This window comes from Autumnicola aciditolerans, assembly GCF_041679265.1.
Classification (GTDB): Bacteria; Bacteroidota; Bacteroidia; order Flavobacteriales; family Flavobacteriaceae; genus Autumnicola.
In genome coordinates this window covers 1-57671 of record NZ_JBGFSM010000008.1, presented here as the reverse complement: position 1 = coordinate 57671, position 57671 = coordinate 1, and the positions used below count along the sequence as shown (strand labels likewise).

The 57671-nt window shown below is 40.4% G+C and carries 46 protein-coding genes and 1 other RNA gene (1 of these 47 running past the window's edge); 18 read left to right on the top strand and 29 right to left on the bottom strand.

Going from position 1 to position 57671, the window contains the following annotated elements:
* The 11 genes from AB8M93_RS10205 to dapA form a co-directional block, all read right to left on the bottom strand.
* A protein-coding gene (locus tag AB8M93_RS10205) for a sensor histidine kinase (protein WP_373057479.1) crosses the window boundary here: on the bottom strand, positions 1–848 show its 5' portion. The gene continues 718 nt to the left of window position 1, outside the view; only the first 848 of its 1566 coding nucleotides appear in the window; its start codon is at positions 846–848; its stop codon lies beyond the left edge, outside the window.
* Positions 849–915: 67 nt separating this feature from the next.
* Positions 916–1506, bottom strand: a complete 591-nt coding sequence (gene coaE / locus AB8M93_RS10200; RefSeq protein WP_373057478.1) for a dephospho-CoA kinase — start codon at positions 1504–1506, stop codon at positions 916–918.
* Positions 1503–2411 carry a CdaR family protein gene (locus AB8M93_RS10195; protein WP_373057477.1) on the bottom strand — a complete coding sequence of 303 codons (909 nt, stop codon included), beginning with the start codon at positions 2409–2411 and terminating at the stop codon, positions 1503–1505. The genes coaE and AB8M93_RS10195 overlap by 4 nt, the downstream gene beginning before the upstream one ends.
* Before the next feature lie 51 nt (positions 2412–2462).
* Positions 2463–3461 carry a glycosyltransferase family 2 protein gene (locus AB8M93_RS10190; RefSeq protein ID WP_373057476.1) on the bottom strand — a complete coding sequence of 333 codons (999 nt, stop codon included), beginning with the start codon at positions 3459–3461 and terminating at the stop codon, positions 2463–2465.
* 108 nt (positions 3462–3569) lie between these two features.
* Positions 3570–4394 (bottom strand): enoyl-ACP reductase FabI, encoded by an 825-nt coding sequence (locus tag AB8M93_RS10185; RefSeq protein ID WP_373057475.1) that lies wholly within the window; start codon positions 4392–4394, stop codon positions 3570–3572.
* Between the two features lie 357 nt (positions 4395–4751).
* A complete protein-coding gene (recN, locus tag AB8M93_RS10180) occupies positions 4752–6416 on the bottom strand; it encodes a DNA repair protein RecN (RefSeq protein WP_373057474.1) in 1665 nt (554 codons plus the stop codon).
* A gap of 62 nt (positions 6417–6478) precedes the next feature.
* Complete coding sequence (porD, locus tag AB8M93_RS10175) at positions 6479–7366, bottom strand: type IX secretion system protein PorD (RefSeq protein WP_373057473.1); 888 nt, start codon at positions 7364–7366, stop codon at positions 6479–6481.
* Complete coding sequence (gene coaBC, locus AB8M93_RS10170; RefSeq protein ID WP_373057472.1) at positions 7359–8567, bottom strand: bifunctional phosphopantothenoylcysteine decarboxylase/phosphopantothenate--cysteine ligase CoaBC; 1209 nt, start codon at positions 8565–8567, stop codon at positions 7359–7361. The genes porD and coaBC overlap by 8 nt, the downstream gene beginning before the upstream one ends.
* A gap of 10 nt (positions 8568–8577) precedes the next feature.
* On the bottom strand, positions 8578–8904 hold the full coding sequence (locus AB8M93_RS10165) for a DNA-directed RNA polymerase subunit omega (RefSeq protein ID WP_373057471.1): 327 nt from the start codon (positions 8902–8904) through the stop codon (positions 8578–8580).
* 10 nt (positions 8905–8914) lie between these two features.
* A complete protein-coding gene (locus tag AB8M93_RS10160) occupies positions 8915–9721 on the bottom strand; it encodes an outer membrane protein assembly factor BamD (RefSeq protein WP_373057470.1) in 807 nt (268 codons plus the stop codon).
* Positions 9722–9854: 133 nt separating this feature from the next.
* Entirely contained in the window at positions 9855–10730 is an 876-nt protein-coding gene (gene dapA / locus AB8M93_RS10155) for a 4-hydroxy-tetrahydrodipicolinate synthase (RefSeq protein ID WP_373057469.1), read from the bottom strand.
* Between the two features lie 314 nt (positions 10731–11044).
* Here dapA and AB8M93_RS10150 point away from each other — a divergent pair, with 314 nt between their 5' ends.
* Together AB8M93_RS10150 and AB8M93_RS10145 are read left to right on the top strand one after the other, a co-directional pair.
* Positions 11045–11809 (top strand): 5'-nucleotidase C-terminal domain-containing protein, encoded by a 765-nt coding sequence (locus AB8M93_RS10150; RefSeq protein WP_373057468.1) that lies wholly within the window; start codon positions 11045–11047, stop codon positions 11807–11809.
* Positions 11810–11849: 40 nt separating this feature from the next.
* A complete protein-coding gene (locus AB8M93_RS10145; RefSeq protein ID WP_373057467.1) occupies positions 11850–12758 on the top strand; it encodes a bifunctional metallophosphatase/5'-nucleotidase in 909 nt (302 codons plus the stop codon).
* 56 nt (positions 12759–12814) lie between these two features.
* Here AB8M93_RS10145 and AB8M93_RS10140 read toward each other — a convergent pair whose 3' ends face one another.
* From AB8M93_RS10140 to AB8M93_RS10115, 6 genes are all read right to left on the bottom strand, one after another.
* Positions 12815–13399, bottom strand: coding sequence for a DUF4256 domain-containing protein (locus tag AB8M93_RS10140; protein ID WP_373057466.1), 585 nt, complete (start codon positions 13397–13399; stop codon positions 12815–12817).
* Between the two features lie 50 nt (positions 13400–13449).
* On the bottom strand, positions 13450–15441 hold the full coding sequence (gene ligA, locus AB8M93_RS10135) for an NAD-dependent DNA ligase LigA (RefSeq protein WP_373057465.1): 1992 nt from the start codon (positions 15439–15441) through the stop codon (positions 13450–13452).
* A 15-nt stretch (positions 15442–15456) separates the two neighbouring features.
* Positions 15457–16125, bottom strand: a complete 669-nt coding sequence (locus AB8M93_RS10130; RefSeq protein WP_373057464.1) for a VOC family protein — start codon at positions 16123–16125, stop codon at positions 15457–15459.
* A 12-nt stretch (positions 16126–16137) separates the two neighbouring features.
* Positions 16138–16719, bottom strand: coding sequence for an LOG family protein (locus AB8M93_RS10125; protein WP_373057463.1), 582 nt, complete (start codon positions 16717–16719; stop codon positions 16138–16140).
* Positions 16720–16728: 9 nt separating this feature from the next.
* Complete coding sequence (gene prmC, locus AB8M93_RS10120; RefSeq protein ID WP_373057462.1) at positions 16729–17571, bottom strand: peptide chain release factor N(5)-glutamine methyltransferase; 843 nt, start codon at positions 17569–17571, stop codon at positions 16729–16731.
* Between the two features lie 124 nt (positions 17572–17695).
* On the bottom strand, positions 17696–19135 hold the full coding sequence (locus AB8M93_RS10115; protein WP_373057649.1) for an ATP-dependent DNA helicase: 1440 nt from the start codon (positions 19133–19135) through the stop codon (positions 17696–17698).
* Between the two features lie 120 nt (positions 19136–19255).
* Between AB8M93_RS10115 and AB8M93_RS10110 the strand changes: the two genes are divergently transcribed.
* Genes AB8M93_RS10110 through AB8M93_RS10090 form a run of 5 tightly spaced genes read left to right on the top strand, consistent with a single transcriptional unit; the run spans position 19256 to position 22496 of the window.
* The gene (locus tag AB8M93_RS10110; protein ID WP_373057461.1) at positions 19256–19906 is read left to right on the top strand and encodes a hypothetical protein; all 651 of its coding nucleotides are present in this window, start codon (positions 19256–19258) and stop codon (positions 19904–19906) included.
* Entirely contained in the window at positions 19893–20708 is an 816-nt protein-coding gene (locus tag AB8M93_RS10105) for a DUF3822 family protein (RefSeq protein ID WP_373057460.1), read from the top strand. Before AB8M93_RS10110 ends, AB8M93_RS10105 begins: the two co-directional genes overlap by 14 nt.
* On the top strand, positions 20708–21241 hold the full coding sequence (locus AB8M93_RS10100) for an RsmD family RNA methyltransferase (protein WP_373057459.1): 534 nt from the start codon (positions 20708–20710) through the stop codon (positions 21239–21241). The genes AB8M93_RS10105 and AB8M93_RS10100 overlap by 1 nt, the downstream gene beginning before the upstream one ends.
* 9 nt (positions 21242–21250) lie before the next feature.
* The gene (locus tag AB8M93_RS10095; protein WP_373057458.1) at positions 21251–21631 is read left to right on the top strand and encodes a hypothetical protein; all 381 of its coding nucleotides are present in this window, start codon (positions 21251–21253) and stop codon (positions 21629–21631) included.
* Between the two features lie 34 nt (positions 21632–21665).
* Positions 21666–22496, top strand: coding sequence for a glycoside hydrolase family 16 protein (locus AB8M93_RS10090; protein ID WP_373057457.1), 831 nt, complete (start codon positions 21666–21668; stop codon positions 22494–22496).
* Here the strand turns inward: AB8M93_RS10090 and rnpB are convergent.
* Positions 22495–22831, bottom strand: an RNA gene (gene rnpB / locus AB8M93_RS10085) — RNase P RNA component class A. The two genes, AB8M93_RS10090 and rnpB, sit on opposite strands and share 2 nt — an antisense overlap.
* Positions 22832–22958: 127 nt before the next feature.
* Here rnpB and AB8M93_RS10080 point away from each other — a divergent pair.
* Together AB8M93_RS10080 and AB8M93_RS10075 are read left to right on the top strand one after the other, a co-directional pair.
* A complete protein-coding gene (locus AB8M93_RS10080) occupies positions 22959–24791 on the top strand; it encodes a DNA polymerase III subunit gamma/tau (RefSeq protein ID WP_373057456.1) in 1833 nt (610 codons plus the stop codon).
* Positions 24792–24793: 2 nt separating this feature from the next.
* The gene (locus tag AB8M93_RS10075) at positions 24794–25378 is read left to right on the top strand and encodes a MiaE family protein (RefSeq protein ID WP_373057455.1); all 585 of its coding nucleotides are present in this window, start codon (positions 24794–24796) and stop codon (positions 25376–25378) included.
* 192 nt (positions 25379–25570) lie between these two features.
* Here AB8M93_RS10075 and AB8M93_RS10070 read toward each other — a convergent pair whose 3' ends face one another.
* From AB8M93_RS10070 to pdxH, 4 genes are read right to left on the bottom strand one after another with little or no spacing between them, the layout of a single operon-like run.
* Positions 25571–26476 (bottom strand): Ppx/GppA phosphatase family protein, encoded by a 906-nt coding sequence (locus AB8M93_RS10070; protein ID WP_373057454.1) that lies wholly within the window; start codon positions 26474–26476, stop codon positions 25571–25573.
* Positions 26473–28572 (bottom strand): polyphosphate kinase 1, encoded by a 2100-nt coding sequence (ppk1, locus tag AB8M93_RS10065; protein ID WP_373057453.1) that lies wholly within the window; start codon positions 28570–28572, stop codon positions 26473–26475. The genes AB8M93_RS10070 and ppk1 overlap by 4 nt, the downstream gene beginning before the upstream one ends.
* Positions 28573–28577: 5 nt before the next feature.
* On the bottom strand, positions 28578–29063 hold the full coding sequence (locus AB8M93_RS10060; protein ID WP_373057452.1) for a SixA phosphatase family protein: 486 nt from the start codon (positions 29061–29063) through the stop codon (positions 28578–28580).
* 3 nt (positions 29064–29066) lie between these two features.
* Complete coding sequence (gene pdxH, locus AB8M93_RS10055) at positions 29067–29711, bottom strand: pyridoxamine 5'-phosphate oxidase (RefSeq protein ID WP_373057451.1); 645 nt, start codon at positions 29709–29711, stop codon at positions 29067–29069.
* Between the two features lie 629 nt (positions 29712–30340).
* Between pdxH and AB8M93_RS10050 the strand changes: the two genes are divergently transcribed.
* Genes AB8M93_RS10050 through AB8M93_RS10040 form a run of 3 tightly spaced genes read left to right on the top strand, consistent with a single transcriptional unit; the run spans position 30341 to position 42459 of the window.
* A complete protein-coding gene (locus AB8M93_RS10050; protein WP_373057450.1) occupies positions 30341–39658 on the top strand; it encodes an HYR domain-containing protein in 9318 nt (3105 codons plus the stop codon).
* Positions 39659–39670: 12 nt separating this feature from the next.
* A complete protein-coding gene (locus AB8M93_RS10045) occupies positions 39671–40567 on the top strand; it encodes a PorP/SprF family type IX secretion system membrane protein (RefSeq protein ID WP_373057449.1) in 897 nt (298 codons plus the stop codon).
* 14 nt (positions 40568–40581) lie between these two features.
* Positions 40582–42459, top strand: a complete 1878-nt coding sequence (locus AB8M93_RS10040) for an OmpA family protein (protein WP_373057448.1) — start codon at positions 40582–40584, stop codon at positions 42457–42459.
* Positions 42460–42874: 415 nt separating this feature from the next.
* Here AB8M93_RS10040 and AB8M93_RS10035 read toward each other — a convergent pair whose 3' ends face one another.
* From AB8M93_RS10035 to pyrR, 5 genes are all read right to left on the bottom strand, one after another.
* The gene (locus AB8M93_RS10035) at positions 42875–43381 is read right to left on the bottom strand and encodes a CAP domain-containing protein (RefSeq protein ID WP_373057447.1); all 507 of its coding nucleotides are present in this window, start codon (positions 43379–43381) and stop codon (positions 42875–42877) included.
* 180 nt (positions 43382–43561) lie between these two features.
* Positions 43562–44470, bottom strand: coding sequence for a ribonuclease Z (locus AB8M93_RS10030; RefSeq protein ID WP_373057446.1), 909 nt, complete (start codon positions 44468–44470; stop codon positions 43562–43564).
* A gap of 33 nt (positions 44471–44503) precedes the next feature.
* On the bottom strand, positions 44504–44836 hold the full coding sequence (locus AB8M93_RS10025; RefSeq protein ID WP_373057445.1) for a ribonuclease Z: 333 nt from the start codon (positions 44834–44836) through the stop codon (positions 44504–44506).
* Between the two features lie 54 nt (positions 44837–44890).
* Complete coding sequence (locus AB8M93_RS10020) at positions 44891–45823, bottom strand: aspartate carbamoyltransferase catalytic subunit (protein ID WP_373057444.1); 933 nt, start codon at positions 45821–45823, stop codon at positions 44891–44893.
* Positions 45824–45829: 6 nt separating this feature from the next.
* The gene (gene pyrR, locus AB8M93_RS10015; protein ID WP_373057443.1) at positions 45830–46369 is read right to left on the bottom strand and encodes a bifunctional pyr operon transcriptional regulator/uracil phosphoribosyltransferase PyrR; all 540 of its coding nucleotides are present in this window, start codon (positions 46367–46369) and stop codon (positions 45830–45832) included.
* Between the two features lie 142 nt (positions 46370–46511).
* On the opposite strand from pyrR, the gene AB8M93_RS10010 reads away from it, so the two are divergent.
* Both AB8M93_RS10010 and AB8M93_RS10005 read left to right on the top strand, forming a co-directional pair.
* The gene (locus AB8M93_RS10010) at positions 46512–49607 is read left to right on the top strand and encodes a PAS domain S-box protein (RefSeq protein WP_373057442.1); all 3096 of its coding nucleotides are present in this window, start codon (positions 46512–46514) and stop codon (positions 49605–49607) included.
* Positions 49594–49983, top strand: coding sequence for a response regulator (locus AB8M93_RS10005; RefSeq protein ID WP_373057441.1), 390 nt, complete (start codon positions 49594–49596; stop codon positions 49981–49983). Before AB8M93_RS10010 ends, AB8M93_RS10005 begins: the two co-directional genes overlap by 14 nt.
* Before the next feature lie 161 nt (positions 49984–50144).
* On the opposite strand, the gene lon is transcribed toward AB8M93_RS10005, so the two are convergent.
* Complete coding sequence (lon, locus tag AB8M93_RS10000; protein ID WP_373057440.1) at positions 50145–52595, bottom strand: endopeptidase La; 2451 nt, start codon at positions 52593–52595, stop codon at positions 50145–50147.
* Positions 52596–52807: 212 nt separating this feature from the next.
* Between lon and AB8M93_RS09995 the strand changes: the two genes are divergently transcribed.
* Genes AB8M93_RS09995 through AB8M93_RS09980 form a run of 4 tightly spaced genes read left to right on the top strand, consistent with a single transcriptional unit; the run spans position 52808 to position 55751 of the window.
* Positions 52808–53368 (top strand): RNA polymerase sigma factor, encoded by a 561-nt coding sequence (locus AB8M93_RS09995; protein ID WP_373057439.1) that lies wholly within the window; start codon positions 52808–52810, stop codon positions 53366–53368.
* Positions 53355–53918: a DUF4179 domain-containing protein gene (locus AB8M93_RS09990; RefSeq protein WP_373057438.1), complete on the top strand. Its 564-nt coding sequence runs from the start codon at positions 53355–53357 to the stop codon at positions 53916–53918. The genes AB8M93_RS09995 and AB8M93_RS09990 overlap by 14 nt, the downstream gene beginning before the upstream one ends.
* Positions 53899–54987: a DUF4097 family beta strand repeat-containing protein gene (locus tag AB8M93_RS09985; protein ID WP_373057437.1), complete on the top strand. Its 1089-nt coding sequence runs from the start codon at positions 53899–53901 to the stop codon at positions 54985–54987. The genes AB8M93_RS09990 and AB8M93_RS09985 overlap by 20 nt, the downstream gene beginning before the upstream one ends.
* Positions 54988–55019: 32 nt before the next feature.
* Positions 55020–55751 carry a head GIN domain-containing protein gene (locus AB8M93_RS09980; protein ID WP_373057436.1) on the top strand — a complete coding sequence of 244 codons (732 nt, stop codon included), beginning with the start codon at positions 55020–55022 and terminating at the stop codon, positions 55749–55751.
* 145 nt (positions 55752–55896) lie between these two features.
* Here AB8M93_RS09980 and AB8M93_RS09975 read toward each other — a convergent pair whose 3' ends face one another.
* Positions 55897–57225 (bottom strand): MFS transporter, encoded by a 1329-nt coding sequence (locus tag AB8M93_RS09975; protein ID WP_373057435.1) that lies wholly within the window; start codon positions 57223–57225, stop codon positions 55897–55899.
* Between the last annotated feature and the right edge of the window lie 446 nt (positions 57226–57671).

The following is a 57671-nucleotide window of genomic DNA, read 5'->3' as shown; positions in this document are numbered from 1 at the left end:
AAGGCACTGGAATAAGCAATTACAATAATAAGCGTAAAAATTATAGATAGGGAAGCCATAACTATTACAGAAGATAAAACAACTTCTTTTTTTCCCATAAAATTTACCAGAAGCCTGTAGTTACTCTTCCCATTATCATCTACAAACAGCGGCACCCCGTAAGTACCCGGATGATCTAACGAAAAATTATCTGAGTGCAGGTTGGTAGCAATAGAGTTGCTAAAAACTGCATATTCAAAATCAGATTTTATATCCCGCTTCTCCAGTTCTTCAGTAATTAATTTCTCTATAGTTTCCTCACTTACCCTGGTATGAATGGGCAGCTTATTGGTTACATCTGCAATTAAACGGCGCAGTGACTGTTTTTCCACATCTTTCATCCTTACCATCCGCTCTATCTGCTGTTCTGCGGTTAGTGCTTCATTATCCAGGGTTTTCTTTACAATATTGGTTACCCGCTTATTAATAAGTTTTGTGAACAGGATGCTGTCTTCACCGGAACCTAAAAACCCTGAAGAGATTTTGTAATCCTCTTCCAAAATTGCCTCGGCCTGGAATTGTGACTCATTTTTGAGATTTTCCCTTCCAGAACTAAAATATTCGGTTAAGGTTATTCCATTAAGGGAACTATTGCTTTTGTCTATAGAATCAAATCGAAACCAGTAACTCTCCAGTTCACGGTTCTGTATCTCATCGGCAACATTAAGAAGTACCTGCTTTGCATTGTAAGAAAATTGTTCTTCCCTGTCGTCTATCGTACTTTTTATCCAATAGCCCTGAACGAAAATAATGCCGATAAGGGAGAGGCTCATTAGCACAACGAGAAGAAAAAATAACTTCTTATTCATGACCCCAAAAGTAAGATTTTAACATTTAGAGCTCTGAGGGTTTAACCAAATGTTAACAGACTTTTCCTTAATTTTTGCCTGACTTTAAGATAATTTCATGAAGATTCCTGACATCCCGTTGTGTTTGCTCCCGCTGAAGATTTTCAATTTCAAAATCTGCTAATTCTCTCTTTTTTTCATCATCCCACTGATGCTTCATCCGGGCTTCAATTTCTTCCAGAGAACTTTGGTCACGCTCCTTCAGTCTTTTTATTTTTTCTTTATAAGGAGCCGTTACCAGAATGGTAACATCGCATTTTTTATATCCCCCTTTTTCAAATAGGATAGCTGCTTCATAAATAACATAGGGAGCATGTTGCCGATTTTTCCAATCCTCAAAATCTTTTGCAACAGCAGGATGGATAATGTTATTGAGTAGATTTAGTTGTTCAGGATCCTTAAAAACACGGGAAGCAATATACTTCCTGTTAGGAAGCTGCCCTTGATAAGCTTCCTGTCCAAAAACACCAATTATCGCACTCCTTATTTTCTCTGAAGAATTCATCAACAACTTCGCGGCATCGTCTGCAATATAAACGGGAATGCCAAGATTTCTGAAAAAATTAGCCACAGTGGTTTTTCCGCTCCCAATCCCGCCGGTGAGTCCTACTACTATCATTTTTTAATTACAAACTGGATTTTGCGTTCACTTAACCTAATATTGTTCACAAAATCGGGTTTTTCCACTAATTGCGCTAAAAAATAATCCTCTCCTTCATTCACATTCTTAAAATCACAAACCACTTTAAAGCTGGAAGGCTTTACCCGGTCATAATCTTCAAGATTTACCTGATAATACACGAGTATCTTTTTCGGAAAATAAGCAAGGTTTAAAGATTCGGGGACATTTCTTACCTCTACAGGAATCTGCACACTGCCTTCTGTAAATTTTTCTACTTCCAGGGAATAGCCTACCTCATCCCTGTAAAAGCTTAACATTCCCAGGTGAGTGGTATCCAGTTTTACCTGGCCGGTGATATCGCGGTTAATGTTGTTGCGGTTAATTGGCAGGGTAGGCACACTTTGGAGGGTATCAATAATGCTTTTTGGGCCACTCACGGTAACGGAATCTGGTTCCAGTTGCACACCTTCCCCTGCAGAATAACCTACCGCATAATTCACATTTATATTTGGCACCACCGCAATCCTTCGCTCCTGTTTAGGCTGAAAAGGAATCTGGATTTCACTATCCAGAAATGTGGCATTATCAAAATCTATTCCCAGCTCTTCAGAAATGGCGTTGCGGTTGTTTTCAATTTCATAAACCAGATGGTTGCCGTCAACCTCTGTTTTGGCAAGGTCTATAGTAAGTTTAGGACGGAATATGCGATAGTATAAGATGTAAAACCCCTGCTCGTGCAAACGCATATCCACTTCCTGTGGCTTTTCTGCAGAAAGGCTTTTATCCAGAGGAGCATTGATGTATGTTAAGGGCACCTGCACAATTTGAGTATATTCTTTAGAAAGCTGCACCAGCAACCAGGTTAAAGCCGAGAAGAAAAGAAACACACTAAAGGTCTTCACATTAGCTTTTTTAAAATTCCTCCTCCTTATTTTTAAATTGTTCAGCATCTTTTAAAAGAATAATTGCGGATAAACCTTTTCCGGGTTCCTGTTTAATATTTTTATCTGAAAAAATGATCTTATAAAACCTGTCCCATAACCTGCAAATTGAATTAAAACAGCAAACACAGACAGGAAACCTACTATAATATTCTTACTTCTGGCAGCAGCATCTATACCAATAATTATGAAATATAAGATATAAATAGAAATAAAAATGTACAGCTTTAAAACAGCTAAAATTAATGCCAGTAACAATCCTGTAATAAAAATCGTGGGAAACCAGTACGTTATTTTTGCTGAAGCGGGATGCCACATATTTAAAATTGGCCGCACCAAACCAAATTTACTTACCTGCTCAAGAAATTTACGCCAGCTTATGCGGCGCTTATGGAAAACCCGTGCATGAGGAATGAGGCAGGTTTTAAATCCCTGCTTTATGAGCCTAAGGGACAAATCTGGGTCTTCTCCCGGGTGGATCCTGCCAAAACCACCGGTTGCTTTAAAAGCTTTTTTTGAGATCCCCATATTAAAACTTCTTGGCTGGAATTTATTTACTGAAGATTTTTTACCCCTAATTCCTCCGGTAGTCAAAAACGAGGTCATGCTGTAATCTATTGCTTTCTGCACATTGGTAAAAGAAGAATGCGCGGCATCAGGCCCTCCAAAACAGTCACAAAAATTATTTCTAAGGAAAGCATCTACTTCAATTAAATAATTGGGTGGCAGCAAAACATCAGAATCCAGGATGAGAAAATAATTCCCTTTTGCTTTTCGCATTCCAAAGTTGCGGGAGTTCCCGGGCCCTGAATTCTTCTTATAGTAGTAATTAATCTCAAGCTTTCCTGAAAATTCAGCAATCACATCTTCTGAAGAAAGACTAGAACCGTCTTCTACAATCACAATTTCAAAAGGAGCTTCAAATTCCAGCTGAAGCATACTTTTTAATAGTTCCCTTACTTCCTGCGGACGGTTGTAAACTGGGATAATAAAGGAATAACTAAGGTTCATCTGGTAAATCTAAGAAAAAAGAAGAGGTTGTTTAAAGATTTGGAAATTCCTGTTTTGAAATTTCAATTTTAAACAACCTCTTATAAATGTAAATGCCGAAGCAAAAAATTATTCTTTTTGATCCTTCTCAAAAGCCTCCATTACCTGCTGGCTCACTCCCATATTCGAGAATCCGCCATCGTTGTAAAGGTTTTGGAGCGTTACTTTTTTTGTGAGATCTGAGAAAAGGCTTACCGTATAGTCTGCGCAATCCTGTGCTGTCGCATTGCCAAGCGGCGACATTTTATCGGCATAGGCAATAAATCCGCCAAAACCTTTTACGCCCTGGCCTGCAGTGGTGGGAGTTGGCGATTGTGAAATGGTATTTACGCGCACTTTTTTATCTTTCCCGAAGAAATATCCAAAACTACGCGCGATAGATTCCAGGTATGCCTTATTATCTGCCATATCATTATAATCTGGAAATACTTTCTGTGCGGCGATATAAGAGAGCGCAACAATGCTTCCCCACTCGTTCATTGCGTCCTTTTTATAAAGCGTTTGCATGGTTTTATGAAAAGAAACCGCAGAAACATCCCAGCCTTTGGTAGTAAAATCATAATTCATATCGGTATAATGATTGCCCTTGCGCACATTTACAGACATCCCAATAGAGTGCAGCACAAAATCCAGTTTTCCACCAAGAATTTCCTGCGCTTTTTTCACGAGGTTTTCAAGGTCTTCCACTTTAGTGGCATCGGCAGGAATAATTTCAGAATTTGTCTTTTCGGCAAGTTCTTTTATACTTCCCATTCTCATGGCAATAGGCGCATTGGTAAGCACAAATTCGCCGCCTTCTTCATGAACTCGCTCGGCTGTTTTCCACGCGATGGAATTTTCATCCAAAGCTCCAAATATGATCCCTTTTTTCCCTTTTAGCAGGTTATATGACATGGTTGTTCTATTTTAAGGTTGTTAGCGTGTAAAGATAGTAGTTACTGTTTCAAAGTTCAAAGTTTTTACAAAAGGAATTGGATTCAGTTGAGGTTAGAGGTTAGAGGTTAGAGGTTAGAGGTTAGAGGTTAGAGGTTAGAGGAAATTCGCTTTTCCTGATAATGAGCAAAAAGTAATCTCCCATTCTTTTCCAGTAGTTTTAACTTCAACTATTCACGAAAAAATTTCCCGCACATTACACAGACTATCGCAGAAACCAAATTTACTATTCAATAAAAAACTCTAAACGCTGCAATGAAGCACTGAACTCTCCTCCTTCCACTCTCCACTCCATAGCTGTATCTCAATACTAAATTCTCAATACTCAATACCATTCAGCAGTTCCTTTGCATGTGCACGGGCAGATTCGCTAATATTATTGCCCCCAAGCATCATGGCCAGCTCCTCTACCCTGTCCTGGATTTGAAGCTGTTTAATTTTGGTAGTAGTCACCTCTGCGGTATCCTCTTTAAAGATTTTAAAATGACTGTTGCCTTTGCCGGCAATCTGTGGCAGGTGGGTAATGGCAATCACCTGCATGTTATTGCCCATTCGCTGCAGGATCTCCCCCATTTTTTGAGCGATATCTCCTGAAACTCCTGTATCTATCTCATCAAAAATGATGGTTGGCAGATTGCTTTGCGCCGCAAGGATACTTTTTACGGCCAGCATAATCCGCGAAAGTTCCCCTCCGGAAGCCGCTTTTTTCATTTCCTTAAAATCGTCGCCTTTATTTGCCGCCAGATACCAAAAAAGCTGATCCTGCCCGTTCTGAAGAAAAGTTTTTTGCTGCTGAAGGTCAATTTTTAGCCTGGCATTTGGCATCCCGAGTGCAGCAAGGGTTTCTTCGGTTTCTTTAATAAAAGGCGGAATTATATTTTTGCGGTTTTCATGCAGTTTCTTAGCCACCGCAGCCAGTTCTTTTTCTTTATTTGCAATGGCTTTGTTTAGTTCAGAAAGATCGGTCTTGGCATTTTCACTAGCGGAAACTTTTTTCTGAAGCTCCTCCTGGATTTCTTTTAACTCCTCTATACTGCCTACGGCATGTTTTTTCTGAAGATTGTAGATAAGCTGAAGTTTTGCATTGGTGGCTTCCAGCTCTTCAGGATTGGCTTCTACACGTTCCAAAGCGGCTGCAATTTCTTCCCCAATATCATCCAGTTCAATTATCACGCTTTGCAGGCGCTCATATAAACTTTCGTATGTAGGTGAAAATGCTGAAATTTTTGACAGGTTTCCCCGCACTTCTTTCAAGGTTTCCAGGCTTCCTATTTCTTCCTGTGTAATATTATTGAACGCGGCGCCAAGCTGCTCTGTTAACTCTTCAACATTATTCAATTCTTCATACCGCGCCTCCAGTTCTTCCTGCATCCCGGGCTTCAGCTTTGCCTCCTCCAGCTCGTTCAGCAAAAACAGGTTATAATCATACTCTTTGGCCGCCTGCGCCTGTTCTTCCTTTAAATCCACAGCCCGTTTTTGCAGTTTTCGGTAATCCTTAAGGTGCTGTTTGTATTCAATAATAACTCCTTCATTTTTGGCAATGGTATCAATTACCTGAAACTGGTAATCGATATTGCCCAAACTAAGGGTTTCATGCTGGCTGTGAATATCAATAAGATAGCCTCCCAAAGCATTGAGCGCATTTAGGTTTACCGGAGTATCGTTTACAAAAGCACGGGACTTTCCGGAAGGCAGAATTTCCCTCCTTATGATGGTGCTGGATTCATAATCCAGGTCTTCAGCAATAAAAAAATCCTTCAGCTTATAATTCGAAATATTAAAGCTGCCTTCGATAACGCATTTTTTAGCTGAATTTCGTATCGCCCCGTAATCTGCCCGGTTTCCCAGGAGCAGTCCCAGCGCGCCCAGCATTATGGATTTTCCTGCACCGGTTTCGCCCGTAATGGTTGTAAATCCCGGCTGAAGATTAATCTTTATATCTTCAATTAAGGCGTAATTTTTTATAGAAAGTGCTGTAAGCAATGTGATATAAATTTGAGCCTAAATATACCTAAGAATAAATTCCGAATCAAAAACAATTCGTTTTATTGAAGTGCGTTCCAGTTTTTGGCATAACGCGGCGCGATATTGTTGAGGGTTTCCACCAAAGCCGCGAGAGGAACCGGTGGCCCACCTGAAAAAATAAGCGCAATCTCATCTGCTTTAGAGTCGAAGAAGGTACGCAAAAGCAAACTATTGGCTCTTCGTGTATTCATACTTTCCAGCGTTTCCAGGCTTTCTGCCACAGCAAGTTTTCCTGCCTGTACATCTTTATGCATCACATCCAGCCCCAATCGGTGGTACTGGTACATAGCCTCTCTAAATTCAGCATAGGTATTGGAAAGAAGATTGGTATTAAGGCGGTAACGGGATTTTGATCCATCGGCAGCACGCCAACCCTGGGAATTTCCCTGCTGCGCAGTGGTCACAATTCTGTTGGCTTCCTCAAAATAAATAGTGCCACCATTAAGTTCAAACGTATCTGCATCAAGCCCAATAATGGTGTAGACATAAAATGAAATTACTGAAACCAGGTTGGAAGTGTAGGAATTGGCGCTGTAATTTAAAGGTTGATATTCCCGATAATTAAAATTGAACTGCTCATCGTTAAAATTAAACACCGGGGTAATCATGGAAGTTCCAAAAACCGGCCTTGAGGACTGTACCTGGATACTACCGGTAAAAGACTCCCCGTCGTAGGAGTTTATGGTAATAAACATGCTGCAGTTAATGCGCTCCTGGTCTTCATACTCCAGATTGGTCCAGGTGTTCTGATTTACAAAATCTGTAAGTGACCGCTGCAATGTCCTGAAAACCGACTGATTGCTCTGGCCGGTTTGCTCTGCATTGATGATAATCTCGCAGTTAAGTTCCTGGGCCATCATATTCTGAAGGCCTGAAAACAATATAAAAAATACTAAAACGCTACGCATTAAAAAGTTCTACTACTTCATTTAAGATATCGCGGGCAACATCCTTCTTAGGTTTCAATTCAAAATTTTTCTCCCTGTTAGGGTGAACAATGGTAATTTTATTGGTGTCTTTTTTAAATCCGGCGCCTTCATCCCGCATCGAGTTCAAAACTATAAAATCGAGGTTTTTCCTTTGCAGTTTTCCGCGGGCATTCTCCAGTTCGTCATTGGTTTCCAAAGCGAAGCCAATCAGCTTTTGATGCTTTTTCCTTTTTCCCAATTCCTTTAGGATGTCCTGGGTCTTAGTTAGCTCAAGGTTCAGTTCCTCTTCCGACTTTTTTATCTTTTTATCGGCTACTATTTTCGGTTTATAATCTGAAACCGCAGCGGCAGCAATAACCACATCAACGTCATCAAATCTGCTATTTACCGCATCAAACATTTCCTGCGTACTAACCACTCTTACAAGTTGAATTTCTTCATTTTCTAACTGAAGATGGGTAGGTCCTGAAATAAGCATTACCTCTGCGCCCATTTCCGCAGCGAGATGCGCGAGCTCAAAACCCATTTTTCCGCTGGAATGATTTCCTATAAAACGCACGGGATCTATAGCTTCGTATGTGGGGCCGGCGGTGATGAGTATCCTTTTTCCTTTGAGAGGCAGTTTTGCTGAAAAATGTTCTTCAAGAAAGGCAATAATCTCTTCGGGCTCTGCCATTCTTCCCTCGCCGGTTAATCCGCTGGCAAGTTCTCCGGTACCTGCAGGAATCATTATATTTCCATATTGCTGAAGTGTGGAGAAGCTGTTCTTTGTGGAAGGATGTTTATACATATCCAGGTCCATTGCCGGGGCAAAAAACACCGGGCATCTGGCCGAAAGATAGGTGGCCAGTAGAAAATTATCGCTGTTCCCGGAGGCCATCTTGGAAAGCGTATTGGCCGTGGCCGGGGCAATAAGCATAAAATCTGCCCATAAGCCAAGTTCTACATGGCTGTTCCAGGTTTTATTTTCATCTTCTTCATGAGTAAAAGAAGACAAAACCTCATTTTTGGAAAGGGTGGAAAGGGTAAGCGGAGTAATAAAATCTTTAGCAGCCGGCGTCATGACCACTTTCACATAAGCGCCGGCTTTAATAAATAATCTTACCAGAGAGGCAGTTTTATATGCAGCAATTCCGGCAGTAATGCCTAAAAGTACTTTTTTGCCCCTCAATACAGACATAAGAATTTATCTATACTTCAGAATTTTTGGTATTGCGGTAATAGATTTTTTCATCTAACCACTCCTGTACCGCCAGCGCATGGGGCTTTGGCAGCTTTTCATAAAATTTGGAAACTTCTATTTGCTCCTTGTTTTCAAAAATCTCATCAAGGCTGTCGTTATAAGTAGCAAATTCATCAAGTTTCTCCAGTAATTCTTTTTTAATTTCAGAATTAATCTGGGTGGCCCTTTTAGAGATTATAGAAATTGCCTCGTAAATATTATCTGTCGGTGCATCTATCGCATTTCTATCGTACGTAACACTATTCACCGGTGCATCCATCTTTTTTATATCCATTTTAGTAAAATTAAAAATTTTGTAATCTTGTATTTATATCGTCTAAAGAAGCTTCTATCGCAGGAATATATTTTCCTTCAGGATAATATTTCCTGTAATCTGCCGCATAAGCTTTTGCTTCCCGCAAACGCTCCTGCATTAATTGAAAGTAACTATTGATTGCCAATTCGTAAGCAGCATCAAATTTGTAATAATAGGCATCTTCCCTAAAAGGAGAGCCGGGATAGCCAGCAAGAAAATTATCAAAGGAAACTATAGCTGCCTTATAGTCTAAAGTTTTATGGTACTGCTTGGCAATTTCATAGGCCTTTTTCTCGAGTTTAATCCTTAATTCTTTAGCCATTTCATTGGCTTTTTCTACATATTCGCCTTCAGGGTAAGTATCCAAATACTGTTGAAGCAAAACAATGGCCTTGTCTGTTTCGGTTTGATCCAGATTATAAGGAGGAGATTCATAATAATTGCTGGCGGCCATTTTAAAAGCAGCCTCTTCTGCCTTTTCACTATCTGGATAACTCTGTAAAAAACGTTCAAACTGGAAAGATGATAATAAATAATCTCCTACTTCATAATAGGAATCAGCAAAAAGGTAACTTACCCGTTGACCTTGCGGCTTACCTCTAAACTGTGGCATTATCTGGTCAAAAAGGCGTATAGCCTTACGGAATTTACGATTGCTGTCTTCTGCCTTGGCTTCGTTATAAAGCTTTTCAGCATAAGCATATTTCTCTCCCACATCCTTGCTTTTTAACATATCCTGGTATTCACTACAGGATGCCAGAAGCAAGACGCAGAGTAATAAGATCCCTTTTTTCATTCTTTGTAAAAACATCTGGCAAAAATACATATTTTCCGCACTAAAAAAAATTCCTTTCTTACAGTATAACCTGTAAAAAAGGAAAATAGTATGCGAGTGAAAAATAAGCTTTGAATATTTACCTCCAGAGCTGTTAAAATTGGTCTGCAAAAGCTTCAATTTTCTGCTGAAGTCCAGCCGAGGCTTTCACCAAAGGCAACCTGAGATTGTTCTGGCAAATTCCTTTTTTTGCCAGCAGAGCCTTGATCCCTGCAGGGTTCCCTTCAGCAAAAATCAGGTTGATGGAAGGAGCAATTTTATAATGCAGTTGATAGGCTTCTTTTGATTTTCCTTCCAGCCCAAGCTTTACCATCTTAGAAAATTCCGCAGGAAAACCCTGCCCGATTACTGAAATTACCCCTTTCCCCCCAGCAAGAATCATGGGGAGGGTAATCATATCGTCGCCTGAAATTACCAGAAAGTCTTCCGGAACAATGCTAATTAGCTGCATGGCCTGCACAATATCTCCCGCTGCCTCCTTTATGCCAATTACATTAGGGATTTCCCTTGCGATACGGTTAACCGTATCAGGTAAAAGGTTAGAAGAAGTCCTGCCCGGGACATTATACAAAATCACAGGTTTTGGAGAAGCTTCTGCAATAGCCTTAAAATGCTGGTAGATCCCTTCCTGCGTAGGCTTGTTATAATAAGGAGAAACCGATAGTACCGCATCAAAACCCTGAAGTGCTGAAGATTTTAATTCTTCTACCAGTGCCGCCGTATTGTTGCCTCCAATCCCTATTACCACAGGCAAACGGCCATTATTTTTAGCGATTACGGTGCTTTTTATGAGTTCCTTTTCTTCGGAAGTAAGCGTTGCACTTTCAGCGGTGGTTCCAAGCACCACCAGGTAATCTATCCCGTTTTGCACCTGGTTTTCAACAAGTTTTTCCAAAGCCGGCACATCTACGGTCAAATCTTCATTAAAGGGAGTAATTAGTGCAACTCCTGTTCCTACGAAAGCATCCATGTAATTCAATTCTAATTTTTAATTTATAATAATCCCAATTCCCGTTAAAGCAGAAACTTTATCTGAAAACCACAAAACCTTATTTCTTGTTGTGCTTTTTCAAATTATTGGGGCACAAATGTAAATAAATTCTACGAAGGCCATAGCTCCGTAAGCATTTCAGAAAAGGTGATATTACATTATTTAACACCTTCATTCTTTTTGTGAAATAGCTGTACAGAAATAAGAAAAGGATCCTAAAGCTAAAGCCAGCTTTACCTAAACTTAACAGTCATCAGTAAAAACTGTTTATCTTTGCGGTTTTAATTTTTTATATGAGATTTTACAAACCGGCTTTCCTGCTGGGATTTTCTTTCCTGGTTTTTTCCTGCAAAACAGGACATCATTTTGCAAAAATAGAAGGAGAACGTATAGCGATAGACACTTCCCTGGATGCCAATTCCGAGATCAGCAATTTTATTAAACCCTATAAAGACCATTTAAATGAAGTTCTGGACAGCACCCTGGCCTATAATCCCGTGAATCTTTCCAAAGATGAAGGGGATTTAAACACGGCTTTGGGTAACCTGATGGCAGATATCGTAATGGAAAAGGCTAATCCTGTCTTTAAAGAAAGAACCGGTCGCAATATAGATGCGGTTCTCCTGAATTACGGAGGGATACGCTCAACTTTGAACAAGGGGAAAGTTACCGCCCGTTCGGCTTACGCCCTCATGCCTTTTGAAAATGAAATTGTGGTCGCAAAACTATCCGGGTCAAAAGTCCAGGAATTGCTGCAATACCTGGAGGACGCCGGCACCGCCCATCCTGTTAGCGGGTTACATATAGAAATGAACGATAATTATAAAATCACCGAAGCCACGATAAACGGGGAGCCTATTGATACCCACACTAGTTATTATATAGCCACTTCAGACTACCTGCAGCAGGGAGGCGACAATATGGTATTTTTTAAAGATCCGCAGGAACTTTACCAGGTAAATTATAAGCTACGGAATGCCATTATTGATTATTTCACGGAAGTGGACACGGTAAAAGCAAAAGTAGACAATAGGTTTATCCGGGTAGAGGAACTGTAGTTATGATCCCGCAATTCTTCAGAATTAATAAGAACAGAAAATGAAAAGAAGAAATTTTATACAACAGGCTTCGGCAGCTACCGCATTTGTTGGGCTGGGCGGCTTATCTTCCCTTTCTTTTAAAGCAGCTACCGCCAAACACATTACCATTTTGCACACCAACGATGTACATAGCCATATTGATGCTTTTGGGCCCGATGATCCTAAGAACCCAAACATGGGTGGAGTGGCAAGAAGGGCTAGCCTGGTACAGCAAATAAGGCAAGAAAATTTGAACACGCTTCTTTTGGATGCCGGGGATATTTTTCAGGGGACCCCATATTTTAACTTTTACGGCGGAGAACTGGAATTCAAACTTATGAGTAAGCTAAAATATGACGCGGCCACTATTGGAAACCATGATTTTGACAATGGAATTGACGGCCTTTACGCGCAGCTGCCAAACGCCGACTTCGATTTTATCTGCTCCAACTACGATTTTAGCAATACGGTGATGGACGGGCATACGCTTCCGCATAAAGTATTTACTAAAGACGGGGTGAAAATTGGCATTTTTGGCCTTGGGATAGAACTGCAGGGGCTGGTAAATGATAAGCTTTATAAGGAAACAAAATACCTTGATCCTGTGGAAACCGCCCAGGAAATGACGCGCATTTTAAAAGAGGAACAACAATGCGACCTGGTGATTTGCCTCAGCCACCTTGGCTATAGTTATAATAGTGATACAATTGACGACCTTAAACTGGCCAGGGCTACAAAAGACATCAATCTTATTATTGGCGGCCACACCCATACTTTTCTTGAAAAACCTACTATTGAAACCAACAGCGCAGGAAAAAAAGTACTGGTGAACCAGGTGGGCTGCTACGGAATATATCTTGGCAGAATAGATTTTTTCCTGAATGGTGATGAAGATATACAGGCAGATGGAGTGAAAATAGCCGTTTAACCATTCTCTGGATGTTCTGTTTTTATTGATGCTGTATGATCAGCGGGGGAAAGAAATTATATTTTTAAAATTCCGCGAAATCCTCTTGCAGCATAATAGGAATCAGCGCCGTTATGATAAATAAATACCTGCCCATAGCGGAAATCCCCAAAAATGGCTCCACCCATTTTTCTGATATTTTCAGGTGTTTCCAACCAACTGGAGGTTTTGGTATCAAATTCAGCAATCGACTGTAATTTTTTATACTCAACTTCATTCATTAGGTCAATGCCCATTTTTGAAGCTACATCTTTTACATTATCAGCTGGCTTATACTTTTTCCTTGACTCCAGTGCTTCCCTGTCATAACAAAGGCTTCTTCTGTATTTAGGACTTTCTTTAGAAAAATCACAAAAAATATATTCATTTATGGCACTCCTGTACTCCAGTAAATTTGGTTCTCCCCCCGTTCTTTCCATTTCATTTAGAGACCATAACTTATCTGAATCCTGTTCTAATTTTGATTTGAGATCTGACCAGCTTAATTTAGGAAACCTCTCCTGACTTTTATTAACCCGACTTTTTAGAACTTTGAAAATACTTTCAATTTCTTCTGAAGATAAATCTTTCTTTGTAGCCATCTTTTCTTTGCTGTTTCGCATTTATTCAAAATTACCGGGCCCTTCTGCCGAGCATCTAAAAGATGAAAACCTTACTTTATCATCTTTAAAAATTTCTGCTCATCCAGCATGGTAGTGCCCAGTTTTTCAGCTTTGGCAAGCTTGCTCGGCCCCATACTCTCCCCTGCCACCAGGTAATCTGTTTTGGAAGATATAGAACTGGAAACTTTCCCGCCGTTATCTTCAATTAATTTCTTCAAATCGTTTCTGGACATTTCAAAAGTGCCGGAAATCACGAAGGTTTTTCCATCCAGCTTATTGGTTTGGTTCGCCAGTTTTTCGGCGGAAATCTCCATCTGCACTCCATATTTTTTAAGACGCTCCACAATTTCCTTATTCTCTTTGTTCGCAAAGAAATCGGCCACGCTCCAGGCGATCCTTTCCCCAATTTCATCAACGGCCACCAGGTCTTCTTCTGAAGCTGCCTCCAGTGCGTCTATACTTTTATAATGCCGGGCAAGCTTTTTTGCCACCGTTTCTCCCACATAGCGAATTCCCAAAGCAAAAAGCACGCGTTCAAAAGGAATTTCCTTTGACTTTTCTATTCCATTAATAAGATTATCGGCAGATTTTTCTGCCATACGCTCCAGGGGAAGGATTTGTTCTTTTTTCAGTTCATATAAATCGGCGTAATTGCCAATTAGCCCATTGTTTACGAACAAAGCTACCGTTTCCCCGCCAAGGCCTTCTATATCCATGGCTTTCCTGGAAATATAATGCTGGATGCGACCAATGATTTGCGGGGGGCAGCCGTTGGTATTGGGGCAGTAATGCTGCGCCTCTCCTTCATTTCGCACCAGTTCTGTACCACATTCGGGACATTCTTGGGCGTATTTTGTGGGATGGGAATTAGGGTCTCTCTTGGTAAAATCCACACCTACAATCTTCGGGATAATTTCCCCGCCTTTTTCCACAAAAACAGTATCCCCTTCCCGAACATCCAGTTTTTCAATCTGATCGGCATTATGAAGCGATGCCCTCTTTACCACCGTTCCTGCCAGTTGTACCGGCTCAAGGTTTGCCACAGGAGTAATGGCGCCCGTACGCCCTACCTGGTAACTAATTTTATTGAGCTTTGTACTCTCCTGCTCGGCCTTAAATTTATAAGCCATGGCCCAGCGCGGCGATTTTGCCGTATAGCCCAGTTCATCCTGCTGGTGGAAAGCATTGATCTTTACCACTACCCCATCGGTTTCATATGGCAAATCGTGCCGGTGCACATCCCAGTAGTTCACATAATCCATTACCGCACTGGTGCTGGTTTTTAACTCCGATTCATCGGGGACTTTAAACCCCCATTCCCGGGCTTTCTGCAAACTTTCAAACTGGGACTTGATATTCAGGTTTTCACCAATAATATTATAAAGCAAACAATCCAGCGGGCGTTTGGCAACTTCAGCGCTATCCTGCAGCTTTAAACTGCCCGATGCCGTATTGCGCGGATTCGCATAAGGCTCTTCCCCTGCTTCCACCCGCTCGGCATTCATTTTGGCAAAACCCTCATAAGGCAGTACAATTTCGCCACGAATATGAAATTTCTCCGGGTAATCCCCTTTCAGTTTTAAAGGGACAGAACGAATGGTACGTACATTATTAGTAACATCATCTCCCTGGAAGCCATCGCCGCGGGTTACCGCTTTTACCAGGTTTCCATTTTCGTAAGTTAAGCTGATGGACGCCCCATCATACTTCAGCTCACACACATATTCCACTTTACCATCAACAAGTTTTTTTACCCGTTTTTCCCAATCTTCCAGTTCTTCTTTAGAATAGGAATTGGAAAGCGAATACATTCGGTAATCATGCTCCACCGTGGCAAAATTCTTGGTCACCCCACCGCCAACGCGCTGTGTGGGCGAATTTTCATCATAAAATTCCGGATGTTTTTCTTCCAGCTCCTGTAGTTCCTTCAGCTTCATATCAAAATCGTAATCGCTAATCTCTGGCTTGTCCAGTACGTAATAATTGTAATTATGCTGTTGTAGTTCCTGGCGGAGCTTATTTATTTTCTTTTCAACATCCATTTTTAAATGAAAATTTTATTCTACAATTGTAAGGTGGTCATCTTTAAAATCAAGATGAAAATTTGAATTTTGATGCGTAAATTTAATACTGAATTCTGAACTATAAGCTTTATCGTCTACCGGAAACCAATCTTTCTTAGTTTTATCAATGGTAATGATTAAGCCTTGCGGATCACCAATGGCACAGAATTTATCCAGGCTGCCGTCAAATATTCTCAGTTGGCAGTGCCGGTAAAGGAACTTGTATTTTTCTTCAATATTGGTAGTGGCCAGTCCTATCTCACTTATTCCTACAATTTCTTCTGCGGAAAAAGGGCTGCTATTAATATTGTTCAGATTCCTTCTGGAAATAAATTCCAGGATATTTTTATCATGGTCATAAAAATAAACAGATTTCGCCTCCCAGTTGCTGAAATCCACAATTTCATCATTCCCCATTTTCTGGATTTTCAGCCTTTCTTTCAGCCATTCCAGCGCAGGGACTTCCGTTTCATCCGGAATATGAAACGCGATATGATAAGGTGTGGCACCGGTTTTTTCAACAAACCTCAGCAGGGAATAGCCGGTTTTAATTTCAAAAAAATCATTGCCTTTTTCTGAAATTTCCAGCCCCAGCGTTTCCTGATAAAAAGTGTTCTGCTCTTCAAGCCGCGAAGTATAAATTTGCAGTTCCTCTATCTTCATCTTCAGCAAAAATTAAGTCTGCTCCTTATTTATCCACTTAGGCACGGGCAGGGGTTGGAAATTCGCCATTTTATCCAGCAATTCTTCAGCCCCTTCTGCAATAATCAAAAGGTCAAAATTTGCTTTTTTCAACAGGCCTTTGCGCACCATAGTTTTAAGCATGGCGATGAGCTCATCGTAATAGGCATTACTGTTAAGCAATCCAATAGGATTGTGGTGCAGCCCCAGCTGGGCCCAGGTAATAATTTCAAAAAGTTCTTCAAAAGTGCCAAACCCTCCCGGCAGGGCGATAAAACCTTCACTTAAATCGTGCATTTTAAGCTTGCGCTCATGCATGTCCTTTGTGGTAATAAGTTCAGGTAAATTTGGGTGTACCACCTCTTTGGTTTTTAAAAAACCGGGAATTACACCGGTCACCTCGCCGCCATTATCGAGCGCACCTTTGGCCACCTGCCCCATGAGGCCGAGTTTACTCCCGCCGTAAACCAGCTTTATATTCCTTTTCGCCAGGATTTTCCCTAAATTATAGGAGTCCTGGAATATCACTTTATCATTGCCGGCACTGCTGCCGCAAAATACTGCTATGCTTTTCATTTTCTATTTTTAAAAATTTCCCTTCAGCATCCTGTAATTGCCAAAAATATCTTTTTTTAAACTCGTTTTAAAATTATGCATTTTCAGCAATTCCTCTGTTTCCTCAGCCAAATACTGGTTGATTTCAAAATACAATTTTCCCCCAGGATGCAAGGATTTTTCTGCCAGTTTTGTGATTGTTTTATAGAAAATAAGGGGGTTTTCATCTTTCACATAAAGGGCCAGCTCGGGTTCAAAGTTCAAAACATTGCGCTGCATTCGACTTTTTTCCAGATGGCGTACGTAAGGCGGATTGGAAACAATAATATTAAAATGTTCCTTTAAACTTTCCAGCTGCAGGATATCTTGTTGCACAAAACTTACTTCAACTTTATTTAAGATCGCATTGGTTTTGGCAATTTGCAATGCATTTTCTGAAACATCGATGGCGAAAACTTCAGCATTTGGCAAATTTTTGGCCAGGGAAATGGCAATACAACCGCTGCCGGTGCCAATATCCAGGATCTTTAAATTTTCTGCGGAAGAAGTATCGTCAAGAATCCACTGCACCAGTTCTTCGGTTTCCGGGCGAGGGATAAGCACCGCTTCATTTACTTTAAATTTCAGGCCGAAGAATTCGGTTTCTCCAATAATGTATTGTACAGGCTGATGATTTTTAAGTTGTTGAAGGGCGGCTTCAAAACTGGCATTTTCAGCTTCAGAAATATCACGGTCCGGTTGAAGAGCCATTTGCAAACGGTTCATTTTTAAATATTCTTCAGCAAGAAGATTAAAAAAAGAACCAATTTCTTCCTGCGGATATTCTTCTTTTAACTCCTCCCAAAATTTTATTTTAAGTTCTTTTACCTTCAATGTTTTTAGTTAATTTAAAGGATAAATTAGAAAATTTGAATAAGCCTAAAATTCATGACCGTTTCGCTGCAAAAAAAGCAAAACTTTTATGGCGCGTTTTAATTTTAAGTGCTGAGACTGATTATTATTCCTCAATAAAAAAATCATCTTTAAAACCAATTAGATACAATTTATCTGTGGCCCGGGTCACTGCCGTGTACAGCCACCGTAAATACTCCTTACCTACTCCGTTTGGCAGGTATGGCTGTTCAATAAACACGGTATTCCACTGCCCGCCCTGGGATTTATGGCAGGTCATGGCATAAGAAAATTTAATCTGGAGCGCATTAAAATATTTATTGTTTTTGACCTTTAGGAATTTCTTGTATTTTGAGGTTTCATCTGCATAATCTTTTATGACTTCCTGGTAGAGATTATTGGATTCTTCATAAGACAGTGATGGGGAATTGCTGGTAAGCGTATCCAGTAAAACCACCGTTTCAAAAGGCCGCATTTTTGGATAATCTACCATTTGCACCTGTACTTCAGCAAAACGGAAACCGTAGAGTTCCTTGATCCCGAAGATCTCCAGCACCTTAACAATATCGCCATTCGCAATAAAACCGGCTTCTGAATTGGGCTTTATCCAGAAATAATTATTCTTTACCACCATAAGATAATCTCCTGCAGAAATTTCTTCTTCCTGGAAAAGGATCCTGTTCCTTATTTGCTGGTTGTACTGGTTTGCCCTTTTATTGGACCTTACAATAATACTGGTTTCTTCATTTCCCAGGTTATCGTATGCATCCTGGATGGCTTCCATAATATCGTAACCGTCGGTAAGCCGCACCACGTCTTTTTTTGAAGTAAGTTGAAATTTAAAACTCTCGTAGAATTCTTCCTGCAGGGATTCCCTGATTCGCGTCGCATTCAGCAAAATATCACTCTCTTCACTTTGCCGCACCACCTCGTCCAGCTCTATATGCTTTACCTCCTTATTATAGCTAAACTGGAGCTTTTGCTCTTCCAGGGCCGGGCTCATTTCCATTTTTACCGGCGGAAGCTGTGCGGTGTCTCCTATTAATATTAACTGGCAGTTATGGCCGGAATAAACAAACTGCACCAAATCGTCCAGTAAAGAGCCGTTTTCAAAAAGTTTTGAATCACTGTTCTCGTCTGAAATCATTGAAGCTTCATCCACAATAAAAATACTGTTCTTATGTTTGTTGGGCTGAAGCACAAAACTAATCCCTCCACCTCCGCGGGATTTCTTCGGAAAATAAATCTTTTTATGAATAGTAAACGCCTCCTGTTTGGAATAATTGGAAATTACCTTGGCAGCCCTTCCTGTTGGTGCCAGCAACACTCCAGATTTTTTGATCTTCCACAGGTTCTTCACCAATGTGCTGATAATAGTGGTTTTACCTGTACCGGCAAAGCCTTTAAGCACAAAAAGGGATTCGTTGCGGCCGGCAGTAACAAAGTCAGCTAATTGCTGAAGGGCTATATCCTGTTTGGCCTTTGCCGGGAATCCTAAATCATTAAGAAGGAGTTTGTAAAAAGAAGGGGCATTTATTTGATCCATAGCAAGTGCGTGAATTCTCAAAGATAACCATGGATTTTTAGGGAAGAAACTTTTGCGAATAAAAAAAAATTGTAGATTTGTCGTACACACTATTAATTTTATAAAGTAAATTATTAAAGCATGAGACTTGTAATTCAATTACTCCTTTGGTTGGTGATCATTTTCCTGGCCTATCTTACATTTGATGCGGTTTACAGACCAATCCAGTTTAACAAAGTTAAAGAAAAGCGCTACGCGAAAGTAATTGAAAATCTTAAAGATATAAGAGATGCTGAACTGGCCTATAAAGAAGTTACTGGTAGTTTTGAAGATGATTTTAACGACCTCGTGCAGTTTTTAGACACTGCCCAGTTTGCCATCACCCAACGCCGGGACACTACTTATCTTGATGAAGAATACAGAAAAACTTACGGGGTAGACCAGTATATTGAAGATGTGGTAATCGATACTCTTGGCTTTGTATCTGTAAAAGATTCCCTGTTTAAAGGAAATCAGGAACGTTACAGAAATATGATTAATGTTCCAATTGAAGGTGCAGACGCCAAGTTTGAACTTGACGCGGGAACAATTACTAAAGGAGACAGTAAAATTCCGGTATTTGAAGCTAAAGTTGCCAAAAGCAAAGTCCTTTACGACCAGGATAAAACTTTAATATTACAGGAAAATGAAATTCAGTCGGTAGATGATGTTAATGGTGCCTACATAAGTGTAGGATCTATGCAGGAAGTGAACACCAGTGGAAACTGGCCTAAAGTTTATGGCGACGAGTAATAAGGAAAACACTTTTTTGAAACTGTCCATCCAGGTGAGCCTGGATGGACTTTCTTTTTGTATTCTAAATACACAAGAGAAAAAAATTGTATTCTACAGGAAAAAATCTTTTTCTACGCAGCTGGACCCTGTAAAAGTGCTGGAAGAAATTGACAAACTTTACAAGCAGGAGCCGCATCTGGAAATACCTGTGAATGAAGTAATCCTGTTGTTTAATAACAGCCTGTTCACCCTGGTTCCCACGCCGCTTTTTGAGGAAGAAAATGCTTCCAGCTATCTCAAATTTAACACTAAAATCCTTAAATCTGATTTTATTGCGTATGACGAACTAAAGCAGCACCAAATAGTAAATGTTTACATTCCATATACCAACATCGTTAATTACTTCTTTGAGAAATACGGGGAATTTGAATATAAACATACCAGCAGCATCCTTGTAGAAGAGTTACTGAAGTTACCTGCAGAGGAACCTACTATGTACATCTTTAACCGTGAAAAAGAATTTGACCTGGTGGTAACAGATCATGCTGAATTACTTCTTTGCAATTCCTTTTCATACGAGACAAAAGAAGATTTTCTATACTATATCCTTTTTACCGCGGAACAACTCCATCTTGATCCACTCGAATTTCAACTGGTACTTTTTGGCGACATTACTAAAGAATCTGAATTTTATAAAATAGCTTATAATTATATCAAGAATATAGAATTCCTTTCATTAGTTTTTCCTTTCGATTTCTCTGGCGAAGCTGAAAAACCCTCTCCCGAAACAAAAGAATTCGTTCTTTTAAAATCTTTGTAATGCGAATAATTTCAGGCACCAATAAGGGCAGAAGAATAATTGCCCCACAAAAACTTCCGGTAAGGCCCACAACAGATATGGCTAAGGAAGCGCTTTTTAATATTTTAAGAAATCAGTTTCCCCTGCAAAACATAGCTGTTTTAGATCTTTTTGCCGGCACCGGCAACATTTCCTATGAATTCGCTTCCCGTGGCACTGAAAATATCACCGCGGTAGATGGCAGTTTTGAATGCGTGAAATTTATTAAAAAGACTTCAGCAGAACTTGATTTCCCTATACAGGTTATTAAAAGTGATGTTTTTAAATACCTGGAAAAAGCTCCTGTAAAAGCAGATGTTATTTTTGCCGATCCTCCATACGATTTTGATAAAGAGACTTTCGAAAAGATCGCTAATCTTACTTTTGAAAATGAAGTCTTAAATCCTGAAGGCATCCTTATTATTGAACATTCCAAACATACCGATCTCTCTTCAGTCACCAATTTCAAAAATTCCAGGAAATACGGCAGCTCCATGTTTAGTTTTTTTTCGTAAATTAATCCTATGGGCAAAGTTTTGAGTACTAAAAATCTCGAACACGCAACTTTGGAGTTTTATAATAATTATGTAATTGCTATAGTTAAGGAAGACGTTGTAGTGGGACGCACGGAAGTAAACTCCTATATAAAAGCCTGCACTAATTTTTTTTGCGGCACCACGTTTGTTTACATATCCCTGCGCAAAAATGCATATAATGTAAATCCCGTTATTTATTCGGGAGAAATGAGAAAATTGAAAAACCTGGCCGGGATGGCAATTGTATGTCACCAACCTTCAAAAATAAACACTGCAAAGTATGAGCGCAATTTTGTAAATTTTCCTTATGAAATTTTTACTTCTCTGGACGATGCCCTAGAATGGTCCGCAGAGTTAACAAAGGAATAATTTTACCGGCGTATTCTCCTCTTATTAAAACCGAATGATTTCTAAATTATTCCTTTTTTCAATCCTGCTTATGCTGAATTTTAAGGCAAATGCCCAATTTGATGATTATCACCTAATTTTTTCTGAAGAATTCAATTACCGCGGCCTTCCCGATGAGGAAAAATGGAATTATGAAGAAGGTTATGTACGCAATATGGAGCCGCAGTATTACACTAAAAAACGAAAAAAAAACGCCCGGGTTAAAAATGGGAATTTAATTATTGAAGGACGTAAGGAAAGTATTAAAAACAGCTTTTATAAAAGAGGGAGCACGCACTGGCGCAACAGCCCAAAAAGAACCCAATATACTTCAGCCAGCCTCAATACCCTGGGAAACTTCAGTTTTCAGTATGGATTTGTAGAGGTTAAGGCTAAATTGCCGGAAGGAAAAGGCGTCTGGCCGGCTATTTGGATGCTGGGAACAGATGTAAATGAAGTGGAGTGGCCTTTTTCAGGAGAAATAGACATTATGGAATTTGTTGGTAAAGATGAAAAACACGTCCACGGAACAGTGCATTACCCAGCCAACAATGAAGAAAAGTATGCCTCCAGTGGGAGCAAACTTCCTGTTGAAGATCTGCATGATGATTTTCATATTTTCGGCCTGAACTGGACTAAAGACAAAATTGAATTTTATTTCGACAGGCAGCTTTATCATACTTTTCTTATTGAAGAAGCCGGCGAGATGGCATATATTTTCAGAAAGCCATATTATCTTCTAATAAATCTGGCGCTTGGTGGCGGATGGGCAGGAGAACTGGACGAGTCCATTCTTCCGCAGCAGTTTTTAATAGATTATGTAAGAGTGTATAAGCCCGGTGAATAAAAAAAGCAGGTCTGTAAGCCGGATTCTGTGCATTTCGAAGCATTCGAAAGCCCTTGTCATTTATCTGAGGCTTTTGTTGCCAAAGGCCTTTAGCTGCCTACCCTCCGGAAGCAGGCGGGCCGCCTGCAGCACCGGTTTACATGGCATTGCACCGCATAGAGTTTACCCGATTTCACTACAGCATTACCTGTACATCCTTTCTGTTGCACTTGTCCTAACCTCACGGCCGGTGGGCGTTACCCACTATGCTGCCCTATGGTGTCCGGACTTTCCTCTCAACCTCGCACCCCGGCAAACACCGGGATAATAGATCAAGCGACAAGGCGACCTGCTTTCCCGCAAAGGTAATGCAAATTAGCCGGATAAAATTGTTGATTTCTCGTCCTCTTTTGTTTAAAAATAACTACCACAAACTTCAACTTTAGGCTTGTGATTTTTATATTTGTGCTTCAATAGATTTTGATGGAGCATTTTGTAGTATCAGCCAGAAAATACCGGCCGCAAACCTTTAAGGATGTTGTGGGCCAGCAGGCTATTACCAACACCCTGGCCAATGCTATAAAGCACAATCATCTTGCGCAGGCATTGCTGTTTACCGGTCCGCGTGGGGTTGGAAAAACCACCTGCGCCCGTATTCTGGCAAAAATGATCAATCAGGATGAACATCACTCGCCAGATGAGGATTTCGCGTTTAATATTTTTGAACTGGATGCGGCTTCCAATAACTCGGTGGACGATATTCGAAATCTTATAGACCAGGTGCGCATCCCGCCGCAGGTTGGGCATTATAAGGTTTATATTATAGACGAGGTGCACATGCTCTCTGCCTCGGCTTTTAACGCTTTCCTGAAAACGCTGGAAGAACCGCCAAAACATGCTATTTTCATCCTTGCGACTACTGAAAAGCATAAGATAATCCCCACAATTCTTTCCCGTTGCCAGATATTTGATTTTAAACGGATTACGGTAACCGATGCAAAGAATTACCTTGCCTATATCGCTGAACAGGAAGGAGTTAATGCCGATGAAGACGCACTGCAAATCATCGCCCAAAAAGCCGATGGGGCCATGCGTGATGCCCTTTCTATTTATGACCGGGTAGTGAGTTTTAGCGGAAATGAACTTACCCGCCAGGCAGTGACCGAAAATCTGAACGTGCTGGATTATGACACCTATATGAAGGTAACAGATCTCGTCCTGGAAAATAATATCCCGGAATTGCTGGTTACCTATAATGATATACTTTCCAGCGGGTTCGACGGACACCATTTTGTTGCCGGCCTTGCATCCCATTTCAGAGATTTGCTGGTTTGCAAAGATCAAAAAACAATTTCCCTTCTGGAAGTTGGGGAACAAACAAAAGCAAAGTACTTCCAGCAATCGCAAAAAGCTTCCCACCAGTTTTTACTGGAAGGAATTGAACTCACTAATGATTGTGACCTGAAATATAAAAGTAGCCGCAACCAGCGGCTTCTGGTAGAATTATGTCTTATGCAGCTTGCCTCTATCACTTTTGATGGAGAAAAAAAAAAGCCTGAGCGAAGTATAATTCCGCCTAAACATTTTGAAAACTCCCCTTCTCCCATTTCTGCGGAAGAGAAAAAGCTTATTCAAAATAACGAATATGCTTCCAGTGATTCGGTAGCGCCAAAAGAAGCGCAACTTCCTTCAGAAAAAAATAAAACGCCAGATGGGGATTGCGAACCGGTAAAGCAAAACCCTGAGTATTATTCAGAAAAAAGCCCTGCGGAAGAAAAAAAGCAAACTCCTGCTACCCCGGCTGCTGTTGCCGCGGAAGCACCTGCCAAAGAACCGGTGATTGATACTTCAGTAAAAAAGGAAAGGGTCTCCGGATTATCGCTGAAAAGCATCCGGAAGAAAAAAGAAATCCAAGCGCAACAGCAGGAAAATGTTCCGAAGGAAAAGGAAATGACGACCGATTTCACTGAAAATCAGCTGCACCTTGCCTGGAACGAATATGTGCAAAGGTTAAAGAAAAATGGTGAAAAGATTCTCGCCTCTATTCTGGAAACCGATTTGCCAAAACTAAATGGCAGGGAAATAAGGATGGAGCTGCCCAACGAAACCATGAAGCTGGATTTGGAAAGGGCGCAGAACAAACTGATGAGTTTTCTGAAAAACAAGCTTCATAATTCCCAAATTTCACTTAGTATTGAGGTGAATGAAAGCAGCGCTAAAAAGTTTGCCTTTACTCCTATGGAAAAATATAATAAGCTGAAGGAGAAAAATCCGCTGATTGAAAAATTAAGAACCACCTTTGATTTAGACGTATAGCTATGTTAGGACTAAAATTACCCACAGATCCAAGATGGGCTGATATTGCCAAAAAAAACATTGATGAAATCCTTATTGACCACGCGTATTGTGAGCAAAAAGCTGCCTCTACAGCTATTTCGCTAATCGTTACTTATCCTGAATATGATGAACTGGTCACTGCTATGACGGCACTTGCCCGTGAAGAAATGGGCCATTTCAAGATGGTGCACGATAAAATCCTGGAGCGGGGATACACTATGGGCTATGACCGCAAAGATGAATATGTATTGCAGTTGCGCAATTTTTTCCCAAAAGGCGGCAGCCGTCCCACTCAGCTTGTACACCGGCTATTAATTGCGGGACTTATTGAAGCAAGAAGCTGTGAACGGTTCAGGTTGCTTTCAGAAAAAATGGAAGACAAAGAACTGGCAGAATTCTACCGCAGCCTGATGGTGAGTGAAGCTAACCATTATACTATGTTCCTCAAATTTGCAAGGAAATATGGTGAAAACCGGGAAGAGGTAGATAAAAAATGGCAGGATTTACTGGAATTTGAAGCCAAAGTAATGAAGGAACTGGGAAAAAAGGAGAGCATACACGGATAAATTTTTGCCATTGACCTAGAGGAAAAAATATCCTTTACCCTCTATTTTTCGATTTCTAAATTATCTCTGTAACGTGTTATCTAACTTCAGCGCTATTTCTAAATTTGCAAACTTTCAAGGCTTTATAAAACTTGCATAAACCATCATTATTGCAGAACTACAAGTTTACCAAAAGCTTGAAGGACCTATTCGTTAAGCAGTAACATTTTGGTTTGCTTCATTATAGAGTGACTTAATAATCCCGTCTGAAAGGCCAATTTTAGGAACATGTATATTATGTGCTTTGGCCCATTTCATGGAACGCAGGTAAATTTTTGAGGCTGGAATAATTACATCGGCGCGGTCATTTTTAAGGTCCAGTTCGGTAATTCGCTCCTCATAAGTATAAGAATTCAGCAGTTCATCATATTTTTTAAGATAAGCCAGACTCAGCGGTTTTCCTTCTTTTTTACCGCTGGTCTTGAAAATGTTATTAATGTTTCCACCGGAACCTATGAGATCAATTTCTTTATAATCTTTGGTAGTATCCCTAACCCAGGCTTCCATTTCTTTCCAGGTTTTATTTTCAACCAGATCGTTTAAAAGCCGTACGGTACCAACCTTAAAAGATTTTGAAGCGATGGTTTTGCCATTGCTGTAAAGCGTGTATTCGGTACTTCCACCTCCTACATCAACATAGAGATAATTGCAGTCATTCTGGATTAGCGCATGTAAATCTGTTGCAGCTATAATTGCGGCTTCATGGCTTCCATCTATAATTTCAATCTCCACCCCGGTTTTTTCCCTGATGCTGCGGGTCACCTCTTCCCCATTTTCAGCCTCCCGCATAGCAGAAGTGGCGCAGGCTTTATATCTTTCTACCCCGTGAGACTTCATAAGCAGGTCAAAAGCCTTCATGGTGTCCAGCATCCTCGCAATATTGTTTTCTGAAATCTTTTGATGAAGAAATACATCGGCACCGAGCCTAATAGGTACGCGTACCAGGGAAGTCTTTCTAAAACTGGTTTCTTTCCCTGCTTTTTCTGTAACTGTTGAGATCAAAAGCCTCACGGCGTTAGACCCTATATCTATTGCTGCGTATTTTTTTTGTGTAATCACTCTGTAGTAGTTTCATTTTTTTTCAAATAATAATCGTAAAGCGCAAACTGGGAGCGCAAAGCAGGCTCTTCATGTTTTCTGTAAATATTCTCCTGTTCTGCATTAAAAATCCTGGCTTTAACATTGTCTTTCCAGCTAATCTCAAAAGTTTCCAGAATTTCCTGCTTGATATCTTCCTGATAAATGGGACAGGAAATTTCTACCCGCTGGTCCATATTCCGCGTCATCCAGTCGGCAGAAGAAATATAGATCTTTGGATCTCCGGCATTTTCAAAAATATAAACCCGCGGATGTTCCAAAAATTTATCTACCACGCTTATGGCTTCAATATTTTCACTCATGCCTTTTATTCCCGGAATAAGGCAGCAAATGCCCCGTACAATCAACTTTATCTTAACTCCCGCCTGGCTGGCCATATAGAGCTTATCAATCATCTTATAATCGGAAAGGCTGTTGAGCTTCAGTTTAATTTCAGCAGGAATTCCTTTTTTGGCAGCATCTATTTCCTTCTGAATAAGATTCATTAAAGCCATTCGGGTGTAATGCGGTGAAACCAGCAAATGTTTGTATTTGCTTACTTTATAGTTGGTTTCAAAGAAATCGAAAACTTTATCTACTTCTTTTAAAATTTCAGAATTGGCCGTAAAAAGGGTATAATCTGTATAAACCCGAGAGGTAGATTCGTTAAAATTACCTGTACTTATAAACCCATACCTTCTTAGCTTTCCATTTTCTTCCCGCTCTATTACGCAGGTTTTGCAATGTACTTTTAAGCCGGGAACACCAAAAATAAGGTTAACGCCCTCCTGCTGCATCTGTTCTGCATACCGGATATTGGCAACTTCATCAAACCTTGCTCTGAGCTCAATTTGTACAGTCACCTTTTTCCCATTTTTTACAGCATTAATAAGGGAACTGGCAATATGGGAGATCTTTGCGAGCCGGTAAATGGTAATTTTTATGGTCTTAACTTTGGGATCCAGCGCTGCTTCCCGAAGAAATTTTACAGTATAGGCAAAGCTCTGGTATGGAGTGTAAAGCAGGAAATCTTTTTTAGCAATGCCGGACAAAAGACTGGCCTGTAAAATAAGCCCCGGAATTGGCAAAGGCTCATTTACCTCATAATAGAGATCTTTAGAGCCCATACTTGGAAAACCCATATAATCTCTGCGATTATGATATCTGCCACCTGGAATAATACTGTCTGTAGAATCTATCCCCATCTTATTCATTAAATAAGAAAGGGTATCTTCCTCAATATTCATATCATATACAAAACGTACAGGGTCACCTTTTATACGGTCTTTAACGCTGCTGGAGATTTTATCAATAAAGCTTTTACTAAGGTCACTGTCTATATCCAACTCTGCATCCCTGGTGATTTTGATCATGTGCGCGGTAATACTCTCATATTCAAAAATGTTGAAAATACGATGCAGGTTATAACGAATTAAATCATCAAGCAACATAATGTACTGCCTTCCGTTTTCTTCGGGCAATACCACAAAGCGTTCAATACTGCGGGGGATTTCAATAAGAACGTATTTTTTTTCTTTAACCGGCCGGTCAATTATTTGGGTAATACCTTGTTTGGGCACTTCATCTTTCATCACCATTTTTACAGCAAGATAAGCCGCACTGTCTTTCAAACTTGGAAGTTCATCAAGATCATTCAGAATAATGGTTACGAGCGCGGGACTAACTTTAGAAAGGAAGAAATTGCGGATATAATCCTGCTGGGATTCAGAAACCTCATCTTCTTTAATAATATTGATATTATGATCTCTTAGCTGCGTTTGGATATCATCCAGGATCTTTAAACTTTCTGACTGCTGCCGTATGACGATTTCGGTAATTTTTTCCAGCAGTTTACTTGCTTTAATCCCTCCAAGTTCACTTTTACCGGTTTTACCTGCAAGATCAATACGTTTAACGGTTGCATACCTTACTTTGAAAAATTCATCAAGATTGTTGGAAAAAATCCCCAGAAAACGAAGTCTTTCAATCAGCGGAACGGTTTCATCTTCTGCCTCCTGAAGAACTCTCGAGTTAAACTGAAGCCAGCTAAGTTCCCTGTTGATATATTTTTTATTCATATACTTTAGCGCAAATTTTTAGGTAATAAGGTAATTAATGTTCTCCCTTGCTTTATCTCTTTCCAACTCCCGTCTTCAAAATCTATAACACATAACCCGGTGGTAGGCAGGTTATCTAAAGCTTTATCTCCAAGGGAATTAACCAGGTTTGTCATAGCTGGGTTATGGCCAAAGACCATTAGTTTTTCTACCTGGTCTGGACAGGACCTGATCACTCTTAAAAGCTCATCTTCATTAAAGGTATAAAGATCTTTTACAATTTCGAAATCCTCATCGTGCACTTCAAGTTTTTTCTTAAAGATTTTTGCCGTTTCCAGGGCACGCACCGCAGGGCTACTCCACATCCGGGCCGGCGCAGTGTAAAATTCCTTAAAAGTTTTTGAAACGGACTCGCCGTCCCGGTGACCTCTTTTTTTAAGCGGCCGCCGGTGATCTGGCAAATCTCCTTTCCAGGAAGACTTACCATGCCTTACTAAAATTAATCTTTTCATAATTTATGGTGCCAAACGTTCAACTTTCCAGCTGTTATTATAACTAGAATAACGCATACGGTCATGGAGCCTGTTTTTTCTGCCCTGCCAGAATTCATAGCTATGAGGAACCACAAGGTACCCCCCCCATTGTTCTGGCTTGGGGATTTCCTGCCCTTCAAATTGCTGCTCCACTTCGTGCAGTTTTTCTTCAAGAACTCTACGGGAAGCTATATGCTCACTTTGGTTTGAAGCTAAAGCCCCTAACTGACTTCCACGCGGCCTGGAATGAAAATAAGCTGTGGATTCTTCTTCAGAAATTTTTGCGGCCATACCTTTTATAATGATCTGCCGCTCCATAGCAGGCCAGAAAAATGAAAGACATACCTTAGGATTTCTTTCTATAGCCCTGCCTTTATCAGAGTGGTAATTGGTGTAAAACACAAAGCCATTCTCATCAAACTGCTTTAAAAGCACCACACGATTTTTTGGAAAACCGTCAAGTTCGATGGTAGAAATGGTCATTGCATTCACCTCATCCACCGTAGGATGTTCTTCAGCAGCATTAAACCAGTTTTCGAATAAAATGGAAGGTTCATCCGGAACATCTGTTTCCAGAAGCTCTCCCTTTTCATATGACTTTCTATAATTCTGAAGATTTTTTTCCATAAGCCTGTTTCCTGCAATTTACGAGTTTTGGAGGGAAGTTAAAATGTAAGACAGAACTTAAAAATTTTCAGCTCAAATTTGCATAAGAATTTTCTTATAAAATAATTTAAAATAGTATGAATGGTGAATTTCAGCGATTATTTATGCTTTTTATATTTAAGCGTTAGTAGTTTCATGCTACTTATTCCTTGTTTCTTGCGACTCAGGAGGTCCTATCTTTTATATATAAACTATAAGTTCTTAGATGTTTCCTTCAAAATTCACGCTTTGCTTTACATAACTCCGTATTTTACTGATTGAAGTCCTTAATATTTGTTGTTGAACGATTATAATACACACTACATCTAAAATTCTTTCAAAAACTTTTTTTAGGTTTTTATTCTGGTAATTTTACAGCGTTGAACATTTATAATAGATTCCATTGTAGGAACCTATAGGTGAAATCCCCCAAATTTTACCATAAATAAATGACGAGTGATAAAATATCTCTTACCCCACTTTGAGAATTGATCCGGCCCTACAGGATCTTCTTTAGCAATTAACAATTCTAAAAACAGAATGGTTTCCCGAAATGGAATATAGTTTCCTTCTCGGCCAGGCATTTACATATAATTCTAAACATTGGAAGTATGATTTGGAAAACTACGCTCTCATTTTTTAACATCCTTTTTTCTGCGCCTGCAAGGAACAGCCGTAAAACTAAAGATATGTTTGCCCCGCTTTTGGCTGTGCTTTTTCTAGTTGGCGCTCCTAAAGCTTTCTCGCAGCAAGACAATGTGAATTGTGAGATAATTGAAAGAGACTGCCCGCAAGATATTTATGAGCCCTGTGGAAATATTACTATTAATGAGGTATTAGGAAATTATATTTTTTGGGATGAACCAGATTATAACCTGGATTGCGGAGATGAAACGGGATACATGTACCAGATCTCTTTTGATCTCCCTGAGTCTCAGGAAGACTGCTGGAGCTTTTATAAGGTACAAAGAGTAGGTAACAACAATGGAACCTTACGCCTCTGGAATTCTGATGGAAATTCCAGTGGAACTGCCGTAGTTACCTCTCCTTCTTTTTATGTAAATGAAACTATTGATGGAAATATGGATATTGTGGCCCAAAATGGCCAGAACTTTAATGTTGAAGTTTATCTTATAGATCCTGAAGGCAGAAAATCGGAAGTTCTGGATGATTTTGATGTTCACGGAAATAACAAATTAACTAAATACAATTTTTCCATCGATCCGGCAAATTTTGATGGCTCTGGAAGCTATCACGATTATGTAAGCTTCAGGATTAGGTTTGAATTTAGTGGTACAGGTGTAAATAATAAAAATTATATTGAACTAATTACCCTGGACGCCGGATTATTCGGATCATCTTGTGCTGCAGAAGCGAATTTTGCAGTAGTAAAAACGCATAATCCGGGGGATTTTTTTCCCGTGGGAACCACTAAAGTTACCTATACTGCCACCTGCTATGGATGCGAGCCTCATCTGGAGGAATCTTGTAGTTTTGATGTCACCGTAAATGCTCCTCCCAGGGCACCAGAAGTTTCTGCTAATGAAATTATAGAATGTGCTATCCAGCCTTTACAGCAATTAGATGCCAGCAAGGTTTTGCTAAATAATTCGAACGTCATCTGGTATGACTCCCAATACGATCCTGAAAATCCTGGCAAAGGGGCCGTTGTGGATCATCCTGTTCTAAACACCATTGGACATGTAACTTATTACGCGGCTAAAGTTGAAGAAGGGTGCTCCAGTTTAATACGTACCCCGGTAACTTTGATTCTTAAGGCAAGTCCAAAAGCGCCATTTGTAAACTTTATTAGCCAGCCTACCTGTTTTCAGCCCACGGGTTCTTTTACGATTAACAAAATAAGCGGCCTTACCTATAGTATAGATGGTACAAATTATTCTGAAAGCACCCTTTTTGAAGACCTGGCGCCAAATACCACTTATACGGTAACTGCAAAAAATAGTAATGGATGTATTTCTCCCGCAACCACAGTAAATATAGGCAATCCACCAGAGGCTCCTGCCGCGCCTGTGGTTGCTGAAATTGTACAGCCTACCTGTAAAATTGCTACTGGGGCCTTTACTGTTGAAACCATACCAGATTATTCCTATAGCATTGATGGTATTAATTTCCAGCTGAGTGGAACTTTTACAGATCTTGCTACAGGCACTTATCAGGTAATCACTAAAAATCTTGATAATTGTACTTCTGAAGCAACTTCAGTCATAATTGAAGCCCAACCGGACACTCCTGCTGCGCCTGTTATTGCTGAAATTGTTCAGCCAACCTGTGCCGTAGCAACCGGTTCTTTCAGCCTAACTTCTACAGAAGGTTATACCTACAGCATCGACGAAAATAATTTCCAAAGTAGTGCAACGTTTAGCGGACTGCCCGCAGGAACTTATTCCGTAACTGCAAAAAATGAAGCAGGTTGTGTTTCTGAAGCAACTTCGGTAGTAATTGAAGCCCAACCGGAAACTCCTGCCGCGCCTGTTATTGCTGAAATTTCCCAGCCAACCTGTGCCTTAGCAACCGGTTCGTTTACTGTAAATGCTGAAGGATTTACTTATAGCATCGACGGAAATAATTTCCAAAGTAGTGCAACGTTTAGCGGACTGCCCGCAGGAACTTATTCCGTAATTGCCAAAAATGAACAAGGATGTGTTTCTGAAGCAACTTCAGTAATAATTGAAGCCCAACCAGAAACTCCTGCCGCGCCTGTGGTTGCTGAAATTGTACAGCCAACCTGTGCCGTAGCAACCGGATCATTCACCGTTAATTCTCTTGAAGGTTTCACCTACAGCATCGACGGAAATAACTTCCAATCAGACGCTACTTTTAGCGGACTGCCTGCCGGAACCTATTCCGTAACTGCAAAAAATGAAGCAGGCTGTGTTTCTGAAGCAACTTCGATAACCATCGAAGCTCAGCCGGAAACTCCTGCCGCGCCTATGGTTGCTGAAATTGTACAGCCTACCTGCGCCTTAGCAACCGGTTCGTTTACTGTAAACACAGCTGAAGGATTTACATATAGCATCGACGAAAATAACTTCCAATCTGCTCCTATTTTTAGCGGACTGCCTGCCGGAACTTATTCTGTTATTGCAAAAAATGAAGAAGGATGTATTTCTGAAGCAACTTCAGTAATAATTGAAGCCCAACCAGAAACTCCTGCCGCTCCTGTAGTTGCTGAAATTGTTCAGCCAACCTGTGCCGTAGCAACCGGATCATTCACCGTTAATTCTCTTGAAGGTTTCACCTACAGCATCGACGGAAATAACTTCCAATCAGACGCTACTTTTAGCGGACTGCCTGCCGGAACCTATTCCGTAACTGCAAAAAATGAAGCAGGCTGTGTTTCTGAAGCAACTTCGATAACCATCGAAGCTCAGCCGGAAACTCCTGCCGCGCCTATGGTTGCTGAAATTGTACAGCCTACCTGCGCCTTAGCAACCGGTTCGTTTACTGTAAACACAGCTGAAGGATTTACATATAGCATCGACGGAAATAACTTCCAATCTGCTCCTATTTTTAGCGGACTGCCTGCCGGAACTTATGCTGTTATTGCAAAAAATGAAGAAGGATGTGTTTCCGAAGCAACTTCAGTAATAATTGAAGCCCAACCAGAAACTCCTGCCGCTCCTGTGGTTGCTGAAATCATTCAGCCAACCTGTACTGTGGCAACCGGTTCTTTTACTTTAAATACAACTGAAGGATTTACCTACAGCATCGACGGAAATAATTTCCAAAGTAGTGCAACGTTTAGCGGACTGGCCGCAGGAACCTATTCTGTAATTGCAAAAAATGAAGAAGGTTGTATTTCTGAAGCAACTTCCGTAATCATCGAAGCGCAACCGAACACTCCTGCCGCACCTGTGGTTGCTGAAATTTTCCAGCCAACCTGTGCCGAAGCAGCCGGTTCTTTCAGCTTAAATACTGTTGAAGGTTTTACCTATAGCATAGACGGAAGTAACTTCCAATCCGCTGCTACTTTTAGCGGACTTGCCGCAGGAAATTATTCAATATTTGCAAAAAATAAGGAAGGTTGTGTTTCCGAAGCAACTTCAGTAATAATTGAAGCCCAACCAGAAACTCCTGCCGCGCCTGTTGTTGCTCAAATCACTCAGCCAACCTGTTCCGTAGCAACCGGTTCTTTCAGCTTAAATACTGTTGAAGGTTTTACCTATAGCATCGACGGAAATAATTTTCAGTCAACTGCTACTTTCAGCGGACTTGCTGCAGGAACTTATTCAATAATTGCAAAAAACGAAGAAGGTTGTCTTTCCGAAGCAACTTCAGTAATAATTGAAGCCCAACCGGAAACGCCTGTTGCACCTGTAGTTACTGAAATTGTTCAGCCAACTTGTGCTGTTGCAACCGGATCATTCGCTGTAAACACAGCTGAAGGATTTACCTATAGCATCGATGGAGATAATTTCAAGTCAGACGCAATTTTTAGCGGACTTGCCGCAGGAACTTATTCCGTAATTGCTAAAAATGAAGATGGATGTGTTTCTGAAGCAACTTCAGTAATAATTGAAGCCCAACCAGAAACTCCTGCCGCTCCTGTGGTTGCTGAAATCATTCAGCCAACCTGTACTGTGGCAACCGGTTCTTTTACTTTAAATACAACTGAAGGATTTACCTACAGCATCGACGGAAATAATTTCCAAAGCAGTGCAACGTTCAGCGGACTTACAGCAGGAACTTATTCTGTAATTGCTAAAAATGAAGCCGGTTGTGTTTCTGAAGCAACTTCAGTAATAATTGAAGCCCAGCCGGAAACTCCTGCCGCGCCTGTGGTTGCTGAAATTGTACAGCCTACCTGCGCCTTAGCAACCGGTTCGTTTACTGTAAATACTAAGGAAGGATTTACGTACAGCATCGACGGTAACAATTTTCAATCTGCTGCTACTTTTAGCGGACTTGCTGCAGGAACCTATTCCATAATTGCCAAAAATCAAGAAGGATGTGTTTCTGAAGCAACTTCAGTCGTAATTGAAGCCCAACCCGAAACTCCTGCCGCGCCTGTTGTTGCTGAAATTTTCCAGCCAACCTGTGCCGAAGCAGCCGGTTCTTTCAGCTTAAATACTGTTGAAGGTTTTACTTACAGCATCGACGGTAACAATTTCCAATCCGCTGCTACTTTTAGCGGACTTGCTGCAGGAACCTATTCCATAATTGCCAAAAATGAAGAAGGTTGTGTTTCTGAAGCGACTTCAGTTACTATTGAAGCACAACCGGAAACTCCTGCCGCGCCTGTGGTTGCTGAAATTGTTCAGCCAACCTGTGCCGTGGCAACCGGATCTTTCAGTCTAACTTCTACAGAAGGTTTTACTTATAGTATTGATGGAAATAACTTCCAAACAAACGGAACTTTCAGTGGACTTACTGCCGGAGCATATTCCGTAACTGCAAAAAATGAAGATGGATGTATTTCTGAAGCTACTTCGGTTACTATAGAAGCACAACCCGAAACTCCTGCTGCGCCTGTGGTTGCTGAAACTGTTCAGCCAACTTGTGCTGTTGCAACCGGATCATTCGCTGTAAACACAGCTGAAGGATTTACCTATAGCATCGACGGAAATAATTTCCAAAGTAGTGCAACGTTTAGCGGACTTGCAGCAGGAACCTATTCCGTAATTGCGAAAAATGAAGAAGGTTGTGTTTCTGAAGCAACTTCGGTAACAATTGAAAGTCAACCACAAACTCCTGCCGCACCTGTAGTTGCTGAAATCAATCAGCCAACCTGTGATGTGGCTACCGGTTCTTTCAGCTTAAATACTGTTGAAGGTTTTACTTATAGTATCGATGGAAATAACTTCCAATCCGCTGCCAATTTTAGCGGACTTGCAGCAGGAACCTATTCCGTAACTGCAAAAAATGAAGCAGGCTGTGTTTCTGAAGCAACTTCCGTAATCATCGAAGCCCAACCAGAAACTCCTGCCGCGCCTGAGGTTATTTCCATTAGCAGTACACTTTGTGGTCAAAACAACGGAAGCCTGGAAATTATAATGGAGAATGGATTGACCTATACTTTGGCTAATTCTGAGAAAGAATTTGCACAAAGCAATGGTATTTTTGACAATCTGCCTTCAGGAAACTACCAGCTAACAGTAAGTAATGGTAATTGTCAGCAAACACTTGAAATTGCTATCCCTTCTGAAGATGACACCACTCCTCCTGCAATCATAGCATGCGCGTTAGATATGTTGGAGGTGGTAACAGATAAAGGAATTTGCGGAGCTTCCGATCTTGATTTGGGCCAGCCAACTGCTACTGATAATTGTACATCCAGTGCAGAACTTGTATTTAGCAATGATGCTCCCGAAGTGTTGGAAACTGGTGAAACTATTGTAACCTGGACTATTACAGATGCTTCCGGTAACTTCACTACCTGTGAACAGGTTATAATTGTAACGGATAATGAGAATCCGGTAGTAGCACAACCAGGTAACATTGTTGTTAATAATGATGAAAATACCTGTGGCGCTGTGGTTTCTTACAAAACTCCAACCGCTACCGATAATTGTGGAATTGAAAGCATAGAACTTACCGAAGGCCTTGCTTCCGGTTCAGAATTCCCAACAGGAACCACCACCGTAACCTACACCGCTACCGATAATAATGGAAATACTGCCTCTACCACTTTCACCGTGACTGTGGAAGACAACGAGGCGCCGGTAATTGTTTGTAAGGAGGATATTACAGTGACTACAGAAGAAGGAGAATCTTATGCTGTGGTGGATTTTGTAGATGCCACCGCGACTGATAACTGTGAAGTGACTGTGGAACAAACTGCCGGCCCTGATTCAGGTTCGCAGTTCCCGGTTGGTACAACAATCATCACTTATACCGCAACTGATGCTGCCGGAAATACCGTGGAATGCAGCTTTACCGTAACTGTGGAAGACGAAGAAGCACCAACATTGACTTGCCCTTCTGATATTGCTGAAAATGCAGATGCCGATACTTGTGGGGCTGTGGTAGTTTTTGAAACGCCTGAGGCTACAGAAAATGCAGGAAGCGTTTCCGTAGAACAAACTGCTGGTCCTGCTTCAGGGGAAGTATTTCCTGTGGGAGTAACCACCGTAACATTTACGGTAACCGATGAAGCCGGAAACACTGCCGTGTGCAGCTTTACCGTCACCATCACCGATGACCAGGCGCCGGTAATTGAAGAAATGGAAAATATTGTAGCTTCAACAGATGAAAATACCTGTGGCGCTGTGGTTTCTTACGAAACTCCATCAGCTTCCGATAATTGTGGAATTAAAAGCATTGAACTTACCGAAGGCCTTGCTTCCGGTTCAGAATTCCCAACAGGAACCACCACCGTAACCTACACCGCTACCGATAATAATGGAAATACTGCCACCACTACGTTCACGGTAACTGTGGAAGACAACGAGGCACCGGTAATTGTTTGTAAGGAGGATATTACAGTGACTACCGAAGAAGGAGAATCCTATGCTGTGGTCGATTTTGTAGATGCCACCGCGACTGATAACTGTGAAGTGACTGTGGAACAAACCGCTGGCCCTGCTTCAGGATCGCAGTTCCCGGTTGGTACGACTACCATTACTTATACCGCAACTGATGCTGCCGGAAATACTGCGGAATGCAGCTTTACCGTAACTGTGGAAGACGAAGAAGCACCAACATTGACTTGCCCTTCTGATATTGCTCAAAATGCAGATGCGGATATTTGTGGGGCTGTGGTGGAATTTGAAATGCCAGAGGCTACAGACAATGCAGGAAGCGTTTCCGTAGAACAAACTGCTGGTCCTGCTTCAGGAGAAGTTTTTCCTGTGGGAGTGACTACTATAACATTCACCGTGACCGATGAAGCCGGAAACACTGCCGTGTGCAGCTTTACCGTCACCATCACCGATGACCAGGCGCCGGTAATTGAAGAAATGGAAAATATTGAAGTTTCCACTGATGAAAACATTTGTGGCGCTGTGGTTTCTTACGAAACTCCAACCGCTACCGATAATTGCGGAATTGAAAGCATAGAACTTACCGAAGGCCTTGCTTCCGGTTCAGAATTCCCAACAGGAACCACTACCGTAACCTACACCGCTACCGATAATAATGGAAATACTGCCACCACTACGTTCAGGGTAACTGTGGAAGACAACGAAGCACCGGTAATTGTTTGTCAGGAGGATATTTCAGTCACTACCGAAGAAGGAGAATCCTACGCTGTGGTTGATTTTGTAGATGCCACCGCGACTGATAACTGTGAAATAACTTTGGAACAAACTGCCGGCCCTGATTCAGGTTCGCAGTTCCCGGTGGGTACGACTACCATCACCTATACCGCAACTGATGCTGCCGGAAATACTGCGGAATGCAGCTTTACAGTGATTGTGGAAGACGAAGAAGCACCAACATTGACTTGCCCTTCTGATATTGCTGAAAATGCAGATGCCGAAACTTGTGGGGCTGTGGTAGTTTTTGAAATGCCAGAGGCTACGGACAATGCAGGAAGCGTTTCCGTAGAACAAACTGCTGGTCCTGCTTCCGGGGAAGTATTCCCTGTAGGAGTGACTACCGTTAGCTTTACCGTGACCGATGCAGCCGGAAACACTGCAAACTGCAGCTTTACCGTCACCATCACCGATGACCAGGCGCCGGTAATTGAAGACATGGATAATATTGTAGTTTCTACAGATGAAAATACCTGTGGGGCTGTGGTTTCTTATGAAACCCCATCGGCTACCGATAACTGCGGAATCGACAGTATAGAACTTACCGAAGGCCTTGCTTCCGGTTCAGAATTCCCAACAGGAACCACTACCGTAACTTACACCGCTACCGATATTAATGGAAATACTGCCTCTACCACTTTCACCGTGACGGTGGAAGACAACGAGGCACCGGTAGTTGTTTGTCAGGAGGATATTACAGTCACTACCGAAGAAGGAGAATCCTTTGCTGTGGTTGACTTTGAAGATGCCACCGCGACTGATAACTGTGAAGTGACTGTGGAACAAACTGCCGGCCCTGCTTCAGGATCGCAGTTCCCGGTGGGTACAACAACCATCACCTATACTGCTACTGATGCTGCCGGAAATACCGTGGAATGCAGCTTTACAGTGATTGTTGAAGAACAGCCGGATACCACCCCTCCTGCGCCGGAAGCACCGGTTGTTAGCACTATTGAAGCTACCTGTGCAGAACCTACAGGAACTATTCTTGTTGATGTTGTGGAAGGACTTTCCTATAGTATTGATGGTGAAAATTATCAGAATAGCGGGACTTTTAATGAAGTGGCGCCCGGAACTTATAATGTAACAGCCAAAGATGAATTCGGGCAAATTTCCGAAGCAGCCACAGTAGCTATCACAGAACCCGTTGTTGCCGTAATTGAAACCACCACGGTAGATCTTTGCGTCGAAGATTCTATGTTCGACTTATTCGAATTGCTGTTGGGAGATTACGATGCTTCAGGAATCTGGATTGATACTGAAAATACCGGTGCCCTGGATCAGGGAATTATTGATCCCGCACAACTGGAAGTAGGTTCATATAGATTTGAATATCAAACTGAAGGCGCCTGCTCTTCTATTACAGAAGTTACGGTTTCTATAAACGATGATTGTGTGGTACTTCCCTGTAGCATTGGAGATATCAGAAACAGTATTACCAAGGCGGTAACTCCTAACGGTGATCAGATCAATGATACCTTCTCTATTGATTTTGCCAATGAATGTGGCTTTGTTTACGACGTGAAAATTTTTAACCGCTGGGGTGCCAAAGTATTCGAAGCACAGGATTACCAGAACAACTGGGACGGTTCTGCAACAAATTCTTTTACCAGCTCCAATCAACTACCCGCGGGAACATATTTCTATATCCTCGAAATAAGGAATAGCGGATTTGAACCCATTCAAGGTTACATTTATTTAGGAACAAAATAAAAAAGGGAAACCATGAAAAAAGTTTATCTAACGATATTAGTCTTGCTTGCTGCTTTACCTACTTTTTCGCAGCAACTCCCGCAATTCACGCAGTATATGTATAATACCATTTCCATTAACCCTGCCTATGCAGGGAGCAGGGACGGATTTTCTATAGCCCTGTTAAACCGGAACCAATGGGCTGGTGTGGAAGGTGCTCCTGTTACCCAAACCTTATCTATTAATTCGCCCCTGGAAAATGACAAAATAGGCTTAGGACTCTCTGTACTCAATGATAAAATTGGAGACGAAAATACCACCTATGTCTATGGGGATTTTTCCTATAGGGTAGACCTGAGCCAGGCGGTTTCTCTTAGAATGGGTTTAAAGGCGGGAGCTTATTACTACGGCCTGGATGACCCCACAGGAGGAGAAGATCCATTTTTCCGCGATAACTTTAACCGTTGGACTCCTAATTTTGGTGTAGGTTTTTATTTATCTGCCCAGGACTGGTACGTTGGCCTTTCAGCTCCAAAACTTATCACTAAAGATAATAACCAGCTGGAGGAATTCCGAGCGCTGGAACAGGTTCATTATTATCTTACCGGAGGTTACGTTTTTGACATCAGTGATAATATGAAATTCAGGCCTACAGCACTGGCTAAAATGACTAAAGGCGCCCCCCTTTCCGTAGATCTATCGGCTACTGCAATCTTTAACGAAAAGTTTTACCTTGGTGCCAATTATAGAATAGACGATGCTATTGGCGCATTTCTGGACGTAGAGATTTTTAATGGTTTCAGGGCAGGTTACGCCTATGAATATTCAATTTCTGATATTCAGCCGTACACTTCGGGGTCGCACGAATTTCTTCTGATCTACGAATTCAGGTTCCGTAACACACGATATAAATCACCTAGATTTTTCTAATATAAACAAGGTTTATGATGAAAAAATACCACTATCTCATACTGCTGCTATTAATCTGTTCTTTTTCGGGTCACGCCCAGTACGGAAAACAGAAAAGAGCCGATAAACTTTTTAATAACCTGGCTTATCTTGAAGCCACTAATCTTTTTAAAGAACTTATCGCCAACAATTATAACTTCAAGGAAAACAGCCTGAAGCTTGGAGACGCCTATATGAAACTAAGGAGCCCTGAAAATGCTGTTTATTATTACGGCGATGTGATAGACAGCAGCGGCATTTCTTCGGAATATTATTATAAATATGCCCAGGCCTTGAGAGGAACAAAAAGATACCAGGAATCCCGGGAGTGGTTAAAAAAATACATTGAAACGGGGGCAAATTCGGTTAGTGCCGAAGAAACCCTGGAGAAAGATGAATATGAACCAAAAACAACTTATAAGATCAGAAAAGCAGATTTCAATTCCGAAATGAGTGATTTTGGCGCTTTTGAAAAAGATGGGACTGTGTACTTTGTTTCGGCAAGAGCAGAGGGTGTAGCAGAAAAAGACCGGATTTATTCCTGGAACGGCGAACCTTTCCTGGATGTTTATCAGCTGGATACGGTTACCATGGTAATTTCCCCAATTTCAGGAGAAATAAACACGAAGCTGCATGACGGGCCACTGGTAATTTCCCCGGACGGCAAAACAGTTTATTTCAACAGAAATAACTACATGGGAAATAAAGAAGGCAAGCGGGATAAAAAAGCTACCAATAATCTAAAGATTTATAAAGCTTCTTTAGAAGGCAACGAGTGGACTGATGTTGAAGAATTGCCTTTTAATGACAATTCTTATTCGGTAGGTCATCCAGCCTTGTCTGCAGATGGAAAAACCCTTTATTTTACTTCAGACATGCCGGGAGGAATTGGAGGAAGCGATCTGTATAAAGTAAGTATTAATGCAGATGGCACTTATGGAACTCCACAAAACCTGGGAGAGAAAATTAATACCCCGCGGGAAGAAGCTTTTGCTTTTGTGGATAAAGACAGTACGCTCTACTTCTCCTCTACCGGCCACGGCGGTTTAGGCTTGATGGACATCTTCAAGATAGACCTTAAAAAAGAAAATTCCGAACCGGAAAATCTTGGAGAACCTGTGAACAGCAATCTCGATGATTTTGCTTTCTTTAAAATCGCTGATTCCAACAAAGGTTATATCTCTTCAAACCGGGAGGGAAAGAGTGATAATATTTACAGTTTTAATCAGCTGAACCCGCTTATTTTAAAAGGAACTGTAACAGATGCTGTAAATGATAAGCCTATTGCCGGCGCCACGGTAAGAGTAATGGACAATGAAAATATCCAGCTTGCCTTTCTTGAAACAGACGAAGATGGAAACTTTAGCGCCCCAGTAGCGCGCGATGCTCAATTTCCTATAGAAGCCAAGGAAATAAAGTACCAGACTTTTACAGGCATTGTAAATACTCATAATACAGATGAAAAAGATACCCTTGTATATAATATCCAGCTACAGCCGGTAAAAGATCCCGAATATTTAGCTGAAATTGATACCATCTACTTTGATTTTGACAAGTACAACATCAGGCCAGATGCAGCAAGGGAACTGGATAAACTGGTAAAGCTTATGACTGAAGAATATCCTGAAATGGTAATTGCCATAGGTGCCCATACCGATAAAAGAGGAACCAACGCTTATAATGATGTATTGGCAGAAAGACGTGCCAAATCCACCTACGATTATCTAATTGCCCATGGCATAAGTAAAGACCGCATAGAATCTTATGAGGGATACGGGGAGAATCAACCTGCAATAGAATGCGACCGTTGTACCCGCGAGCAGCACCAGCTAAACCGCAGGGCCCTTTTTGAAGTGGTTCGTATGGGAGATTAAAAGTTAACTAATCAATCTATCTTGATTGGGGTCCGGAAGCAATTCCGGGCCTTTTTTATTTACTGAAATATATTAGAAGATAAATCAGAAAGAGTAATGTAGCCAGGCTTAAGCCGGTAATTTTTGTATTTCCTTATTATAGAAATTTTTCATCCGTATAAAAGCTAGCTTTTATTCCTATCCCAATATGAGATATAAATACATCATTGAGCAGGCAAAAAAATAAAATCCATTAGCTCCTCCCCTTTTAAAGGAAGGTTTCTGTATCAGCCTTGGCTGATGCAGACGGAAGGGTTACCCGACTTTCAGCAGTTGAAATAATAAGAATAGTACCAATAAATTATTCCAATAACTATTAAAGAGAAAAAGGCTGCCTTTCCAGACAACCTCTCTCAATTAAAAATGAAAATCTAGTTTATTTTGTAAGAAAGATATTTGTAAAATATAGCTTTCCTTCACTATCCTCTTTCACGGAGATTCCAAAATGAGTGTGGTTTCCTACAATATTTTTTCGGTGTCCTTCGCTCTTTATCCAGGCTTTTACCACAGCATCTGCGGTGCTATAACCATAAGCCACATTTTCGCTAACTTCAATTGCACCTGCTTCCTGCACTAATTCGCTATACCTGGCGGGGAAATTGTCATGGCTTATCTCTCCTTTTGCAATCATATAATTGGTATGATCTTCAGCCTGAACAGAAGCAGCTGCGATGGTTTTAAGTTGAGGAAGGCTCAACTCATCCCTATAAATATTTACGCGGTCCAATATTTCCAGTTCAATTTCAGTATAAGTATAGGAAGATTTTGTTTCGGCTACCTGATCGTAAACTTTCACTTCCTCATCAATGCTTTCTTTGCTGCAGGATACTATAGAAATAGTACATAAAATCAGCATCAAAAGACGTGTACTGCCTTTTAACATAAGTAGGTTATTAAGATTGGGACCGTTAAAGTACGTAAAAAATCGACAAAAGACATCGTGTAAAGATGTTGTTCATCGATTTATGAATAAATTTAACTTTAATTGTAGTCTTAATCCTACATTACGAAATTAGAAGGAGCTCTCTATGGTAGAATAGAGGCAATTATTGGTAGAATTGGGTTATTCAAAGACAAAAACCTTTCCATCGTCAGAAAGTTCTGTATCAGGAAAAATTTCAACAGCCTCCTCCTTAAATAGGTTAATGTTGGCATACCTGGTGGAATAATGTCCTAACAGCAGTTTTCCCACTCCTGCTTTTTTTGCAATGCTCGCAGCCTGCTTTGCTGTAGAATGTTTGGTAGGTGCGGCCAGTTCTATTTTGTCTTCAAGAAAAGTAGCTTCATGGTAAAGGACGTTGGTATTTTTAATTTGGGGAATAATATCCGGACTGTACATCGTATCACTGCAATATGCATAGCTTTTAGGAGCTGGCGGCGCTGCGGTGACTAATTTGTTTGAAATTAATTCCCCAGTTTCAGATGTTACATCTTTGCCCTTTTTTAAGCTTTTATAAAGGCTTACATCTATTTTATATTTTACTGCTTTATCTATAAGCAGCTTGCGATCCCCGGGTTTTTCTTTAAAAAGAAAACCATTAGTATAAATACGATGGTTGAGCGGAATAGTTTCCACAGTTATCCTGTCATCTTCATAGATCATTTGAGGTGATTTACTTTCCAGTTCATGGAAATAGAGGGCATAATTGGTCCAGGAATTAGATAATTTTAATTGCAGTGTTATAATTTCCTTTATTCCTTTTGGCCCATAAATATGAAGGTCTGCTTCCCTGTTAAGCAGCCGGAAAGTGGAAATAAGCCCCACAAGACCAAAGCAATGGTCACCGTGAAGATGAGAGATAAAAATATGTTGGATTTTTGAGAATTTAATCTTGTTTCTCCTGAGTTCCACCTGGGTGCCTTCAGCACAATCAATAAGAAAAAGGTGGTTTTTTATTTCCAGGACCTGGGAAGTAGGATTTGTAAAGGATCTTGGGGTGGCTGCGTAACAGCCCAAAATGGTAAGCTTCATGAATAGAGAACGTTTAGCTGCTGGTTAAAAATTTTAAAATCCGAGATCCCGCTCTATCTCTTCCATTTGTATAATATCTTCTGCTTCCTGCAGGGTGGGGGCAATAATAAGTTCATCGGGAATTTTATCGGCATGTAGTGCACTATTTACAATAACAAAAGATTTCTTATGCTCCCGGTGAATATTGGATAATTCCAGGAAACCAAGCAGGTCTTCTATTTCCAGTTGTTCATATTTCTTGAGGTCTACAATAATATTTTTATCCTCAAAACTTTCATGCTTTTTGGTAAGTACAGAAGCAAATTCGGTAAGAGAGCCAATATTATTTTCTATAAGCACATAATTGGACTTATCTGTAGTTTTCATAATTTTTCTTTTTCTACAATAAAGTTAACAAAGAAGAAGGAAAAGTTTTAGGGATTACTGCTTTATTTTAGAAGCCAGGAGATAGATAACTGCCATTCTCACGGCAACCCCGTTTTGAACCTGGTCCAAAATAATCGCCTGGTCAGAATCGGCCACATCACTGGTGATTTCCACTCCCCTGTTAATTGGCCCTGGATGCATTATTACAATTTTCTTTTCAAGACGCTCCAGCATTTTTCTATTAAGGCCGAACTGCTGTGTATATTCCCGGGTGCTTGGAAAATAGCTAATCTCCATACGTTCATTTTGTACCCTTAACATATTGGCTACATCACACCATTCCAAAGCCTGCTGAAGATTGGTCTCCACTTCTACCCCCAAAGACTCTATATGTTTTGGAATTAATGTTTTAGGCCCACAAACCTTAACTTTTGCTCCCTGAAGCCTTAAGGCGAAAATATTAGAGAGTGCCACCCTACTATGGAGAATATCACCAACAATTACTACATTTTTACCTTTTACACCTCCCAGTTTTTCCCTTATAGAATAGGAATCCAGTAACGCCTGGGTGGGATGTTCATGCGCCCCGTCTCCGGCATTAATAATACTTGCCCGCACATGCCGGGAAAGAAAAATTCCCGCTCCGGGATTAGGATGCCGCATCACCACCATATCTACTTTCATAGAAAGGATATTATTAACCGTATCTATAAGCGTTTCCCCTTTTTTTACTGAAGAAGAGGCCGCTGAAAAATTGATGACATCTGCGCTTAGCCGCTTTTCAGCCAGTTCAAAAGAAAGTCGGGTTCTTGTACTGTTTTCAAAAAACAAATTGGCAATAGTAATATCCCGCAGGGAGGGCACCTTTTTTATTGGCCGGTTGATCACTTCTTTAAAATGATCGGCAGTTTTAAAAATAAGTTCAATATCTTCCTTATTGAGATATTTAATACCCAAAAGGTGATCTACACTTAATTCGCTGCTCATTTTAATTTATTTTGAAATCAGGTAAACTACGTCTTCTCCCTCATTTTCCTTCCAGTTCACCTTTACTTTTTCTTCATTAATAGCATCAACCTGTCTCCCGTTATAATCTGGCTGGATAGGTAAATGCCGGCTAAACCTCCTGTCTATAAGTGTTAACAATTCAATTTCCCTTGGCCTTCCAAAGGATTGAATGGCAGTTAAGGCACTGCGTACACTTCTTCCGGTATACAAAACATCATCAATAAACACCACCCGCATGTCTTCCACCACAAAATCTATCCTGGTTTTATTAGCTTCAAGAGGCTTGTCACTTCTTCTGAAATCGTCTCGGTAAAAGGTAATATCCAGCTGGCCGGATTTAATATCTGCAATGCCATACTCCTCCTTTAAAATTTGTTCAATCCTGGCCGCAAGAAACACGCCACGAGGCTGAATTCCTATAAGGATGCTTTCTTTAAAATCTGTATGAGTTTCTACAAGCTGGCAGGCCAAACGATGTAATATGATGTCTATTTCTTTTGAATTCAATAAGATTTTCTGACTCATATTTGTCTTTAAGAATCTGGTAATTGAAACAAAAATAAGATTTTTTTCTGCTGCATTGCACAGCAATGCCTATAAATTCCAAAAGCCTTGTGCTATTCCTCAGATTTATTATTTTTACGCCTGAATAAGATTCCCCAATCTCATGTCTATACCTACTCAACAGCGCCAGGAAAACTCTGCCGCAAACCTGAAAAAAGAAGTCTTAGAGCTCCTGCGCAAGGATGCCTCCATCTTTGATTTCTCCCAAAACGAAGCCAGGGATGGAATGATTTTAATAGATCCAGATGATTTCACGAATCTCTGGATCAATCCAAAATTAGCTTCAGGCCTTGGTTTTCCGGAAAACGAACCTGTTCCTATAAACTGGAAAAAAATTATCTTCCCGGAAGATCTTCAAAAACTTCAGGATCATTTCGGTCACACCAAAAAACTTTTCACCGGCTTAATACGCTTTCAGCATAGCACAGGATATACCGTTTGGTTTCAAAGTAGCTTTTTATGGATGCAGAAGAAAAATTCAGAAAAAAGCTGGATTATGGGTGGGTTTATTGATGTTACCAAATTTAAAAAGCCGGAACTGCCATTAATCCAAACCCTGAAACGTTATGAACATATTATAGAAGGCACCAATATTGGTACCTGGGAATGGAATGTGCAAACCGGAGAAACCATTTTTAATGAAAAGTGGGCGAATATCCTGGGTTATACTTTAGAAGAAATTCGCCCTACTTCCCCAGCCACCTGGAAACGCTTTGCGCATCCGGAAGACGCGGAAAAATGTGATGCCCTGCTACGGGAACATTTTGCCGGCAATTCTGAAATTTATCAAAGTGAGGCGCGTATGCGTAGCAAAGATGGTAAATGGATTTGGGTACTGGACAAAGGAAAAGTGGTGAGTTGGACGGCAGATGGAAAACCGGAATGGATGACCGGTTTCCACGAAGAAATTACCCAGAGAAAAAAAGAACTGGAGAGAAACCGCCTGTTTATAGAACAAGCCCCCAGTGCAATAGCTATGTTTGATAATAATATGAATTATATCGCAGCTTCACGAAGGTGGTTTAAAGATTATAATATCCAGGAAGAAGATATTATAGGAAAAAATCATTACGACATCTTTCCTAATATTTCTGAAGAGTGGAAACAGGTGCATCAGGATTGTCTTAAAGGGGAGGTAATAAGAAGCGATGAAGATTCTTATATCACGTTAACCGGAAACAGGCACTGGTTAAGTTGGGAGGTAAGCCCATGGTACAATGACGCCGGAGAAATTGGGGGCCTTTTGATGCATACCGAAGATACCACCAGACTTAAAAATATAGAAAAAGAAAATCATGAAAGGCAGGTCTTGCTGGGAACTATTCTGGATAGTATAAATGTAGGTATTGTATCGTGTGATAAGGACGGGAAGCTTACCATGTTTAACCGGGCTACGCGGGAATGGCACGGGCTTCCCGTAAAAAATATTCCCCCTTCAGAATATGCGAATTACTATGGACTCTATAATGCAGACGGTAGCAGGCGATTAAATAAGGATGAAATCCCGTTGTTAAAAGTAATACAGAACGGGAGAATAGAAAACGAAGAAATCCTTATCAAGCCACATAACGGTGATGCTAAAATTGTAACAGTAAATGGTTCGCAAATCACAGATAATGAAGGCAATCTTCTTGGCGCAGTGGTTGCTATGCATGACATTACTTCCAGAAAAAATACAGAAGAACAACTTAGAATAAGTGAAGAAGCCTTCCGTGGAAACTTTGAAAATGCCGCGGTGGGAATGGCAATACTTGATCCAAAGGGCAAATGGCTGGAAGTAAATAAAAGCCTATGCAATATCATAGGATATTCCAGAGAGGAACTAAAACTATTATCCTTCCAGGACATCACTCATCCCGATGATCTTGATGCAGACTTACAATTATTACAGGAACTAGTAGCCGGGAAACGAAGGTATTACCATATGGAAAAACGCTATTTCCATAAAAAAGGCAATTTAGTTTACATAATTCTTTCTGTTTCCCTGGTAAGGGATAAAAACGGCTTACCGCTCTATTTTATTTCACAAATAACAGATGTAACCGGAAGAAAGATCGCTGAGAGAAGGCTAAAAGAAGCTGTTGCGCAACTCAAGGGAATTTTAGAGGCCAGTACACAGGTAAGTATTATTAGTACAAACACCAGCGGAATTATTACTAATTTTAATAAAGGTGCTGAAAACCTGTTGGGCTATGGCCGGGAAGAGCTGGAAGGCAAAGCCTCTGCTCTTCTTCTCCATTCACCTAAAGAGCTAAAACAACGAAAAAAAGCCATAAAAAAAGCTACCGCTCTCCAAATAGATGGTTTTGATATTCTTACATTAAATGCAGAAAAAGAAGCGCATGATACAAGGGAATGGACCTATGTAAGAAAAGATGGCAGCCGTTTTCCTGTCCAGCTTACCATGACGGCCATTAAAAGCAGGCAGAAAATCATTGGGTATTTAGGAGTGGCTGCAGACATTAGCAAAATAAAAAAGGTTGAAAAAGAAATGAAGTCCCTGCTGGATGTAACCCAGGAACAAAATCAGCGCCTGAAGAATTTTGCCCATATCGTTTCCCATAACCTCAGGTCTCATTCCGGAAATTTTGGAATGTTACTGGATCTTTATATCCAGGATCACCCTGAAGCAGGTGAAAATGAAATTATGAAAATGCTGGGAACCGCTTCAGAAAATCTTAAAGAGACCGTGGCTCATTTAAATGAAGTGGTTTTAATGAATACCAGGATTAATGAAAACCTTGTTCCCATTAATCTTTATGAGGCTGTGGAAAAGACCTGCAAGAGTGTTTCTGCTCTTGCCAAAAAGGTAAATCTAAAAATAAGAAACCAGGTAAAACAGGAATTTGATGTTTTAGGAATCCCTGCGTATCTAGAAAGTATCCTGCTCAATTTTATTACCAATGGTATCAAGTACAGAGCCGATGAAAGGGAAAGTTTTGTAACTTTAAGTGCAAGGAAGGAAAAAAAATATACCGTTTTAAAAATTGAGGACAATGGTTTGGGAATAGACCTTAAAATGCATGGAAGCAAGCTCTTTGGAATGTATAAAACTTTTCATCAGCATAAAGAAGCAAGAGGTATTGGGCTATTTATAACCAAAAACCAGATTGAAGCCATTGGCGGTAAGATTAAAGTAGAAAGTGAAGTAAATAAAGGTACCACATTTTATATATCCCTCAAGCATGAGAAAAATTGATATTGCCTGTATTATAGATGATGATCCTATTTTTGTCTTTGGAGCAAAGAAGATCATGAAATTTGGAAATTTCTGCAACAGTTTTATGGTCTTTCATAATGGTGAGGAAGCTTTAAATAACCTAAGGCCTATTATTTTATCCAACTCCAGGGTACCCGATATCATTCTGCTGGATCTGAACATGCCGGTGATGGATGGATGGCAATTTTTAGATGAATTCATAAAAATTCCTTCCCAGAAAGAAATCTTAATCTATATTGTTACTTCCTCAATAGATCCAGAAGATGTGGAACGGGCAAAATCTTACGGGCATATCAATAATTATCTGGTAAAACCAATCTCTATTGAAGAGCTTCAAAAAATTTTAAACGAATAGCAGGAGCATTTCCTGTAACGCCATTCCTTCTCCTTCACTAGAAATAGAAATGAGAAATCAACTTCTGGAAAAAATAATCTTACAGGGATTCAGTTTTGCATAAAAAAAGAGGCTGCCCTTGCGAACAGCCTTTTCATCAATTTTTCTCGATGCACAACTGGCTACAACTTCTTTGCGTTTTTCACTTTTTGCCTGGTAATGGCAATATCTATTACCTCGCTCATCTCGTTTACATAATGAAATTTAAGGCCTTTTAAATATTCTTCTTTTATTTCCTTAATATCCCGTTCATTCTCCTTACAAAGAATAAGTTCTTTAATTCTTGCTCTTTTAGCAGCCAGTATCTTTTCTTTTATCCCTCCTACAGGAAGTACTTTGCCACGAAGGGTAATTTCCCCCGTCATAGCGATACTTTTTTTAACTTTTCTTTGAGTAAAAAGAGAAACTAAAGAGGTTAACATGGTTATTCCAGCACTGGGGCCATCTTTTGGCGTTGCACCTTCCGGCACGTGAATATGCACATTATACTGTTCAAAGATGGAAGGAATAATGCCCAGTTGTTCTGCATTGGCTTTAATATATTCCATGGCGATAGTAGCCGATTCCTTCATTACTTTTCCCAGGTTACCGGTAATATTTAAATTACCTTTTCCTTTGGAAAGTATAGATTCAATAAAAAGGATGTCTCCTCCTACCTGGGTCCAGGCAAGACCTGTAACCACTCCTGCAACTTCATTATTTTCATATTTATCACGTTCCAGCTTGGGACTTCCCAAAACTTCCACAATATCTTCCTGGGTTACTTTCTTGTTATATTCTTCTTCCATGGCGATGCTCTTTGCAGCATAACGCACCATCTTGGCGATCTGTTTTTCCAGGCCGCGCACCCCAGATTCACGGGTGTAACCTTCAACGATTTTCTCCAGCTCAGATTTGCCAATTTTAATGTCTTCCTTGGTCATTCCATGTTCTTCCAGCTGCTTGGGCAGCAGGTGGCGTTTGGCAATTTCCACCTTCTCCTCTATGGTATAACCCGTTACGTTGATGATTTCCATACGGTCCCGCAATGCAGGCTGAATGGTTTGGAGGGTATTGCTGGTAGCAATAAACATCACTTTAGAAAGGTCAAAACCCATTTCCAGGAAGTTATCATGAAAATCACTGTTTTGCTCAGGGTCTAAAACTTCAAGCAATGCTGAAGAAGGATCCCCGGCATTCCCTATGCTTAATTTATCAATTTCATCCAGAACAAACACAGGATTACTAGTTCCCGCTTTTTTAAGGCTCTGAATAATTCTTCCCGGCATAGCGCCAATATAGGTTTTTCGGTGTCCCCTTATTTCAGCTTCGTCTCTTAACCCGCCAAGGGAAATTCTCACGTATTCCCGCCCAAGGGCTTCGGCAATAGATTTCCCTAAAGAAGTTTTACCTACACCCGGAGGGCCATATAGACATAATATTGGTGATTTCATATCATTTCGCAGTTTTAGCACCGCCAGATATTCAATAATCCTACGCTTTACGTCATCAAGCCCGTAATGGTCACGATCCAGTATTTTCTTGGCTCTTTTTAAATCGAATTTATCTTCACTAAATTCATTCCACGGCAAATCCAGGTAAAGGTCTAAATAATTCCTTTGGATAGAATATTCTGCCACCTGGGGATTCATGCGCTGCATCTTGGAAAGTTCCTTTTCAAAATGATTTTGTACATCTTCGTTCCAGTTCTTTTCCTTGGCACGCATCCGCATTTCCTCTATTTCATCTTCATGGGAAACACCACCCAGTTCTTCCTGAATGGTTTTCATTTGCTGATGAAGAAAATATTCACGCTGCTGCTGGCTCATATCACTCTGCACCTTACTCTGAATGTCATTTTTGAGTTCCAGTTTCTGAAATTCCACATTCATGTAGCGTAAAGTAGCCAGAGCGCGTTCTTTAAGATCATTGGTTTCCAACAATTTCTGCTTTTCCTCTACAGAAAGGTTCATGTTGGAAGAAACAAAGTTGATAAGAAAAGAAGAACTTTCAATGTTTTTGATAGCAAAAGAAGCTTCTGAAGGAATATTAGGGCTGCCTTTTACAATTTGAAGGGCAAGTTCTTTTATAGATTCCGTAATAGCAGAAAATTCTTCATTGTCCTTAGCAGGCCTCGCTTCAGGCACTTCTTCAATACTGGCTTTTAGATAAGGCTCTTCACTTACTATTTCAGAAATTTTAAAACGCTTTTTTCCCTGGATGATCACGGTGGTATTTCCGTCGGGCATTTTTAATACCCTTAGAATCCTGGCCACCACTCCTATGCGGTTAATATCCTTTACAGAAGGATTTTCAACTTCTTCATCTTTTTGGGAAACCACGCCAATTATCTTATTGCCGTTGTTAGCTTCATTAATTAATTTAATGGAAGTATCCCTTCCTGCAGTAATGGGAATCACCACGCCCGGAAACAAAACGGTATTCCTTAAAGGCAAAATTGGCAAAGATTCAGGAAGATCTTCCCTGTTTATTTCTTCTTCATCTTCAGGAGTCATTAGAGGGATTAGCTCTGCATCTTCATCTATACCTTGAAATGACAAACTGTCAATATTCGTAAATTTTGTTTTAGCCATAGTTATATTTAGGTCAAACTGTCACTGCAGTTTGTATTTTTATATCAGGTTAATTCTCCCTAAGTCCTCTAAAAATAGGGCTTTTAGACCAGGGCACATTACATCTGTTACTTTTATTCAATTCTTATGCCATGCTTTTCTGCAAATAAATTTTCTCAAAAGTGTAACAATCTAAAATGGACGGTATCTTTATAAATAGATAACAAGAGTTTTTGACACCAACCATCGCACATATTAATGATCTTGTTGCGGAATGCCGTAAAGGAAACCATCGGGCCCAGATGGAACTTTATGACCGCTATTATAAAGCCATGTATAATACGGCGCTGCGAATTGTAAAACATTCTGCTGAAGCCGAAGATATCATGCAGGAGGCTTTTTTAAATGCCTTTACCAAAATTGACACTTTTAAAGGAGATTCCACTTTTGGAGCCTGGTTAAAAAGAATTGTAGTGAATAAATGCGTGAACGCCTATAACAAGAAAGTGAAATACCAGGAAGTAACTTATAATGATGAACTTAAAAATGAAATTGATGATTCAGACGGTTACATTATAAATGAAGAACATACCAGCGAAAAAGTAAAATTGCTGCTGGCGAAGCTAAACTCGCTGAAAGAAAATTACAGGATGTGCCTTACGCTTCATTTAATTGAAGGTTATGACTATGATGAGATTTGTGAAATAATGAATATTACTTATGCCAATTGCAGAACCACTATCTCACGTGCTAAAGAAAGCCTTCGCAAAAAATTGACAAATGATGAAGAATGATAATTTAAAGGAAATATTCAAAGAACTCAACTTTGACTTCCACGAACCTGAAGAAGGTCACAGAAACCGATTTTTAGAGAAACTCAATTCCTGCACTTCTTCAGCTAAAGGAAAAACAAAAATAAGGGGGCTTTGGGCTCCATTCCTGGGAGTTGCCGCATGCCTGGCCCTGGTACTCTTCCTGGCAGGAAACCTCTTTAATTCCGGTAATCTTGGAAAATCTGGAGATCTGGCAAGTGTTTCCCCTGAGATGAAACAAACACAGGAATTTTATACCGGCCTTATTGAAAATGAGCTGAAAGAAATTAAAGAGATCAATACCCCCGAAACCAATGCGTTGGTAAAAGATGCGCTTAAACAAATGGAGAAACTGGATGCTGAATATGGGAACCTAAAAAAAGACCTGTTGAAAAGCGGGCAGGACAACAGGGTAATCCATGCCATGATCAACAACTTCCAGCAGCGCATAGACCTGCTCAATAACGTTCTGCTAAAAATTGAAGAAATTAAATCAATCAAAAATCAAAATCATGAAAACAACATACTTTAAACTGCTATTTCTGGCCGCTTTAATTCCCGGCCTTGCCTATTGCAATAATGACTTTACGGGCAAACATACCGAGAAGAAAAAAATCTCAAAGGAATTTAAAGTTTCCGCCACTTCAAATCTCCTCATCGAGAACAGTTACGGAAATGTAGATATTTCTACCTGGGATGAAAATCGTGTGGTAATTGAAGTTTTTATTGAAACCAACGGGAACGACGAAGAAGCCGTGCAAAAGAAATTGGATGAAATTACCGTGGAATTCAGCCAGTCTTCTTCAGGAGTGAGCGCTAAAACCCATTTTTCCAAAGAAAACCAATCCTGGTGGAACCAGTTGTTTGGAGGCAGCAATAATGTTAACATGCAGGTGAATTATGTGGTAAAAGCTCCTGCGCGTAATAATATAAACATCAGTAACGACTACGGTGGAATTTACCTGGACCGGCTGCTGGGAAATGCAAGAATTTCCTGTGACTATGGTAAAATTGATATTGGGGAATTAAGAGGAAATTCCAATAATCTTAATTTCGACTACACCCGTAACAGCCATATTGGCTTTGTGAAGAATGCTGAAATAAATGCCGATTATTCAGATTACATAATAGAAGAAGCTGAAAAACTGAATATTAATGCCGATTATACCAGCTCTGAAATCTTAAAAGTTGAAGATGCCAGTTTTAATTGTGATTACGGGAGCATTAAAATTGAAAAAGTTAGAAAGCTCTACGGAAATGGGGATTACTTAACCACTAAAATTGGCCGTGTTTTCACCTCTGTGGTCCTGGACCTGGATTATGGTTCTGCCTCCATAGAAAAACTTGTAAAGGGAATGAAAGAAGTAAAGATTGAAAGTGACTACACCGGGATTAAAATTGGCTATGATGAAACACAAGCATTTAGCTTTGAAATTAACACTTCTTATGGCAATGTAAACGGTGTTGACGACTTTGAAATCAATAAGAGACATGAATCTGGCAGCAAAAAAACATACCAGGGATACCACCTGTCTGCCAACAGTGGAAATACTGTGAACATTAGTACAAGCTATGGAAGTGTCTCTTTTAAAAAACAGTAACTACATACAAATCATCAATCAATACGAAAATTATGAAAAATTCAATTTTAATTTTAGCAGCCATTCTTTTTGGTTTTACATCGGTAAACGCACAATGGTGGGGCAATGAAAAAGTGAAAGGAAACGGAAAAATGGTCACTGAAGAGCGTTCTACTTCAAATTATGATGAAGTACAACTGGTAGGTTCTATGGATGTGGAACTCATTAGCGGCAGCGAAGGCAGGCTTAAAGTGGAAGCGGAAAGCAATCTGCAGGAATATATTCTTACTGAAGTAGAAGGAGGAAAATTAAAAATTTCAGTAAAAAAAGGAGTGGAACTTCGTCCCTCCGGGAACAATGAAATTAAAATCACTGTTCCTTTTGAAGAACTGGAAGAAGTTTCAGTAACAGGATCTGGAGATTTGTGGAATTCAGATAAAATAACCGCTTCAGAATTTGCCGCTTTTCTAACCGGTTCTGGCGACCTTAATCTTCACCTGGATGTACAGGATTTAAAAGGCAGCATCACCGGTTCAGGAGATATTGTAATGGAAGGAACAGCAGGGCATTTTGAGTGCAAGGTGACCGGATCGGGCGATTTTGAAGCTTTTAACTTAAAAGCCAATACTGTTGAAGCCACTGTCTCCGGCTCCGGAGACCTTATGGTTTATGCTTCAGAAAAATTAACTGCAAGAGTTTCAGGCTCCGGAGATATTACCTACAAAGGAAAGCCGGCTAAAGAAGATTTTAAGGTTTCCGGTTCGGGAAGTGTTTCTTCAAACTAAGTAACGAAAATTAGCAATTATTGAACCTCGCTTTAAACGGCGGGGTTTTTTGTTTCTGATTTTCAGCAGAAAAAATCTTCTCTTATTATGCATGCCCTTTTAAGCAGAGAATACTCCAGCTATATAATTACAAGTTCTAAACTATTTATTTCAATTCAATTTCTTTCTTCGGGACCCTTAATAATAAAATTACTCCGGCGATAAAGAATATTACCAGGAATAAAATAGAATTTCGTACACTGCCGGTAATTTGAGCTACTATTCCGTAGAGAAACATTCCTATCACAATTCCTATCTTTTCAGAAACATCATAAAAGCTGAAATAACTAGCGGTATCTATGGCATTTTCAGGTAACATTTTAGAATAGGTAGAGCGCGAGAGGGATTGAATGCCTCCCATTACCAATCCTACCGAAGCAGCCGCGAAATAAAATTGTACAGGAGAAACAATGTAGTAGGCATAACCACAAATCGCTATCCACACAAGGTTAATATAGATAAGGGTTTTAATATTCCCAATTTTAATTGCCAGGCGAGAAGTTAATGTAGCCCCGGCCACAGCCACCAGCTGGATAAGCAAAATACTTACAATTAAGCCTGTGGTGGCGTCCTGTGTTCCCCAATCCAGTTCTTCGATCCCAAAGTAAGTGGCGATAAGCATGATGGTTTGCACTGCCATACTGTACACAAAAAAAGCAATGAGATAGCGGTATAGCTGTGTATTATGTTTTAAGGATTGCCAGATTTTTTTAAGTTCTTTAAAGCCGTTAAAGAGTACATTCCTCGTAAGCGGTGCTTTTTTATTGCCTTTTGGGAGATAATAATAGGTGTACTGGCTAAAGCCAATCCACCAAATCCCGGTAAGTACAAAAGAAAACCGGGTGGGAAATGCTTCACTTTCAAAACCAAACCATTCATATTTGAGAATCATAATAAGGCAAACCAGTAATAAAAGAACACTGCCAATATAGCCCATGGAAAAACCTTTTGCACTTATTTTATCCTGCTGATTGGGATAAGCAATATCCGGAAGATAAGAATTGTAAAATACCAAACTTGCCCAAAAGCCAATAAGCGCTAGAAAATATGACAATAATCCAAACCAGAGATAATCCAGGTTAAACCAGAATAAAGCGATACAGGAGCAGGCGCCCAGGTAACAGAAAAATTTGAGAAAGCTTTTTTTATTCCCCACGTAGTCTGCAATACCAGAAAGAAAAGGGCTTAAAACAGAAACCATGAGAAATGCAGCCGCAGTCACATAGCTAATAAGACTGTCATTATTAAATTCGAAGCCCAGAAAATTTACCCGGTCACTGAGGATTTCTCCATTTTCATTTTTAATAATGGTAAGTGCGCCATAAAAAATTGGAAAAATGGCCGAGGAGATTACAAGACTGTAAACAGAATTTGCCCAATCATAAAAAGCCCAGGCATTTAATAATTTCTTACTGCCTTTAGGAAGTTGTTTCATAAACTAAAAATAGAAAAAGCTATCGTTTAAAGTAAGAATCGGCCATCATTATTTAAAATTACCCGGCTTAATTTCTGCTTCCCCTTATATACAATTTCATTTTAATAATAAATACAAGATTTAGCATTGAATGAGAAAATTGTTATTATGGCGTGCCCTTCGGGCCGGGCTATCCGCGTTATCTGCCTTGCCTGCCGGCGCGGCCGGATAACCTGCTGCTATCCCTCACGCGGGGTTTTCAGCATCCTATAAAGCTGTAGATTAAAATTGCCAGTTTCGGCAAAACAGGAGTGTTATAATGTATGGATGGGTTTCAGGGGAGGCATTTTTTTTAGCTTGGTAGGTATTTGGAGGATAGGAACACTTCCTAAAGCCTGTAAACAAAAAAAGCACCTATCTTACGATAAGTGCTTTTCAAAAAATCTACCTGTTGGTAGACAAGCAAG

Excerpts from the sequence above, each read along its gene's own strand:
- ligA (WP_373057465.1), bottom strand. The coding sequence starts at position 15,441 with ATGGATGTTGAAAAGAAAATAAATAAGCTCCGCCAGGAACTACAACAG.
- AB8M93_RS10145 (WP_373057467.1), top strand. The coding sequence starts at position 11,850 with ATGAAAAGAAGAAATTTTATACAACAGGCTTCGGCAGCTACCGCATTT.
- AB8M93_RS10160 (WP_373057470.1), bottom strand. The coding sequence starts at position 9,721 with ATGAAAAAAGGGATCTTATTACTCTGCGTCTTGCTTCTGGCATCCTGT.
- ppk1 (WP_373057453.1), bottom strand. The coding sequence starts at position 28,572 with ATGAATAAAAAATATATCAACAGGGAACTTAGCTGGCTTCAGTTTAAC.
- AB8M93_RS10165 (WP_373057471.1), bottom strand. The coding sequence starts at position 8,904 with ATGGATATAAAAAAGATGGATGCACCGGTGAATAGTGTTACGTACGAT.
- pdxH (WP_373057451.1), bottom strand. The coding sequence starts at position 29,711 with ATGGAAAAAAATCTTCAGAATTATAGAAAGTCATATGAAAAGGGAGAG.
- AB8M93_RS10105 (WP_373057460.1), top strand. The coding sequence starts at position 19,893 with ATGGCGACGAGTAATAAGGAAAACACTTTTTTGAAACTGTCCATCCAG.
- AB8M93_RS10005 (WP_373057441.1), top strand. The coding sequence starts at position 49,594 with ATGAGAAAAATTGATATTGCCTGTATTATAGATGATGATCCTATTTTT.
- coaE (WP_373057478.1), bottom strand. The coding sequence starts at position 1,506 with ATGATAGTAGTAGGACTCACCGGCGGGATTGGGAGCGGAAAAACCACT.
- porD (WP_373057473.1), bottom strand. The coding sequence starts at position 7,366 with ATGCGTAGCGTTTTAGTATTTTTTATATTGTTTTCAGGCCTTCAGAAT.
- AB8M93_RS10150 (WP_373057468.1), top strand. The coding sequence starts at position 11,045 with ATGAGATTTTACAAACCGGCTTTCCTGCTGGGATTTTCTTTCCTGGTT.
- AB8M93_RS10125 (WP_373057463.1), bottom strand. The coding sequence starts at position 16,719 with ATGAAAAGCATAGCAGTATTTTGCGGCAGCAGTGCCGGCAATGATAAA.
- AB8M93_RS09985 (WP_373057437.1), top strand. The coding sequence starts at position 53,899 with ATGAAAACAACATACTTTAAACTGCTATTTCTGGCCGCTTTAATTCCC.
- AB8M93_RS09980 (WP_373057436.1), top strand. The coding sequence starts at position 55,020 with ATGAAAAATTCAATTTTAATTTTAGCAGCCATTCTTTTTGGTTTTACA.
- AB8M93_RS09990 (WP_373057438.1), top strand. The coding sequence starts at position 53,355 with ATGATGAAGAATGATAATTTAAAGGAAATATTCAAAGAACTCAACTTT.
- AB8M93_RS10090 (WP_373057457.1), top strand. The coding sequence starts at position 21,666 with ATGATTTCTAAATTATTCCTTTTTTCAATCCTGCTTATGCTGAATTTT.
- AB8M93_RS10115 (WP_373057649.1), bottom strand. The coding sequence starts at position 19,135 with ATGGATCAAATAAATGCCCCTTCTTTTTACAAACTCCTTCTTAATGAT.
- AB8M93_RS10025 (WP_373057445.1), bottom strand. The coding sequence starts at position 44,836 with ATGAAAACTACAGATAAGTCCAATTATGTGCTTATAGAAAATAATATT.
- AB8M93_RS10100 (WP_373057459.1), top strand. The coding sequence starts at position 20,708 with ATGCGAATAATTTCAGGCACCAATAAGGGCAGAAGAATAATTGCCCCA.
- AB8M93_RS10030 (WP_373057446.1), bottom strand. The coding sequence starts at position 44,470 with ATGAAGCTTACCATTTTGGGCTGTTACGCAGCCACCCCAAGATCCTTT.
- AB8M93_RS10130 (WP_373057464.1), bottom strand. The coding sequence starts at position 16,125 with ATGAAGATAGAGGAACTGCAAATTTATACTTCGCGGCTTGAAGAGCAG.
- AB8M93_RS10045 (WP_373057449.1), top strand. The coding sequence starts at position 39,671 with ATGAAAAAAGTTTATCTAACGATATTAGTCTTGCTTGCTGCTTTACCT.
- AB8M93_RS10050 (WP_373057450.1), top strand. The coding sequence starts at position 30,341 with ATGATTTGGAAAACTACGCTCTCATTTTTTAACATCCTTTTTTCTGCG.
- AB8M93_RS10020 (WP_373057444.1), bottom strand. The coding sequence starts at position 45,823 with ATGAGCAGCGAATTAAGTGTAGATCACCTTTTGGGTATTAAATATCTC.
- AB8M93_RS10075 (WP_373057455.1), top strand. The coding sequence starts at position 24,794 with ATGTTAGGACTAAAATTACCCACAGATCCAAGATGGGCTGATATTGCC.
- AB8M93_RS10140 (WP_373057466.1), bottom strand. The coding sequence starts at position 13,399 with ATGCGAAACAGCAAAGAAAAGATGGCTACAAAGAAAGATTTATCTTCA.
- AB8M93_RS10185 (WP_373057475.1), bottom strand. The coding sequence starts at position 4,394 with ATGTCATATAACCTGCTAAAAGGGAAAAAAGGGATCATATTTGGAGCT.
- AB8M93_RS10035 (WP_373057447.1), bottom strand. The coding sequence starts at position 43,381 with ATGTTAAAAGGCAGTACACGTCTTTTGATGCTGATTTTATGTACTATT.
- AB8M93_RS10190 (WP_373057476.1), bottom strand. The coding sequence starts at position 3,461 with ATGAACCTTAGTTATTCCTTTATTATCCCAGTTTACAACCGTCCGCAG.
- pyrR (WP_373057443.1), bottom strand. The coding sequence starts at position 46,369 with ATGAGTCAGAAAATCTTATTGAATTCAAAAGAAATAGACATCATATTA.
- AB8M93_RS10060 (WP_373057452.1), bottom strand. The coding sequence starts at position 29,063 with ATGAAAAGATTAATTTTAGTAAGGCATGGTAAGTCTTCCTGGAAAGGA.
- AB8M93_RS10110 (WP_373057461.1), top strand. The coding sequence starts at position 19,256 with ATGAGACTTGTAATTCAATTACTCCTTTGGTTGGTGATCATTTTCCTG.
- coaBC (WP_373057472.1), bottom strand. The coding sequence starts at position 8,567 with ATGTCTGTATTGAGGGGCAAAAAAGTACTTTTAGGCATTACTGCCGGA.
- AB8M93_RS10040 (WP_373057448.1), top strand. The coding sequence starts at position 40,582 with ATGATGAAAAAATACCACTATCTCATACTGCTGCTATTAATCTGTTCT.
- lon (WP_373057440.1), bottom strand. The coding sequence starts at position 52,595 with ATGGCTAAAACAAAATTTACGAATATTGACAGTTTGTCATTTCAAGGT.
- dapA (WP_373057469.1), bottom strand. The coding sequence starts at position 10,730 with ATGGATGCTTTCGTAGGAACAGGAGTTGCACTAATTACTCCCTTTAAT.
- AB8M93_RS10080 (WP_373057456.1), top strand. The coding sequence starts at position 22,959 with ATGGAGCATTTTGTAGTATCAGCCAGAAAATACCGGCCGCAAACCTTT.
- AB8M93_RS10095 (WP_373057458.1), top strand. The coding sequence starts at position 21,251 with ATGGGCAAAGTTTTGAGTACTAAAAATCTCGAACACGCAACTTTGGAG.
- AB8M93_RS09975 (WP_373057435.1), bottom strand. The coding sequence starts at position 57,225 with ATGAAACAACTTCCTAAAGGCAGTAAGAAATTATTAAATGCCTGGGCT.
- AB8M93_RS10010 (WP_373057442.1), top strand. The coding sequence starts at position 46,512 with ATGTCTATACCTACTCAACAGCGCCAGGAAAACTCTGCCGCAAACCTG.